The organism is Streptomyces antarcticus, from assembly GCF_026627255.1.
Lineage (GTDB): Bacteria > Actinomycetota > Actinomycetes > Streptomycetales > Streptomycetaceae > Streptomyces > Streptomyces antarcticus.
In genome coordinates this window covers 113,680-168,302 of the sequence record NZ_JAPNLM010000018.1, presented here as the reverse complement: position 1 = coordinate 168,302, position 54,623 = coordinate 113,680, and the positions used below count along the sequence as shown (strand labels likewise).

The window sequence follows — 54,623 nt, the reverse complement described above, 5'->3', positions numbered from 1 at the left end:
GGTAGTCGATTCTGCCGCTGAAGACGGGGCTGATGTCATGGGCAGTGAAGATCACGCGTCGGCGGAATCGGGCGCATTCTGACAGGACGGACTTCAGAGTCGGCAGGTCGTCGAACTCGACGTGGTGCAGGTGCAGAACGTCGAACCAGTTGAAGGGTCTGTGTTCGAGCAACCATCGCAGCGACATGTCCCGAGGCACTGCTTCAGCGCCGTGCGGTGCAGTGCCGTTGACGATTTCGACGTGCTCGCTCGTGAGTTTGCGGGCATACGGAGTGCGGGCGGGTGCATGCACCACTTTCGTCCGGCTACCCATCACGTCCTCCGGGCGAGGGAAAGGACCTCGGCAGCGACATCGCTCGCCGACGGGAAACCGGGCATCGGGCCGGACAAGCGGCGGGCGTGCTCCTGGAGGGCAGGGGAAGACAGCACGGTGTCGACGGCCGTAGCGACAGCGTCCGGTTTGGGCGGCCATGCGACGGTGAGTCCACACCCGGCCTCTTGTGCGGCTGCCGCCACATAGTGCTGGTCGCGGGCACGAGGCACGGTGACGAGCGGCTTGCCGAACCACAACGCCTTGCTGGTGATCCCATACCCAGAGGTCGTGACCACCGCGTCCACCGACGGCAGCACGTCGGCGTGCGGGTAGTAGCCCAGCACCGTGGCGTTGCGCGGAGTCCCGACGCCGAGAGGGTGGTCCGCCGAGACGGTCACCAAGATTTCCATGTCCGTGTCCGAGAGCCCTTCCAGGGACGCGCGTACGAGGTCGACATCGTCCTGCCAGGCGCTGCTGTTGGCGACCAGGACACGGGAACGCCCTCCGGAAGCCGTACTCGCGCTGGCGGCCGCAGAAGCCGGCCCGGGCTCGTCCCACGGGGGCAGCGAGGTCCGGGTGACGAAGTGCGGTAGTGGGCGAGTGCCCCGGCGAAGGTGCGGATGGCCGAGGAGGAAGGTGCATTGCGGAGACATCCGGAACCACGGTGCCTCTTGCCGCTCCCTCGGTTCAGGGCCGAGACCGACCGCCCCCCGGACTCCGTCCCACCAAGCGGAGTACGCCTCGATCTCCGGGACACCGGTCTTCTCCCACCAGACGCGGTGCATCGCATCGGTCTCGGCACCTTCGTCGAACAGATAGTGCACGTAGGAGGCCCAGGGGACGCCGAGATGTTCAGCGGCAAGGCCGGCACCGATGACGAAGGAGTCAACCAGCAGGACGTCAGGGCGGAACAGCCGTGTGGCTCGTTCGATCTCGGCGTACTCGGAGGCCACCCGGTGATGGAACCAACTGGTGCCGCCGGCAGGGCCCAGACCGTGCTGGTCGCGTCCCTCGGCGCGGGACCAGTCATAGGTGATGCTGGACTCATAGGCCATGAAGCGCGTGCCAAGCGTGTCAGCGAGAGGCTTCAAGCTCGGCAGGCCCAGAAGCATAGTGTCCGTACCCAGGCCTCCCAGCGCCTGCACTGCCGGAACGATCGGATAGAGGCTGCCTCGCTGCGCGTACGGAATCCACAACACGCGAGGACGATGCGGCAGCCTCATCGTGCAGCGCCTTTCTCCGGCTCCACCCTGCTCTGGATGAGTGCCAACTGGGTGGTCTTGCCTCCCCCGGCGTCGTCGCTACGGGTGAGCGAGAAGTCGGCGATCTCCAACCCTCGTGCCCGAACAAACGCACAGAACTCCCGGCTGGCCCACTCTCGGACATGGGAGGTATTGCGGGGAGGGCCCGGGTCCGCGGGGCCGGCCCGCAGCTCGCGTGCCGGGGTCGACAGCACCGCCGCTCGCGCACCACCGTGGAGGAGCGATCCGATGAGGTCCATCGCAACCTCGGGATGGACAAGATGCTCAAGCACGTCCGAACAGACCAGGACAGTCCGGCGAAGCACTTCGACAGGTAGCGGAAGTGCGCGGCACGTCTCTAAGTCCGCTTCGACCCACTGCCCGAACGGCAGGTTCTGCTGACACCAGGCGATGTTGGGGCCGATGTCGACGCCGATGTACTTCCAATCGGGCTGTGCGGCTTGCAGGGTGACGAGCTTGCCACCACGTCCGCAGCCGAGGTCGATGACCACGTCGCAGTCGTTGGCCAGCGCCGCCTGGGCGGCAAAGGGATAGACGTCCGGCTGCCAGACGACACCGTCCTGTTCGTCATCGACGAAGTACTCCGGCGTACCCCGCTGTTCATAGCCGTACGGAAGGAAGTAGAGGTCGGGATCGAGCCCTGGCTCGACCGCGTTCCCAACGGCTATATCGTTTGTTGGCACAGTGCTTCCTCCCTGAGTGCTTCGACTTTCGCCCACGCTCGCCCGCTGTTGATCGCCGCCTCCGCCTGGCCGTAGCCATCCGCCAAGTCCCGGGCGAGCCCGGCTGTCATCAGCATCACAGCGCTGTTCAAGGCGATCAGATGTACATGCGCCGGGTTCCCTTCTCCGGCGAGGGCGTCCAGCACCCACTGCACCGCCTCCGTCGCTGATCTTGGTGGGTGGACGGAGTTCGGCGAGCTCAACCCCAGGTTTTTCAGGTCATCTGCCTCGAACGTGTGGACTGCGCCGACGGTGCCGCCTGTCAGACGGCAGGTGAGGGAACGATTCCCCAGCCCGAACTCGTCGGCGAAGTAGCCGGCGGGGTTGCCCGAAGCCACGACGAGTGCTTCCGAGACCCCGAGACGGCCAAGCACGCGGGCTGCCAAATCGACCTTCGGGTGCGCGAGGCCGAAGACCAGGACCCCACCGCGAAGTCGCGCCGCAAGGGCAGCCAGGCCGAAGCTGAGTGGGTTGAGGACGTGGAATCGGCCCCCGTACACCTGGTCCAGGACGGGAATCATGTCCTCGATCGGGACGAACGCCAAGCGTGAACGCTCGACCGCCGTAATGATGCTTGAGCGGGTACGGCTGTGCGGTAGGCCGAGGCTCTCCGCGAGGTCCCGTGAACCCATGACGGAGGATGTGGCCCGTGAGCCCATCTTGACCACGGAGGCGCCGGCTGCGGCGGCTACGATCGCGCTCGATGTCGAGACGTTGAAGGACTTGATCCCCTTCTTACCGCTTCCGGCGAGGAGCAATAGGCGTGACCCCGAAGGTGAGGGGAGATCGACAGTCTCCACCTCGTCGAGTGAGAGGGCCGCACGCAGAACCTCGACGACATCGCTTTCAGCTGGACCGCGAGCCATGAGACCTGTCAGCACGGCAGTCAACAGGTTGTCCCGGGCCGCGTGGTCAGGGAGAGCCGCGAGGTCGAGCATCGCGCGTCCAACCGTCCCCGAAGCGATGGGAAGTCCGAGACTGACGCGATACAGCACCTCTCGGACGGATGGTGGCGGTGATTGGCAGTCGGACCCGTTGGCTGGGCGCCTGCGCGGCAGCCGCATATCGCCGTTAACCCCCACCAAACAACACCTTCCTGATGCGATAACAGCCCGATGGCCCTCCCGAGTAGTGCGATGCCGCGTTACCGGCGCGGCATTCGTCTCGACAGGTGCGGCCCCCTGCGCCGGGCAGTCCTCGGTAGAACGAGGCACGCGTGCCGGCTTCCCGTCAATGAGGTTGGAGGCGCGGCTGCCCACCCATGCCTTCCCGCCCGCCCCGACCAAGTGAACGTGATCTACGTCATGCTCCGATCGTGTGAGGCGTGGCCTCTTCGGGAGGGACCGCAGAAGCCCTAGGTGGGCGCCGCGACGGTGGAATTTAGTACCAATCACTTGCTTGTGAAGGAGATCGCCGAAATCAAGCGCAGTGGTCACGGTCGTCGGCTGGAATGCTGCGGAACGTCTGCGGGTGGTGGCCGGAAAGCCCCTCATCGACTGGTGCGGCCACGCTTGGACGGGTAACCGTGCGCCGGACTCCATAGGAACGCCCCCTTGCGACTGGGTGTGCAGAGACCATTCCACTCTGCTATCGCCGTGAGCGGACAAGCTGTCCGTAGGAATCTTCTGCAGCAGCCCCTGACGAACAGGATCTGTGTGCTACGGCCCGCATTCCACCGTCCGAAGCAGGCGCGCGAGATGATCCGTGATCGCCTGCACACGCAGTCGCTGTTCGATGACGCCGTCGTGGCCGTCGTGTGCCCTGCACGTCGCTCCCGCCGACTTCCCCTGGGACCTGCCGTCGGCCCCCTCATGTTCTTCCCCGGCGCCCGGCCATCAGGAACGCCGTTGTCCAGGAGCATCGCGCGGATCGCCAGCGGCATCGTGACGCCCGTGCCGCGGGCCGGCAGATGCTCGACCGGGTACCCGACGATCTCCGCAAAGGCCTCCCGGTAGACCTGCCGATCGATCTCGCCGACGTACAGCGGCGTGCGGTCGATGTCCCACAACACGAAGGACCGTTCGGCTTCAGCCGTTCCCGACTCCTTGCCTTCGGCCAGGACGGCACCGCCCTGTGGCTGCGAGCGTGCGTGGGTCCGCACCGGTGCATCAGGTTGGCGCATGCGCCTGGCTACGGTCTGCGACCGGGCGGCGAACGCGGGTTTCCGGCACGTGGAGGAATCGCGCGGACAATCTGTCCGTAGGTAGTTCGCTGCGCACCTCTTGACTGGGGAGCGACAGTCCTACTCACCCTCTGCCCGCATCGTCCCGACATGCCCCACTTCGACCACTCGGTCGGAGGTCCGGTAGGGAGATGCAAGCTACCTCTGGTCGGTTCTGCAGTTCCACGTCGGGGGCGCGATGCCATCGGCTCTGTTAACAGTTGGCGACCACGGGCGCAGGCTTGGACATTATCCGTACTCTGATCGAAGTGCTTCATCGCGAAGGGACACGTCCACCGATGACTGAAAACCTGACGCTGGGAGACCGTCTCCGTATCGCTCGCAGGACACGGAAGCTGTCTGCCGCTCAACTGGCACAGAAGGTCGCAGTCTCCCCGAGCTACGTGCAGAAGCTGGAGTCGGGCGCGCGGAAGGCTTCACCCTCACTGGTGCTGGCGCTCGCCAAGGCGCTGCGCTTCGGCCCTGAGGTTCTGACCGGCCAGCCGTACTATGGCGAGCCGGAGGCCGAGGACGGCGTCCATGCCGTCATCCCTGAGCTTCGCCGCCTCCTGCTCTGCTACGACAGCCCCGACGACCTGGAGATCGCTCCCAGGGCGCTGCCCGTGCTCGCCTCGGAAGTCGACCAGGTGGCGGCCCTGCGCCGCGACGCCCGGTACGCCCCGATGGGCCCCCTGCTGCCGCCGATCATCACCGAGTTGACGCACGTGGCCCTCGGCGGTGGCAACGGCGATCAGGGCAAGGCGTTCTGGCACCTGGCGCGCGCCTACCGCGCCGTGAACTCGCTGGCCCACAAGATGGGCCACCACGATCTGTCGAACACGGCGCTGGAGCGGGTCCGTTGGGCGGCTGACCACTCCGGCGACCCGCTGATGCAGTTCACGGCCGGCTACCTGGTCGCAGGGGCGATGCTCCGCCAGGGCGCCTACTCGCCTGCTCGCCGCAAGCTCCTCGCGCTGCGGACCGAGTTGGAGAGGTTCCAGCCGGAGCGATCCTTTACGGATGACGCGCTCGCTGTCGACGGTGCGCTGCTGTTGAAGCTGGCCGTGCTGGAAGCCCGCGAGAACAACTCGGATCGTGCGGATGCGTACCTGCGCGAAGCCGAGCAGGTGGCAGGTATGGCGGGCAACCGTGATTCCCTGGCGTACGAGATGTCGTTCGGTCCGACGAACATCCGCATCCACGAGGTGCACGCGATGATCGACATGGGCGACACCGAGCAGGCTCTCGCCCGCCTCACCGAGTGGTCTCCGGTTTCTGGCGGCGAGTGGACGCCGCCGGCCACGACCGTCGGGGAGCGGTCGAGTCACCACTTCATCGACGTGGCTTCCGCGAAGCTCGCCGTGGGCGACCGGGCTGGTGCCTTCAGCGATCTCAAGCGTGCTCGGAAGGTTGCTCCGAACCACACGCGTTTCCACCCGTCCGTGCGTGAGACCACTGCGGCACTGCTCAGGGTGGACGCCCACCCCTCCAACGAGCTCTCAGCATTCGGCAGTTGGGCGGGTATGAGCTCAACTTGATCTCCTGTCAAGGGGTTTGGCGAGTGAAACCCACGGACAAGCTGTCCGCGCACAGAACTTGCTGAGTGGAATGGTCTCCTTACACATAGTGGTGAGGAGGCCGTTTCCATGTCTGACGCCAATCCAGCAGCTCGTGCGCTACCGCCGCGCTGGATGCCCATCGGTGAAGAGCCCGAGCTGTGCTCCGCGGGCGAATGGTGGGATGCCGTACGCGCTGTGGAGGACCTGGGCCGGCGCGCGATCGAGATCCTCAACGAGGGCGACGAGCCGGTCGGCCCGGTGATCCTGGACGCCGGTGGGCCGGAGCCTCGGCTGTACTTCCTGGTTCCCGTGGGTACCGCGGCCCGCTGGGATGAGCCGGGGACTGTCGCGCTGGGCCAGAAATGCCACGTCGTCGTGCCGTCCGCCGAGAGCACGACACCTCCGGGGATGCACTGGCATGTCCTCCCGAGCGGCCCGCGATCGCTGACCCGGCCCGATGCGCTCCGCCGTGCGCTGAGCCAGGCACGCAGGGAGCGGCGAGGGTCAGCGGAGGAAGCGGCCTCCTGATGGCCCTGAGCATCTCCTTAGTCCTGGTGCTCGGCATCCTCGTGGTCGTTCTGTTCCGTGCGAAATCCGTTAAGCCCGGACCAGCGATCGTCTGCGTGCTCTTCGGGTTCTTCCTGGCGAGTACGTCCATGGCCCCGAACATCAACCGCTTCGTTACCAGCATCGCGGACATGATCGGCCAGATCCGCTTCTAGGACGACTGACTCGGTACCCAGCCTCCCGCCGCTCGGACAGCGGTTCACCCATGCCCTTCGCGGCCTCATCCGCATCCCCCCACCTGCCTAAGGCCCCCGATGACATTCACATCCGTCCAGGAGAGCACGCCACCTCGTATGGTCCGCACGCATCGGAGGAACGGCCCCGATCCCGCTCGCCGGCGTCGCGTCGTCTGTGGCGAGGGACTCTGATGCGTCTCGTGTATCACCCGGCCGGCCACGACGACGACCTGCGCGTCGCCCTAGTCGAGTTAGAGGCTGGCCGTTGGAGAACGGCACGGGAGCTGCTGCTGGATACGGGCACCCGTTGGGGGCTGCGAACGTCACGTACCCAACTGCTGGCGGTGGCAGCGGCCCGCTCGGACGTGGTCGGCGTGTGGCTCGCCGAAGAGCCCGGCAGTTACGACGCGCAACTGATGAACGTGCGCGTGGCCGTCGAGCGGGCGTTGCGTGCACACCGTCAACAGCATCCACAGACCTCGGAGTTCGAGATCAAGGCGCGGCGTGAGGCCTTGCTGACAGCTCGTCGTGCGCAGCACGATCCTGTGCCGTGGGTCTGCCTGGTGGCGTTGGCTCAGATCGACACACGGCAACTGCGGCGTGAACACCGCCTTATATCCGCCGAACCGATGCTGCCCAGTGGTCCGTGGGGACTGCTCTACGAAGTCAACCAGCGGGATCCGTACAACCGCGAGGCCTACCACCGCGTTCTGCAGTTCCTGCTCGCCCTTGAGGGACCGCGCGCGGCTTCCTTGGCCGCGATCTTTGACTTCGGACGGTGGATCGCGTCGCAGCGACCTGTCGGATCGCCACTGCTGCTTCTGCCCGCGTACGCGCAGATCGAGCAGCGTCGGCGATCGCGCGCCGATCCGCTGTGGCGGCGCCAGTGGGCGCACGAGTCGACGCTCGACTGCACGCTGAACGCCTTCCACGACTGGTTCCACAAGACGAACGCCGAGCAGCGTTCGGTGGCTGATCTGAACCTTCTTGCCTATGCGTTGTGGGCGGGCCACCAGTACCTGGAAGCAGCCGAGGTGTTCGAGGCGATGGGCTCGTACGCGGCCCATGAGCCGTGGACTTCGGCCCATGACGGAGCCGCAGGACCAGACCCCGGCGGGGCGCTGCTTCTTCGAGCGCGAGCCGAGTCCCTTTCCTACGCCCGCACCCACAAGCCGCGCGCCGGACCGCACCCGTGATCAACATCGGCTGCCCATCCCGTCCCAGATTGGCATGAACCCGCCCAGTCTCACTTCCCCTGAACCTTGGAGGTCGTCCATGTCCCGTTTGAATTCCACCCACCGTGCCACGCCCCGAAAGCCGGACGATACGTATCTGCGGGAGCTCGGCTACGAGCCCGTACTGACTCGGCGCATGGGACCGTTCGGGAACTTCGCCATCTCCTTCTCCGTCATCAGTGTCCTGTCCGGCTGCATGACGCTGTACGGATTCGGCCTGAACACCGGCGGCCCGTCCGTGATGCTGTGGGGCTGGGTGCTCGTCGGCGCCATGGTGCTGTTCATCGGCGCCGCGCTGGCCGAGGTGACCTCCGCCTATCCGACCTCCGGGGCGCTGTACTACCAGGCGGAGCAGCTCGGCGGTCGTAAGTGGGGCTGGTACACAGGCTGGCTGAATTTGCTCGGGTTGCTCGGCGCGATCGCCGGAATCGACTACGGGGCCGCCTTGTTCACCGGCGCGTTCCTGAACCTGCAGTGGGGTTTCGAGCCGACGCCGGGCAAGATCATGGTGATCTTCCTGTGCATCCTGGCCGTGCATGCCACCTTGAACCTGTTCGGGGTACGGCTGGTCAGCATCCTCAACAGCATCAGCGTGGTGTGGCACCTGGTCGGCGTCATAGTGATCGTCGGTGCACTGGTGATCGTGCCCTCCCACCACCAGTCCGCCGACTTCATGTTCGGCGAGTTCGTCAACAACTCCGGCTGGTCCAGCACCCTGTACGTGGCGGTGCTCGGGCTGCTGCTGGCGCAGTACACCTTCTGCGGCTACGACGCGTCCGCGCACCTGAGCGAGGAGACGACTGACGCCCAGATGTCCGCACCGCGCGGGATCATCCATTCGATCGGCTGGTCGTGGCTGGCCGGTTTCGTTCTGCTGGCCGGGCTCACGTTCGCCATCCAGGACTACGCGGGCACCGTGGGCACGGCGACCGGGGTTCCGCCGGCGCAGATCTTCCTCGACGCGCTGGGCATGGCGAGTGCGAAGGCGTTGCTCCTGGTCGTGATCGCCGCGCAGTTGTTCTGCGGCAACGCCGAGACGGCCGCCGCGAGCAGGATGGTGTTCGCGTTCTCCCGTGATGGGGCACTCCCGGGCTCGCACTTGTGGCGGCAGGTGGACCGTCGTACCGGCACCCCGCGCATGGCCGTGCTCCTGGCCGTCGTGTGCGCCGCCGTACTCGCTCTGCCGAGCATGTACAGCCCGGTCGCGTACGCGGCGATCACCAGCATCAACGTCATCGGCATCACCCCGGCCTACGCGATCCCGATCTACCTGCGCATCAAGAACCGCCGCCGGTTCCAGCCCGGTCCGTGGAACCTCGGCCGCTGGGGCGTGACGGTCGGCACGATCGCGGTGATCTGGGTCGTGTTCGTGACGGTGCTGTTCTGCCTGCCGCAGGTCCGCCCCGCCGGCGGCGCTCTGGTGTCCGTCGAGACCTTCAACTACGCGCCGGTCGTCTTGCTCGTCGTCCTTGCGGCGGCCTGGGGATGGTGGCACAAGCAGGGCAGCTCCTACGAAGTCCCGGCGCAGAACTTCGACCGCTCCGCGAGCACGTACGAAGACGAGGTCGTGTGATGACGGAGGCCGCGACGAGCAATGGCGCTCTGGCCCACCTCAGCACGGCAGCCGCTCCAGCTTCGGGTGGGCGCTCGGAGAAAGGCTTCTCTCTGACTGACCTGCGCAACCTCGTCAAGGCGGGCACGATCGACACCGTGCTGCTGGCCGTCCCCGATCTGCAGGGCAGGCTGAAGGGGAAGCGGTACGACGCGAACCACTTCCTCAAGCGCGTCGCGCATCACGGCGCCGAGGTGTGCGCCTACGTCCTGGCCACCGACGTCGACATGAGCCCGGCGGACGGCTTCGCACTGACCTCGTGGGAGACCGGCTACCAGGATCTGTCCGTGCGACCGGCGCTGTCGACCCTGCGCGTGGTGCCGTGGCTGCCGCGCACCGCCATCGTGCTCGGCGACGCCGTGCTCCATGACGGAACACCCATCGAGGTCTCGCCTCGCCAGATCCTCCACCAGCAGTTGACCCGGTTGTCCCGGCACGGACTGCACCCCAAGGCGGGGATCGAGACCGAGTTTGTCCTCTACAAGGGCACCTACGCGGACGCGGAACAGGCCGGCTATCGGGACCTGCGGCCGTTGACGACGGAGAACCTGGACTACGCCCTCGACCACGATCCGGTCTCCGACCGATTCTGCCGCCGCCTTCAGCGGGCGCTGGCCGGCGCCGGGATGCCCGTGGAAGCGATCAAGACCGAGGCCGGCCTTGGCCAGGTCGAGGTGACCTTTCCCTACGGTGACGCGCTCACCGCCTGCGATCAGCACCTGCTCTTCAAGCACGCGGTGCGCACCCTGGGCTCGCGCGCCGGTCTGGCACCCACGTTCATGGCGGCCCCGGAAACCGGCCGGGCCAACGGCCTGCACCTGCATGTGTCGCTGTGGTCGAAGGCCATCAGCCAACTCAACGAGCCCGGCAGCGACTACGAGCTGTCCCGGATCGGGCAGCATGCCATCGCGGGTCTGCTCACCGGCCTGCCCGAGCTGGCCCTGTTCTACGCGCCCAACGTCAACTCCTACAAGCGGTTCACGCCCGGCTCGTTCGCACCAACCACGTTCACGTGGGGCTACGACAACCGCACCTGCGCGGTCCGGGTCGTCGGCCGGGGCGAAGGTCTGCACTTGGAGATCCGTGTGCCGGGTGCGGACGTCAACCCTTACCACGCCCTGTCCGCCGTCCTGGCGGCGATCGACCACGGTCTTCAGCGGAAGCTCGCCCTTGGTCCCGAAGAGACCGGCAACGCCTACCGCTCGGGTGGGATCCCCGTGCCACCCACCCTCAGCCACGCTCTGACCGCCTTCCAGAACAGCGCCTTCGCGGAGGAAGCCTTCGGCGCCGAGGTGGTCGAGCACTACGCCCGGCTCGCCCACCTGGAACTCGACCACGACCAACGCATAGTCACCGATGCCGAGCGGCAGCGGTGGCTGGCCCGCGCCTGACACCCCCTCCTCCCAGAAAGGATCTACACCCGTGAGTGCCCGACCGGCGCGTCCGTCCCCTCCGCTGCTTGATCTCACACCAGCACAGGCTCGGATCGCCAACAAGATCGCGCAGGGACAGAGCACCGAAACGATCGCCTCCGACCTCACGATCACCGCCGGAACCATCAACGTGCAGATGAAGCACTGCGGCCAGAAACTCGGCGTGCGCGGTCGCGCGGCCGTCGTCCACGCCTGCTACGTCACCGAGCAGCTCCAGCGCCCCGAGAAGGCCGCCTTCCCGGAGGCCTTCTCGGAGACGGAGATCAAGACGTGGCGCATGGTCGCCACCGGTGCGACCTCGAAGGACTACGCGCAGAAAGCCGGCATCAGCCGCGACGAAGCTCTGAGGCGGGTCAGGGCGATGCGAGAGCGCGTCAAGGCGGACAACGACCCGCACCTTGTGACGCTCGGCTGGAGATACGAGGTGCTCGACGAGTCTCTCGTCGAGATGGTCTCAGGCACCGTCCTTCCCGTCCTGGCGCGCAGATGACCAGGTCCCCACCAGCGCTGCCTGGAAGCCAAACGTCTCGACGGTGCCGTCGTGGCGACCGACGACGAACGCATCGAAGCCGCATGTCGCCAACTGGGCATCGAGTACATCCGGACCGGAGAGCACCTCACCGGCACCGATCGCGTCGCGGAGGTCGCCGAGCGCCTGCAAGCCGAGGCGTACATCAACGTGCAGGGCGACGAGCCGTTCATCTCGCCGACCGCCATCGACGTCATCTCCGAGGCCCTGGAGCACCTGCCGTCGAGCACGCTCGCCGTGAACGCCTACACCGAGCTGGACGACCCCGGCGCCGTCTTGGACCACAACGTCGTCAAGGTCGTCATCGCGGCCCACGGCAAGGCCCTTATGTTCTCGCGCCAGCCCATCCCCTACCCGAAGGGTGACCGACCGAAGTATCTCCGCCAGTTGGGCCTCTACGGCTTCACCGGCCCAGCTCTCCAGCGCTTCCGACAGCTCCAGCAGGGGCCCCTGGAGCGCGCCGAGGGAGTGGAGATGCTCCGCTTCGTCGAACACGGACACGCCGTACAGATGGTCCCTGTCCTGGACGACGGGGTAGCAGTGGACACCCCGGAGGATCTTGCGCGAGCCGCGAGCCTCCTTGCCGAGCAGGCCGGGAGGCTCATCACGAGTGGTAGGTGAGGGTGAGCCGTCGACTCCTAACACAACGTCACGGCGAGACGCCGCGCAAGGGGAGCCTCGTTCAGGCTGCGAAGCGGCGAGAGACAGTGTCCGTTGTCGTAGGGCGTAACAACCCCCGGCCTTAACGCCTACCGCGCCAATACACCGCTGAGCGTTTCTCGCCCCAGCGCTACGAACCGCTCTTCCATCTCCTCGTACAGTTCGATGGCCTCGCTAGCCCGTTGCTCGTCTCCTTCACCGTCGTACAGAAGCTCCACCTCGTGGCACCAGCCCTTCATGGCCGAGGCCAGGTTGTTCGCAGCGCGGGCGACCCTGTCCGGACCATGCAGCCGCACGAGGCTTACAGCTTCGAGGGTGGCCTCGACGGCTGGCCTGAACCCCACGAGGCTGTCACCCACGTTGGGAGACCGCTGAACGCCTCGGGCTGCCTGAAGCGCCACGTGAGCGGTGTAGCCGACTCGATAAGTGCGGCTGCACTCAGTAACGAGGTTCGAATAGGCGACCGCTCTGCCTTCCCTCTCTGACTGACCGCGTTGGGTGCGCCGCTGTTCCGCGCCACCGAGGCGGGTCGTAGCCAGCGTCCCCAGAACGCCGCTGACCGCGCCTACGACAGTCCCGATTAACCCGACCACTGCTCCGTCCATGTCTGCATTGAAGCCGAAGGAAGCCGAGCACGCCCGGCCCTGTGCAAAGCCGACAGGCTGACCTGGCCCGACGGCCCGCGTGGAAGCCACGTGCAGGGACTCAGTCGCTGACGCTCCAGACGAACGCCTGCGCCTTCGAGCGACTCCTGGTCGCTCGAAGGCGGCCGGCACCGTGTGCGCATCGAACTCCACAGGTCGAGGCCCGTGGAGCAGTCGGCTGCGGCGCTCGCCATCGCTGACTACAAACGGGAGTTGGGGTTCGCGTAGAAGAGCCGACGCGTGGCGACGCGATTCTTTGAGAGGCGCCCCCCAGTATCCGAATGGACCTGACAAGTAAACGGAAATGGACCTGACAAAACAGGATGGTCTATGTCCGGGGGCATTCCAAGATCAATTAAGGACGGCCGCCCAAATTCGATCTCGATGGCCCATTTGTGGCCTATCGCACTTAGGTGACCTTCGCTACACACCCCTCCCATGTGGATCACGGTTTCCTGCTTGTAGGGTTAGCCGCAGACGGTGTGCTGGCCGACCACCACGCACCCCAAAGCGCAAGCTCCTGGCTACCAGCGCCTCGCGTACGAGTATCGGGATTGAGCTGGCGGCGAATATCGGCGGAATCTCTAGGGAGCGACTATGCGTTGGCGTCGAGGCCCTTCACAGCGCGCCTTCGTGAAGGAATGCGAGCGACTGCTCGTGGGCCTCCCTATCCCCACCCCTTTCAGCGTTGAGGCTCTGGTGCGAAATATGGAAGTCCTGCTGGGCCGCCAGATTCGGCTCGTGCCACTGGACGACCCCGACGGAGGTCTCGGCGCAGCGTGCGGGCTTCGGGTTAAAGCGCCGGATTTTACGATCATTCTCTATCGTCGCCGGTCGAGTCGAAATCAAACCGAGCACATCATTCTCCATGAGCTCGTACATGAGTGGTTGGACCACGGCACCTGCCTGACGGCTGCCGAGATCGAGCGATACGTCCCTGAACGAATTCGCCAGGAAGTTCTTCGGCGTTTTCCGTCGACTCTGGTCCAGGGGCGAGTCGATTTCGACAGCCCCGAGGAAATGCAAGCCGAGCTGTCGGCCTCGTTGATAAAGCGATTGGCCCGCCGCCAGTCGGCCACAGGAGACGACATGGTAAGCCTTCTAGAAAATTCGCTTGCTCACCCTGTTGCTCCTCCGCGGCGTCGAGTGTAGCCGCGAGCGCTTGGCGAGCACCTAGGCGCAGTTTCCGGCCTAGTGACTTCCGCCGCGCCCCACAGTCCCCTTACCGGCAGTCAAGTCTGCACTCAACCGACCTTGCGGGTCGACAAAATGCAGCCCGCGTAGAGATCCACTGGTTCCGTGTTCGAATACTTTCAATACCTGACTGCGGCAGTCATGACCGTTATCGCCATCTGGCGATTTCCTGCGGTTCGGTATGGCGACTCTCACCGCAGGGCTCTCTGGGGCGGTTATGCGGGTTTTGCCGTCGCCCTGTGTCTCTACACGCCAGCGGCAATGGATGCGGTCGACCGTATTCCTGTGGTGGACCTGAGCGCCCTACTCAGGCACTTTGCCAGTACCGCAGCGATCATGGCAGCCCTGACATACGTCGCCACCAGCTACGGAAAGAGCACAGAGGCGGTCGTGCCTCGGCACGTCGCGGTCTCACGCTGGATTGCCCGCGCATCATATAAGGCGGGGGCAATAGGCGTCATTCTGCTTACGATCCTGTTCTTCACCGTGGTGCATCGCGACAGGCCAAGCCAAAATTTCCTCATCGACCATGCGGGAGAATGGGGAGTCGCGGTCTATATGACCGTATTCTACTTCTTCCCGCTTATCACGACCGCAGTTTGCGGCTACCAGTGGACGAGGGCGGCGCGACAGGCCGAGAGCACAAGCATGCGCGTCGGGCTGGGGTTGATGGGCATTTCGATGTGGATGGGGCTGGTCCATACAGTCGCCCGTATCACCATTCTTTGGGGTGCAGTAGCCTTCCCCCTAAGCCCTTCCACGGTTCAGTTCCTTGTGGATGTCACGTCGATATGGATGGACCTGCTCTTCCTGATCGTTGCCGCGGGGGCGAGTATCCCCACCACCCGTGCTGCAGTAGCCCGGTGGAAGACATGGCAAACCCTCTACAGGACTTATCCGCTCTGGTTTGACCTGGTGCAAGCTTTTCCTGGGACGAGTCTGTACCCCGCCGGAGGGCGCGTTGCGGAACTCATGCACATACGCGTTCCCATCGACGTCCGCCTAGACCGATGGACTCAGGATATTGCTGACGCTTGCGAGAAGCTGCGGCATTACGCTCCACGAAACCTGATGTTCGCCGCAGAGGACATTACCGCCTCGCATTCTGACCCTGAGCCGGCCGCAGAAGCGTATTGGATTAAGGCGGCACTCCTGGCCGCTGACACCACACCAGTCCGTCCGCATGTCGCTGCGCCCTTGAGGGATAAGCCGTTCGTTGACACCGACAGCGAAGCAGCGTGGCTGGTGCGAGTCAGCACCGCTTACTCGCACATCACGACGGATCAAGCACAGGGGCTTCTTCGGCACTCCGCAAGAGCGGAATCCGAAGTGGATCAATAGCAGCAATAAACCGCCTGTCTGGGACTCGGGGGCAGGCGGCATATTGATCTTGGGAGGCGGGCTTGTGAGTGAGATTCGGCACCTTCGACTGCACGAACTGGCCTGGTACCGTGGGTTGAGCGGACTGATAGGCCCTGCTCCGCCCACTAAGTGATGAATGGATTCTGGCCTCGTGACGCACAGTGCTGTCGTCACCATATACAGCCGAGTCCGCGACGCTGTCCGGTCTGGATGGGCGTCCGAAATCAGTAATGGAGTTCCCGCATGTCCAACCGCACCGGTCTCATCCTCGATTTCGGAGGCGTGCTCACCTCCCCCCTGCTGCCTGCCGTGCTCGCCTTCGAGCAGCGCGAGGGTCTCCCGCAGGGCGCCTGCCTCACGGCCCTGTACAAGGACGACGAAGGCGTCCGGATCACCAGCGACCTTGAGCGCGGAGCGGTTTCTCAGACTGAGTGGAACGACTTCGCCGGGAAGATGCTGGGCGTGCCCCCCGACAACCTCATGGGTCGCATCTTCGGTGACCTTCGCCCTGAGCCGCTGCTGATCAACGCGGCTGCGGCGGCGAGGCGAGCCGGGATCAAGGTGGGCATCCTGTCGAACAGCGTGGGGCTGGCCCCGTGGGACCTGTACGACGGCTTCGAGCTTGAGCGGCTGTACGACGTCGTGGTGATTTCTGAGCAGCACCTGTTGCGCAAGCCCGACCCGAGCCTCTTCGAGATCACGCTCAAGCTCATGGATCTGCCGGCCGAGCAGTGCATCTTCGTAGATGACACCGAAGCGTACGTTCAGGCAGCAGAGCAGCTCGGCCTTGCAGGCGTACACAACCAGGACCCGAAGCAGACCGTGGCCACTCTCTCCGAGCTGCTCGGCGTGGACCTCACCGCGTCCTAGCCCGGCGCCGAGCGCGGGACTGTCCGACCAGGCGCGAGCGACATCCGCCTTCGGCCTGAAGCTCCGAGCTCAAGAACAGCGAAGGGACCTCGGCGCTGCCCCATCATGGGGCAGCGCCGAGGTCCCTTCGCTGTTGTCTGCACTAGCCCGGTGGCGGGAGCTTTCGCTCCGGCCCGCTTGCCAACGGATTCACTCCCCGTCCGGCACCTCTGGCAGCTTGTGCTTCAGTTCCCCGACGAGGTCGTTGATGGTGGCCATCATCTCGGCCGAGAGGCCCCCGCTGTTACCGCGGGCAGCCAGACCGAGGATCTGTCCTCGGTGAATCGAGCCGAGGAAGCGGATCGCCTCCAGGAGTTCGCGGGCCGCAGGGTTGACCTCGGCATCGTCCTGGAAGAGGGCCGCGTCAACCTGGAGCGCCTCGGCTAGGCCGGCACGCACTACGTCGGAAGCCTCGGTGGTGACGCCCGTACGAAGGTCGACGATGTCGTCGGTTGTGACGGCTGTCACGCCTGCGTGATCATTGACGACCCGCGCGATTTCCGCGTCAGAGGGTGCCTCCTGGCCCACGTACCCGTGCTGCAGGAGGTAGTTGATCTTCTCGCCGATCGTGCGGGGTGCGGATGCCTGATCGTCACGCGAGGTCCTGGGGCGAAGGCCGAACGAGCAGTCCTGGGCGGCCAGCAATTCCGCTTCGGTCACCCCGTACGCCTCTGCGAGGGGCTGCACGTAAGCATCGCTGAGCCTGCGCCGACCGGATTCGGCGTTGCTCACTGGCACGCGGCTCGTACCGAGGATCGCAGCGGCTTGCGCCACGCTGAGGCCGGCGTCGCACCGCAGGAGCTGCAGGTCCGGCGGGCCGTCATGGGGAAAGAGAGCATCGAGCGGCTGACTCAGCGCCGCTGCAATCGCTGGGAGCTTCTCACCCTTGGGGAAGTCCTGCCCGCTCTCCCATCGCGCGACGGTGGGGCCGCTGACGCCTACCTCGGCGGCCAACTCCTTCTGGCCAAGGTCCTTGCCCCGCCGGACAGCGCGCACGCGACTGCCGTCGAACTGACGTGGGGGCACATGAACTCCTGCAGCGTGGCGGTGGGGCTGGTCGGGGCGGCGTCTGGGACAACTGTAATCCAGGCTTGATACATCCGCAAAACTAACGTACGTTCCTGTATCGCACCTGTTGATCGGGCCCCGATCCTCAAGTGTGCCAGCCCCTGGAGGACCTTCATGCATGTTGCGTTGCCGTGGCGACTAGCGCAACGCCCCATCGCATTCGGTACCCAGTCGTTGTCGGCCGATCGCGGGAGCACCTTCCCCGATACCGGCCGTCGCCAGCCCTGTGCGACGGGTTAGGGCCAGGGATGGACTTGTCCGCGGGTGTCTACGTATGTTCGTCGTCCCCCGCCGGGCAGCGACCCGGGGAGGGGCGGAACGAGCAGGTGGAAGGCAGGGAGGAGGGGGTGGTGCGAATGCGCGCGCACGGTCCGTGAAGTAGCGCAGCAAAGCAAACCGGCGCCCGGGAGCTACCAACTCCCAAGCGCCGGGCCGGCACCCCGAGGGGCGCCAATTCACATCACGCGGGCGGCGGGGCTTCTTGCACGAAAACCGCCGCACCGCACTCCTACGAACAACGGAGTATCGCATGCTCGCCATGCCGAGCGGAACCCCGGCCTGCCCGGACACCGACCGCCAGCGCCGCCTCGCCGCCCAGCTCGCCGACATGATCCCGGGCGCGGCAACTGTCCGGGTCAGTCTCAACGACCCGAAGGAGGCGTGGCCCCACCCGCACGCCATCGTCAAGGACGAGGCCGGGGAGACCCTGGAGCTGGGGCGGACGACCGCCAGGGTCGCAGCCCGCTGGATCCTGCGAGTCTGGCCGGAGGCGGACTGGACTCGGCCGCACACCTTCGACATCGCCGCCGCGACCCTCACCCGCAGCGACCTGGTCGCCGCCGGTCGGGGCCGCTGACATGGCGCGGATACGAACCATCAAGCCGGAGGCATTCGTCTCCGAGTCGCTCGCCGAAGTGAGCGTCGAGGCAGAGCGCACCTTCTTCGGCCTGCTCACTCAGGCCGATGACCACGGTCGCCACCGTGACAACGCCGCGATCATCGCCGGGCTGCTCTGGCCGCTGCGCGCCGAGCACACCTCGGTCCACGTCGAGGACGACCTCCACCAGCTCGCGACCGCCGGTCTGATCTGCCGGTACACCGGCTGCGACGGCCGCCGCTACCTCCACATTGTGACCTGGTCTGCGCACCAGAAGATCGATAAGCCGAGCCAGTCCCGCCTGCCCTCCTGCCCGCAGCACCACGGTGCCGACCGGTGCGGCCCCTGCGGGGGGACCTGCACCAAGCGGGCCGAGGAGTCGCCCACCCCTCCCCGAGGGCTCGCCGAGGCTTCGCCGAACGCTCCCCGAGCCCTCGATCTGCCCGCGCAGCCCGCCGCGACACCTCACGGCCACGCCGACCAGACCCCCACCGTGCAGCAGGGCGCCTTCGACGGCATGGCAGGCGCCCCTAGCCACGCGGACTCGAAAAGCGCAGGTCAGAACGCATTCGCCGAGGGCTCCCCGAACCCTCCCCGAAGCCTCGGAGAGGGCTCGGCGCCTGGATCTAGGATCTTGGATCCTGGATCTCTTATCCCTACGGGGCGCACAGCGCCCGCAGCCACCGTCTCAGCCAACCAGCTGGTCGGCGAGTACATCGCTGCCTGCGACGAGCGTCCGCCCAGCGAGGTGATCGGGCACCTCGGGCGGATCGCCAAGAAGCTCCTGGGCGAGGGCATCGCCCCGGAGCACATCCGGGCCGGACTGCAGAACTTCGCGGCCAACCCCAAGCACCCGAGCGTGCTGACCAGCATGGTCAACGAGGCCATGAACGCGCGATCGGGCGGTTTGGCGCGGCCGGGAATCCGGCCTAACGTGCCCGCTCACCAGGCGTGGACCAACCCGGCCAACGCTGTCGCCGCCTACGCCGAGGAGCTGTGATGCGCACCCGTACCCGCGAACCGCAGACCCTCGGCAGCGAGGGCACCCTGGACCGGATGGCCCGGATCCTGGCCGCCCGCAACATCGACCCGGCAGCCGTCGCCGACCTGACCGACGAGCCCGAGCCCTTCTCCCCGCTGGACGCCCTGTCGGCGGGGATGCCCCCGCGCTACCGGGCCGCCGTCGCCGACCACCCCCAGGTCCTGGCCTGGGCCCGGGACGTCGCCGAGGCAGCCGTCGCCCCCAGCCTGGGAGCCCGGCGACAGGTCACCACCGGCCCCAGCCTGCTGATGGCCGGGGTCGTCGGCGCGGGCAAGACGCACCAGGCGTACGGGGCAGTCCGGCGACTGGTGCAGAGCGGAGTCGGCGTGCGCTGGCGCGCGACCACCGCCGCCGACCTGTACGCCGACCTGCGCCCTCGGCCAGGAGTCGACAGCGAGCGGGAGCTGGCGGCCGTCAGCCGCTGCCCGCTGCTGATCATCGACGACCTTGGCGCGGCCAAGGCCAGCGAGTGGGTCGAGGAAGTGACGTACCGGCTCATCAACCGCCGGTACAACTACGAACTCCCGACGCTGGTCACCACCAACCTGGCGATCAAAGACCTCCGGGCCTACCTCGGCGACCGCATCGCCTCCCGCCTCGCGCAGATGACCACCCGGGTCGAGTTCGAGCCGGTCGACCGCAGACGCCACCGCGCCGCAGCCTGACCCACCGCAGGCCGCCTCGCCGGGCCGCGCCCTCAGCGCGCCGCCCCATGCACCTCCCGACCCAGCGCACCCCTCCGCCGACGCCCCTGCGCGCGGAGAGCGATCGGAGCAACCCGCATGACCACCACGACGATCAGCCCTGCCCGCCACCGGTCGCTCGGCGACCAGACCTGGCAGGACCAGGCCGTCTGCCAGAGCACCGAGTACAACCCGGTGGACCCCGAAATCTTCTTCCCGGAGCCCGACGAGACCGACAAGATCACCGCCGCGAAGTCGCTGTGCGGCCAGTGCCCGGTCCGCCGCACCTGCCTGGATGCTGCCCTGGAAAGCGGTGACACCGACGGCATCCGGGGCGGACTGACCGAGGAGGAGCGCGGGCCGCTGCACGAGAAGCTCGCCAACCGCCTCGACTACAGCCGCGTCAACGCCACCATCGCCGGGCGGGACGTCCACCTCACCAAGGCCGAGCGCCGCGCAGTCGTCCACGCCGCGTACCGCCACGGGGTGACCGAGCAGCGCCTGGCCTGGCTCCTGAAGATCACCGAGGAGCACGCTCAGAAGCTCTACCGCGAGACCCGCCGCGCCCTGCGCAACCGAGACCTGGAGCAGACCACGAAGACCACCCCGCCCCCCGAGACCGACGGCGAGCGCCTGGGCCGCGACGATTTCGGGACGGCGGCGTGAGCACCGCGAGCGCGCCAAGGACGGCGCCCATCACCGGCTGGGACCGCGCGGTGGTCATCGCCCTGGGCGGCGCGGGGTGCGCCCTGTCGTACGACGCCCTCCAGCAGATGGCCGTCGCCATCCACGTCCGCGGTTTCCTGACCTACCTCTTCCCCCTGGTGATCGACGGCTTCATCGCCTACGGCATCCGGGCACTCCTGGTCCTCCGCGACGCGCCTCTGCGCGCCCGGCTCTACGTCTGGGCCCTCTTCGGCACGGCCACCGCCGCCAGCATCTGGGCCAACGCCCTCCACGCGGTCCGGCTCAACGACGAAGCGGTCGCCGGCACCGGCCTCCGACTCGGGGACACGGTGGTCGCCGTGCTGTCCACCATCGCCCCCCTCGCGCTGGCTGGAGCAGTCCACCTCTACATCCTGATCGCCCGGGGCCCGGTCAAGGGCAGTGACCGGGAGGACCTCGGTCAGGCCGGTCACCTCGGTCAGCCTGACCGGCCCGAGGGCATCGCGGTCACCAGGACTGACCGGGTCGGACAGCAGCAGCCGCAGGCCGGTCAGGTCAGCGCCGGGCAGCCGGTCACTGCCCTGACCGACCGGCCCCGACCGTCCCTGAACAAGCAGGCCCCGAGTCCCCGGTCACTGACCGGGGACAGCGCCCCGGCGGGCAGCAGCCCGGTCACCGGTGACCGCGAACAGCCGCACGAGGCCCCTGACCTGCTCGGACAGCCGGACACCGCGCCGCCGGTCACTGACCGCGCGGTCGGCACCGAGCCGGTCACCGGCAACCAGGACAGCCACGCGCCGGACACCAACCGGCCGGTCACTCCGCCGCAGGTCACTGACCGGGACACCCGGACAGCCAGTGACCGGCGGAGCGACCCGGACACCGAGGAACTGCTGAAGATCGCCCGGTCAGCGGTCAGGGCCGAGGACAAGCTGACCCGCAAGGTGGTCGCCCAGGCGATCCGAGGTCAGCAGATACCGCTGTCCAGCGACACCCTGACCGCCCTGATGGCCCAGCTCCGCGCCCAGCACGGACAGCCGGTCACCTCCGGCCGGAACTGACAGGACAGCACGAGGCGGGTGACCGAGCCGGACACCACGGCCGGTCACCCGCCCCCGGACACGCGCCCCACATCCTTCCGAAGCGAAGCGGAGAGCAACCCATGCGCACCCACCCGGCCACACCCACCGAGGTCAACTCCTGGCTGACCGTCTTGCACCAGCGCGGCCACCTGCACCGGGCCCAATCCGGCCCCGACAACATCTGGACCGTGCAACGAACCCGGGAAAGCCGCCCCTGGACCCTCCACCACCCGGTCCTGGCCATGGACTGGATCGAGGAACTCGTCCGCGAACTGCGACAGGAAAACCCGGAGACGAGCCGGTGACCGCCAACGATCCGGTGGTTACCACCGCCGGACAGCAGCGTGACCCCACGACGGCTCCTGGCGGAGCAAGTTGTCGCGTACGACGGTCCTACGGCCCGTCGTACGCACTTGCCCCCGCCCAGGAGGGCGGGGGAAGTCCGGCTGGTCCCCGAGCGAGGGCGCTCGGGGACCAGCCAGACACCCGGCACCAGGGGGTGCCGGGCGCGGGGGGAGAAGCAGACCGCCACAGCGACCGCGAGCAGCCGAGCCCGAGCGCGTCGCCTTTCCCCGACCGCAAGCCGCGCCGTCGCAGCCGCAACCCGACCGAGCGCACCCGTAAGACGACCACCCGCCTCTCCGACACAGAGAAAGCCGAAATCGTCGCCGCCGCAGCGCAGCGCAGCGTCACCGTCGCGCGATTCCTCGCCGCCGCCGGCCTCGCCGCCGCCCGTGGTTCCACCACCTTGCACACCAACGAACAACTCGACACCGCCATCGACGAGCTGGCCGCCCTGCGCACCGCCCTCTCCCGGGTCGGCAACAACATCAACCAGATCGCCTACGTCCACAACGCCGGAGGGCAGCCCCGACCCGGCGAACTCGAACACGCCCTCACAACCCTGACCCGAATCCTGGCCCGCATCGACGACGTGGCCGACACCCTGGTGAAGAAGCGACTCTGATGGTCCCCAAGATCCGGCGCGGCTCACGAACCCACGGCTTGCTCGTCTACCTGTACGGCCCTGGCAAACGCGACGAACACACCGACGCCCACCTCGTCGGGAGCTGGGACGGCTTCGCCCCCGACCCCGGACGAGACACCAGCCCCGACCCCGATCCCAAGGTCACCCTCGCCCGCTTGTCCGCAGCGCTGGACCTGCGGGTCAAGCAGGCCGGCACCACGGCACCGGCCCAGCACGTCTGGCACTGCTCGGTCCGCACCGACCCCGGCGACCGACACCTGACCGACGCCGAATGGAACACCGTCGCCCGCCGCCTGGTCCAGGCCGTCAACCTCGCCCCTGAAGGCGATCCGGACGGCTGCCGCTGGGTCGCCGTACGGCACGCCGACGACCACATCCACATCCTGGCCACCATGGTCCGAGGCGACCTGCGCCGCCCCAGGATGAACTACGACTTCAAGAAGGCCCAGGCCGAATGCCGCCGCATCGAGAAGGAGATGGACTTGCGCCAGCTCAAGCCCGGCGACGGCACCGGAGCCAAAACCCCCACCAGCGCAGAGCGTTTCAAGGCCGAGCGCACCGGTCGGCCCGAGGCCCCTCGCGAGACTCTCCGCGAAGCCGTGCGCCAAGCCCTCGCTGGGGCGGCCACCGAAGAGGAGTTCTTCACCAGGCTCCGCGAGGCGGGCCTCCGTGTGAAGATCCGAAACGCCCCGTCCGGTGACGCCATCGGCTTCAACGTCGCACTTCCCGGCGACCGTAACCGCGAGGGCACACCGATCTGGTATCCCGGATCCAAGCTGGCCCCTGACCTCTCACTCCCCAAGATCCGCCGCCGCCTGGCCGACGGCACCGCTGACCAGACGACGCACCCGGCGGCGACCGGCGGCCGACCGGACTGGTCCCCGCCCGCCCGGGAACGACGCAACGCCACCGGCATCGCCGAGCGCGCCGCCATCCTGCTCGACAGCGACGACGACGAAGCCGCAGCTCAACTGGTAGGGGTCGGCGAACTCCTGGACGCGGTGACACAGACCTCCCCGGCCGCCACCCGCGCCGAGCTGGGTGCCGCCGCCCGCTCCTTCGAGCGTGCCACCCGCAGCCACGTCCGAGCGGAGCGTGCCGACACGCGGGTGATCCGCTCGGCGGCCCGGGGCATCATCCAGGCCGGCAGCGCCCTCGGCCGTGGCGAGGACGGCGGCACCACCGCCATGCTCCTCTCCACCCTGGTCCTGGTCACGCTGGCCGCCGCCCGCTGGCACTCCGCCCGTGGCCATGCCCAGCAGGCCCATGCCTCTCGACAGGCTGCAGAGCATCTGCGAGCCGCCTACCGCCAGGCCGCTGCCACGCCCATGCAGGCACTGCGCGACCAAGGGCGCGCCCTGCCAGAAGCCGAACGCCGCACCCACCAGGCCACCATCCGCGCAGCCCTGCCCGAAGCAGCGATGCGAGCAGACAGCTCGTCCACGACGACCGATGCCCTGACCGCCACGCTCGCCCAGGCCGAGCGAGCAGGCCACGACCCCAAGACTCTTCTCCAGCAGGCCATCGATATGCGCGAACTTGACACGGCCGACGACGTGAATGACGTGCTGGTCTGGCGACTGCGCCGTCTCGCCCAGCTTCCTGCTCACCCGGGTGAAGCGACTCGCCGCCCGCAGGCCGGCACCAGCCAGCCGAAAGCCTCGACCAATCGCACCAACAACCGGACGGCGCCCACGGCAGCAGCTCGCCCCGCCGCCTCCGACCCGCGCAACCGCCCACCGCGCCGCTGACGAGGGTCCGGCGGGCCGGTTGACCGGCCCGCCGGACTCCGACAAACCCCTGGACAATCCGTTCCACCGGCTGTTACGGATGGAAACAGAAGCACCTCGACCGGGAGATGACGCTCGTGCTCAGAACCACCGACCGCCCCGTAGGGCCGAAACCCGTGCTGCCCGTCCTCCCTGCTGGTACCGACCCCCTGCTGCAACTCGAGTACGAGACGCAGCCGCCCAGCGGCCCCGGCGCGACCCGCTGCCTCAGCCACCCGCGTGAACTGGCCCTCCGGGGGATCCCGGTGATGTGCACGGCCTGCCGTGCCCGGCGCGACTGGCTGCTCATCAACCACGGCCGAAACGTCTGGGTCTGCTGCCGCTGCAGCAACCAGTGGCTCGAACCCGAGATCAGCCGCGCCGACTTCGACGCCCTGATCGCCATCCCGGACGGAACGACCTACCCCAGCGTCGAGCAGGGCCTCACCGCGCTCGGCTTCGACGGGGCCTTCGCCGGCACCTACCTGGATTAGTCGAGCGGAGTGCCGAACGCCGAGGAGCGCCACCGATACGTCGGTGGCGCTCCTCGGCGTTGCGCGATGGTCAGCCGCGGTTCCCGTTCTTCGGCAGCCCACCTCGGAAGTCGCAGCCGGGGCACTCGTCCTCACCCTGGATGTGCCCCTCGTACCAGCCGTGGACGGCCGCGTGGAGGATCGCGTCCTCCACCGAGGCTTCGCCGTTGCGGACTGATGCGATGGCGTTGCCGACGACCACCCGAAGCGCAGCGTTGTCAGGCGAAGGGAACGGTGGGGAGGGCATCGGCGAATCGGACGTCATGGCCGCAGCCTACGGGCGGGCAGGAGCGCCGGTCAGCCGAACGGCGTGATCCCGTGCGGGCTGTGCAGGTCGCTACGGAATCCCCGGCCGACCGGCTTCCAGCCCTGGAACGTGGCGGGTCTCCAGCGCGGCCGGTCCGGCACGGTGGTGTCGTCAGGCGCGGGCAGGCTGCCCCGGCTTTTGCGATTGCGGGCAGCCCCAACGCTGATGCCCAGGTGAGCGGCGACCTCGGGGTATCCCCAGAGTTGCTGGTCGTCGGCCATCGCGTCCTCCTCGTTCGTCGGTGATGAGCGTACGCAACACGCGGCTGGACGTACGGCAAGGCCGCCCCTGCCTGATCGGCGCGGGGCGGCCTTCTGCGGTTCGGTCAGACCTGGGCGAGGCGGTTCGAGAGGTCGAGGGCGGCGGTCGCGACCGCGAGGGCGGCGCAAAGGCCAAGCACCTCGTGGAGGGTAGGGCGGACCAGGCGCGGCCAGTCGTTCGGGGCAGCAGGCCACGAGGCCAGATGCACCTCGGTGGTGGCCAGGCCCAGGTGAGCGGTGACGTCCCACCCTGCGAGGGAGGCGGGCTCCCAGCGAAGGCGAATGCGGCCAAGGGGGAGTCTCGGGGTTTCTACGGCGAGCCAGGTGACGTCGAGCGGCCCGTCGGGCAGGGCGGAGACGCGCTGGACCAGCGCGCCGCGCATGGCGCTTGGCATGGGGCGTACGGCCAGGCTGTGAAGGGGAAGGGCCTGCGAAGGGCGGGATCGCGACGGGATAGGAGCCTCCGGGATTTCTCGGTGGGAGAGGTCAGGCCCAAGCGAGAGCATCACTGACCACCGCCGGGAGGTAGTCCTCCTGGCCGTCGTCGGCGATGAACGCCTTGCCGTCCCGGACGATGACCTCCGCCCCGAGATAGTGGGTGAAGGGGAAGTCCGGGTTGATGGCAAGGCGGATCGGCAGGCTGGGGTCAAGGTCCTGGAGCTGGCGGAGCAGGTGGCCGACGGTCAGATAGTGGGGCACGGGATCCTCCGGGAGCGGTACGGAACGGCATGGCTGGGTTGATGAGTGAGCGTCAGGACGTGTCGAGACGCAGCAGGTCGCGAAGGAGCTTCGGCCCCTGGGTGTGGCTGGTGAGGTGCCGCTTGCGACTCTCGTTGACGTAGCCCTTGCCGGACTGCTTCATGTCCCAGCCGCCGCACGAGCAGATGGCTTGCGTGTACGCGCGGCCGGGGCAGTCGGGGTGGAGCGGCTTGCCGGAACTCGTGTGCTTGTGGTCCGCCGGGCAGAGAGTGCCGTCGGCATGATGGTTGGTGAGTGGGGCGCGGTGTACCACGGGGTTCCTCCGATACAGGGTCGGTAGCGCGGTCAGCGGGTGGGAGTGGCGATGAGCGCGGCCAGGAATCCAGCAACGGCCTCGGAGGGGGTGTAGAGGCCGAACTCCTGCACCCACGGGTCGCCTTCGGTGGACTGCACTCGGACCTGCCAGACGATGCCGCGCTTCCAGGCGGCGGAGTCCTCGGGGAGCCAGCCGACGTAGACACGGCCGTCCGGGCTCGTCGCGTGGACGTTGGCCTCCGGGGTGTCGACAATCGCCCAGCCGAGGGCATCGAGGAGGTCGAGCACCGGGCCCGCGCAGTGGTCGGAGGAGAGCCAGCGGCGGTCTTCCACGGCCGGGCGGACGACGGCGGGCAGGAGGGTGGGGGAGGTGTTCACGGTTGGACGATCCCTTCGTTGACCTGCGGTTTTTCCCAACACCCGTACGTTGACATGCGGTGTCCCGAAGTACGTAGTCCTTTCCCGGGAAGCGGCGTCTGCCGTGGGCGAACTGGCGGCCGTCGGTGGGGGACTCTGACGCCGGGAATGGAACGGCGAAGGCGGTTGTCGTAACTGGGTTGCGGCAATGGGCCGCACAGGACCGAAGGGGGAGCAGGGATGGCGGAGCCGAGCAGACACTGGGACGGGGCCGGGCTGGAACGCAAGGTCCGCGCCGCCGGGCGGCCGTGGACGGTCGGTGACATCGCGATGGTCGCCGACGGCCAGTGGGCCGTCGGTGTGCAGTCCGACGGATGCCGAGACGAGGACGCCGTGGTGCAGGATCGGATCGCGGATGGGCGTCGCGTCGAGTTGACGTTGGAGGACCTGGCCCGCGCGGTGGGCTCCCGCATCGGGGATGCCCACCGCGACGGGGACCTCGGCTGACCGATCAGCGGTGCGGCCCCGGTGCGGCCACCGACGGGCCGGAAGCGGCCGAAGGCGCGGGTTGATCGGGCGACTGGCCCAGGGTGCGTGGAGCGTGCCCGGAGCGGGCGACAGCGGCCTGGGCCAGCCGGGCTGCTGGGGGCCGGTCCGCGGTGGCGGCGGCTTCACGTGCTTCGATCACGTGACTGATGGCCTGAAGGGAAGTCCGGCTCTCGGCTTGAGCGACGCGAAGGTCTGCCGCTGAGCCGGTGATCCTGGGTTAGGGCGTGCAGACGGTCTTGGTGCACAGCCACGGCGTTGTCGGTGACGACCAAGGACGAGCGGATGCGCATGGCCGAGCGCAGGAGCGGCTCGTCGCTAGGGCGGCGGACCGCGAGGGATTCCAGAGCTTCGATCGGGCGGCCCCAGGCTTTCTCGATCATGGTCGTGGCCTGATCGAGTGCGGTGGCGTCGGGCATGGTGGAACTCCCGGCATTCGGAGTGGCGCTTCGGGCGGAGGGGCTGTCCCAGAGAGGCTGAAGCCGATGATCAGCGGCTACGGCGTGGGGGTGTCGGGGCGGCCAGCGGCCTGCCCCCGAGAGCGGGCGAAGGATTGCTCGACCGGTTCTGCGCCGAGGCCCCTGTACGGCTGCGGGCGGCCATGACCCGCAGGTCGGCGGCTGTGCGAGGGAAACGTGCGGCGCGGTTGACGGCCTGCGTGACGGCGGTGCGGCGTACGTCAAGGGGGGTGGGAGCCCGAGGAACCTGGGGGGCGATCGGGCCGACTGGGGTGAGCGAGACCAGGTGCTCCACCTCGCGGTGGATCTGGTGCCGCTCACGTGCCGCCGGGGCTGGATCGGCCATGACCGCTGCCGTTGCGGCGATCAGATGGGAGGGAGTACCGGCGGAGAAGTACGCCTCCGCGCGAGTGCCCCACCCTGGTGGACCCGCCCAGAGCGTTACGGCTTCGTCGTCCGGACGGGAGCGACGGTTGTCGATGAGGATCCCTGCTTGTCCGTCCGGGGCGATGATCTCGACGGTGCCCAGCTCGGCTCCGCCGTCGCGGGTCCAGCCGGCATCGGTCAGGGGCCGGACGGCATCGGCCCAGCGGTACGACGGGCTCGCCAGGAAGCGCCCGTTGCCCTCGTAGGCGTCGGCTTCGGCGTAGTCGTGAGCGAGAGCGGTGGTGAGACCGGCGACGATCTCGGCCGGGGTGACGTGGTTGAAGGTCGCTGTCCAGCGGGGTGCGGAGACGGCCTCTTCGGCTGCGGTGATCTTCCACAGCTCGAAGTCGTCACCGAACCAGCCGATACGGATCCTCTGATCCGGCGAGGTGACAAGCAGTTGGCAGGGGCCCTCGTCGAGGTAGTGATGGGGCCAGTGAGCGACGGGGGCGAAGCCAGCGTCTCCGGTCCCGTTGGAACCGGCCAGGTACATGGGGCTGACCAGTACCTCTTGGTAGGGATCCTGGCTGTAGGGCTGCTGGGTGCTCATAGTCGAGGCTCCGGGGACGATGGAGGGGAACGCGCCCGCGTGCACAGCGGAACGGGCTGCTCGACTGCACGCGGGCGCCATGGCAACGGGGAAGTGCGGCTGGTTCTCAGCACCACCCGGATCACCGGCCCCGAGAGGGGGTCGACTGGGCGGTGACGGCCGACGGCACCCGCGGTTGCGGCTGCGGTGCGTGGCTGAACAGAGCGCTCGGCGCGGCGGCGCTCCGACGCAGGGCCGCTGCAGTTCGGACGTTGTCCGACCCCAGCGGGACGCCGGTGTGGGTCCGGGTGGCCGCCACGACACGGGTCGGCGGTGCCGAGCGATTCCGTGTGGTGACGGGGTCACTCCAGTGCTCGACGGCTGCGTAGACGGGGCCCAGCGCCCGCCCGGCGTCGGTCAGGACGTAGGGGTCGCCGTGGCGGGGCCCGGTACGGGCGACCAAGCCGTCGACCTGAAGCCGGTTGAGGCGCTGCCGGGTGAAGCCGTTGTCCAGGCCGGCCTCCTCGGCGATATGGACGAACCGCATCGGGCCGCCCTCGTCGAGAACCTGGATCACGGCGGTCGAATGCCGTAGGTGCAGCCGCCGCACGGCGTCCTCGACGCGTTCGGCACCAGCTACCTGGCCACCGAGCGACAAGTTGGCCTGGGACCAGCCAGAAAGGGCGTGGTGCACACGAGAGAGCGATTCGCCGAAGGCGCTGAGCTGATACGGAGCGCCATGACGGTCGGCGGCTCGGGTTACCAGTCCGTCAGCGTGCATCTGGGCCAGCCGCTTGCCGACGAGCTGCTCGCTGACGAAGGGGAGCCTGGTCGCGACGTCACGCACACGCATGGGGCTGCCCTGCTGCGCCAGGGTCTGCGCCGACCAAGTGGTCCACTTCGGTGCTATCAGGGAAAGCGCGTCCTCGACACGCTGGGCATCGACCGACCCGATCGAGGCGGCGGAAGACTGAGAGGAGGAGGACATGGGGTGAACTCCGTAAGAGCAAAGGGGGTTTGTGGATTTGCGGTGCGCCTGAGCGGTCAGCGGGAGGTGCTCTCGGCTCGAAGCCTCTGGAGCACCGCGCCGAGGCGGCGGTTGCTGACGTGGACGCCGCGGTCGCGCAGGCCCCGGCGCAGTGCCTCGCGGTTGAGGCGATGCAGGCCGGCGGCGACCTCGCGGGCGGTGGCCAGCAGGTCCTCGTCAGGAGCAGGGATGGTTCGATGAGCCGACGGACGCTGAGTAGAAGCGCGGTCCAGGAGGAGGCGGACATCCAGCAGGTCCCAGACCGCTTCCGCCTCGCTCTGTTCCTGGCGTTCGAGGTCGACGACTTCGGCCGCGTACAGCAGAACGAGATCGTCGAGGGCGTGTTCGCCGGAGCGGTGCCGCTGCCAGGCCGCGTCGAGGTTGCGGCGGGCTGACCGGGCATCGGCACCGGTCTGGGCGAGTCCGTCGAGCCGCCGCAGCAGGATGGGCAGAACAGGGTCGTCGGAACGGCAGGAGGCGTTGCCGCGCTGCAGCTTCTCCAGCGGGCGGCCGTACCGGTGCTCGACCAGGCGGCGGGTGTAGATCGCGGTGGACATGAGGGCGTCCTTTCTAGGGAATCAGCGGGAACGGAACGGCTTGGTGGCCGTGCTTGTCGCAGGTGCGGCGGATGGGTCGACGCCGTGGCCGGAGATCGCTGCAGCGCCGCTGCGGCTGAGGGCGGCGGATACGCGCGGCGTGGCCGTACGAGCGTCTCGAAGGGCCACCTCGCCCTGCGGCGTGAGCGAGAGGAGCTGCCCAGGCCGGTACAGCCCCTCGCTGGTGTCCTGGACGAGTAGCCCGTCGGCGACCAGCCGCTGGACGGTCTCAGGCCAGACCTCCGGGTTAGGGCGCTGGCCCTGTCCGTCGGAGAGATAGATGTAGCCGTAGACCGCGCTCTGGTGGAACCGCAGTCCGCCGGCCTCGACGGCTTCGAGGGCGCGGAGGCGGCGGTCACCCGAGATGGCCCAGTCATCGGCCCGCCCTTTTGCGTCATGAGGGTTCACTCCGCCGCCTCCATCCGAGCGAGCAGGGAGCGGACCAGAGTGGGAAGGCTCTCGGGACCGTCGCCGATCCAGATGTGGTCGGTCGCCTCGCCGAGGACGTACGCGGCGTCTTCGAGCAGACCGCTGGAGATCTCCATGCAGGCGTCGGTGATCCGGGAGGCTGCCAGCAGAGACTCGGAGAGCACCTCGACGTAGTCGACCGGCGCGAGGCCGGCGGCCTCGGCGGCAGTACGGATCGCCGCCAACTCCAGCGCGCTGAAGGAAAAGTCGAACTCGCCGTTCTGCTCCACGGTGGCCCGTGCGGCGAAGGCCGGGTCCGGCGCCTCCGTGGGGATGCCGACGCGCGTGCAGATCCGGTCGACCGAAGCGGTCAGCTCGGCGAGGGACTCGGTGAGCCATCCCAGCGCCGAGGCGTAGGAGGCCAGAGTGAACAGACCCGCCGGAGTCGTGGGGAGAGGATCGTCGGCCACGAAGCCTTCGAGCCGGTCGCTCAGCTCGCAGACGACCCGGGGCCCGGCGGACAGTGCACCGAGCACGGGGTGCAGGTAGGAGCGGCTAGCGGCCGTCGGGTACTCGGCGGTGAGGATGCCGGAGACGCTGTGCGCAACCTCGGTGAGGAGGTCAGCCAGTTCGGTACGGGTCAGGGGGGTGCGGTCGGCGGTCATCGCTGGGGAGCCTTTCGAGAAGCGGCAGCAGTGGGTTGGACTGCTGGGGGAGGAGTTGCCGGGACCGCAGTCGGCTGGTCGACCGCGCGGGGCGAGCGGGATCGGGCGGCCTGCACACGCGCCTCGGAAGCAGAGGCTGTCTCGGGGGCCTGGTGGGGTCCGGTACGCAGGTGTGCCGATCGGTAGACCGCGTAGTCCTTCCTGCTACCGGCGGCGACCAGATAGATCTCGCGCTTGTGGTGCGAAGTCGGCGGAGCCGGGCGGAACTGGATGACCATCCGGTAGGAGACGGACGGATCGACGTAGACCTTGTGGAAGCCCGCGAGGCGACCCTTCAGCGGCAGGCAGTCATCGCTGCCGTGGACCAGGTTCTGCAGCTCCAGCAGAGCCAAGTCACGCATCTCGTCGGGAAGCTCCCGCAGGTCCGCGATGGCGTCCGGATGTGCGGAGAAGGCGAAGCGGGCACGGCTCACATCGACCGCCCCGGGTTCGGTCGCTGTGCCGTTCCTGCCGACGGTGCGCTGGGGGCGTCGAGGCCGGCCTTCGGTATCGCGGAAGCACCGGCCGACCGCGTGAGGGCAGCGCGGGTCCGGAGGACAGCGGCGTCTCCGCGGTATTCCGGCGGCTGCGGCAGCGCGGTGCTGCGGTCGTCCAGCCAGTGCCGGGCGGCGTCCTCGTCGGCGAAGGCACCCTCCCGCATCGTGTACGTGTGAGCGTCGAAGTCCCCCTCTTCGAGGAAGATGCGCATCGGCGCCTGAGCAGCGAGGGAGTCGCGGGTCAACGTCCATGTCTCGCACGGGTCGAAGTCCGAGGTGTAGCTGTCGAGGACCTTGTACCGGTCCCCCGACGTGCGGAGCTTCTGCTCGACCCGCGCGGTGCGATCGTCAGCGGGCTTCATGAAATCGTTGCCGACCTGGGAAATCCGCTCGGGCGGGCAACCGCGCTCGATCAGCCAGTTCTGAGCGAAGGACACGGTGGAGTGATAGGTCGAATCGAACGTGAAGGTGTTTTGGTTGAGGTCCCGCGCGACCTTGATCGCGCGAATCTGCGGCTCGCCAGGTACTCCCCAGGTGACCGAGCCGTCGTGGGCGAGGACGAAGTCGTGGGAGCCGTTGGGGGTGGTGTGGTGCTCGGCCAGGACGGTGAGATCACCGGCCCAGAAACGCTGCTCCGCGTACTCCGAATCCGCGTCAGCGGGCTCGAAGTCATCCAGGCGGAAGTCGAGTTCACTGCTCATGCCGCCAGCTCCAACTGCGGCGCGGGGGTGGCCAGCACACGATGGTTGGGCCGGGTCGCGCTCGTCGTGCACGCGGCGAAGGGACCGTCGGGAGCACGGAGCTGGGCCAGCGCCTGGTCCAGGTGGTCGCGGTGCCACGTCGAAGGGCCGGACAGGCCGGCCTCGGCATCGGTGAGCTGCTGCCACGCGAGCCAGAGGGCGTGCAACCGGGCAACGGCTTCGGGGTGTTCGTGCCACCGCGAACACCAGGGGCGGGTCGTGCTGATCTCTCGGCCGTACACCGGGAGGAAGAGGTAGTTCACCCAGTCGCTGAGGGCGGCGATCTCGATGGCGTACGCCTCGCCGCCCAAGGCGAGGATGAACACCGAAGCGGGGCCATCCTCCTGCGCGGAGCTGGTCGCCTCTGCGGCCGGAACGTCGTCCGCCGACGGGATCGCGGCGGAGGCGGGAGCGGGCTCGGAGCCCAGGCGGTCGAGGATGACGCCGTGCTGCCTGACCTCGGCCATGGTCTTGGCGAGGGTGCTGGCGAGGTCGTCGAGGTCCCCGTCGGGGACGCGGAACGGCTCCGGGTCGGGGGCGGTCGTGCTGGTGTCGGACATGGGGGCGTGCTCCATCTGTGAGACGGCGACATGAGGAAGAGGATCCGGAGGAACGGCGATTTGGTCCGGCCGGAAAAACCCGGTAGTGGGGCGCTACGCCGTCGCGCAGCGAGGGCCGCGCGGGAAGGGCGGCGCCAGCAACTGCACTGCCCGGCTGGCCTGTTGAGGTACAACGCCGTTGCCCAGTGCGGTGAGTTGAGCCGGTCGTCCGAGCCCCGGAGTGGCGGTGACCCAGCCGGGCTCCAGGCCCTGCATCCACTCCACGAAGTCGGCACGAAGGCGTCCGGCCGCGTCAGTGGGCGGCGGCGCGGGGCGGGTGAGCATCTCCCATCGGGTGATGGCGGCTGCGTATGCCCCCCATCGCTGGTCGCCCCCTCGGTTTCCGGAGCCGATTCCGTCCAGAGCGGCAGAACCACTGCCGACAGGGGAGGGCGCCACCCCTTGCCCGGTCGGCGTCCCGGGGTGCCCGTGTCGCTGGCCCGCGGTGTGGGCAGCAGTGACGCCGCCGCACTCGGCAGGGTCATGTCCCCATTGCCGTGCCGCTGGTTGGGCGAGCCCTTGATTCCGTCCGATGCCTTCGGCGTAGGCAGGAGCCACTCCACCTCGTCGGCCAGGTTCGGGCCGTGTCCTCCGCTCTTCCTCTTGGAGGGGTGTTGCGAGCCGCCGTTCTTCGCGATGTTGCTGGTCGGCGTCTTGAACAGCGTGTTCGGCAGGCCAGGCGGCGAGGAAAGTGCGCTCGCGGCGGTGCGGGGCTCCGATATCGGAGGCGCGAAGCACGCGCCACTTCGCGTCGTACCGGAGGTCGGCCAGGGATCCGAGTACGGCACCGAGTGCCCGCAGAGGAGGCTGACCTGGGGCGTCTCCCAGACACCACGGGCAGAATTCCACGTCGCCAGGGGAACCGGCGGGTGAGGTGAGGAGGCCGCGCACATTCTCGATCACAACCAGGCAGGGTCGGAGGGCCTCGACCGCACGGGCCACGTGCAGCCACAGCCCAGAGCGGGTCTGGGAGTTGAGTCCGGCCCGGCGGCCGGCGACCGAGACGTCTTTGACAGGGGAAACCCGCCGTCAGGACGCAGACCCGAGGAACGGCGGACCAGTTGACGGTCGTGATATCGCCCAGGTTCGGGACGCCGGGCCAGTGGCGGGCCAGGATGCGCGAAGCGTTCGGATCGACTTCCGCGTGCCAGGCCAGCGTGCCGCCGAGCGCGGACTGGACGCCGAGGTCCAGCCCGCCGTACCCCGAGCAGAGCGAGCCGATCAGCGGAGGGCACTCGATGGCGGTCTGCATGTCACCGACCCCGAGCGATCCGGTCCGCAGGAGCTGCTGCTCCCGGGACAGTAGGCGGAGGTGAAGCGAATGCAGGAGCCGCGGTCGTGGACCGGCTACGGGCTGCCTGCAGCCGTGCGGACGGAGGCGAAACCGTCGCCGACGCGGCGTGAAGGGAATCGGCGGCTTCGCGTAGGGCCGTGTCCGCCGTGCCGAGCGCGTCAACCGTCACCCGCGCCGCAGCCTCCCGAGCGTCCCGGGCATCGGGTTGGTCGCGCAGGTGCTCGGTCTGGTTCAGGAACGAGAGCTGGTGGACCACGGCCCCGAGAGCGGATGCCGCCTCGCCGGCAGGTCCTACGGCGGCGGCGAAGCTGGTGATAACCCGCGCACTGTGGGCCTCCTGGTCGTGGTCGACGACACGGAAGAGGACTTCGTCACCCAAACCGCTTATCAGCGCGCCGAGTTCGGAGATCTGCCTGGCGACGGCGACGCTGTCGGGTGAGCGGTGGACGTCTCCGGGGACCGGGAGCTTGCCGCGCTGGGCATCGAAAGTCGAGGCCGTGGCACGCAGGGCCAAGGCGTCGGAGATGGGGGTGTTGTTCACGGTGATTCCCAAGGGATGAGGACGAGCGACGGAAAGGGGGGAGGGGTCAGCCGTGTCCGCGAGAGGGCGGTCGCACGGCGGCCGGGCTGGGGGCAGAGCCAGGCCGGGCCGAGGATGGCGAGACTGGGCGCGGCGTGCTGCGGGCGAGCGCCGCGTGCACCTGCGCAGGGGGCGGCCCGGTTGGCGAAGGAGCTGGGGCCGGCGGCGTCGGTGCGGGGCGGCCGTTCGCCGCCTGCCAGCGGGCCCGCACCTCATCGAGTGGACCGAGCGCGTGCAAGGCGTGATTGATCAGCCGCCCGGGGGCCAGTGCCTCGTTCTCCGCCAAGGCTCGGATCTCACGCGCAGAGGTCGCCGCCGTGCGGGTGACCGACGAGCGCATCACCAGCTCGCCGAGCCATTCGGCGCTGCCTGGACCCACGCCGTCGCAGATGGCGGCGAGCTGATCGCTGGACAGCGTTCCGTCGGCCAGCAGGCCGCGCCGCTGGGCCTCCCAGAGCAGCGTGATCCGATCGATGGGTTCACCCCGGTGGTGCAGGGCGCCGAGGCAGCGGTAGAGCTGCCCGTGGGTGGCGTCGGCGAAGTCGCCAGGCCGCAGCCAGCCGACTACCTCGTCCATGGCCTTCGGCTGCTCAGCGAGGACGGCTAGAAGGAACCGCTCGTCCTCGGCGACCTGGTCGGCCCGAACCGGCGGTGGCGCGACCGGGACGGTGGCCACCGGAGCGGCGGGCGCGACCGGGCGCGGTTCGGTACCCCACCGCTGTGCGAGATCGCTGAGCACGCCGGTAAGGACGTCCGCGTGATGCAGGGCTCCCGCGACTTCGCCCTGCAGGGCGTCGGCGCGAGCCGCCTGGTGAAGGCGGATCGCGTGTTCCGTGATGCTGCGATGGATCGCGCCCTCCAGCACCATGCGGCCGTATACCGGAGCGTGCGAGGGACGCGGGCACGCCGAGATCAGGGTGTGGGCGTACACCGCGGTCAGCCCCCGTACGTGGAGGCCAGCCTCGTCGACCGCATCGGTCACCCACGACAGCGGTACGGACTCTTCGGCCAACGCAGGGTGGCCATCGTCCCGGAGCTTGCGCAACGCGGCGAACAGCGCCTGGTGGACCGGCCGGTAGAAGTGACCCGGCGCGAGCCAGTCAAGGTGCGCGAGCTGACCCGGGTCGAGCAGCACGGAACCGAGCACCGCCTGCTCCGCGCCCAGCAGCGGGTTCATCGCTGGCCGCCTGCATCAGAAGCGGGAGGTTCGCTCTCCCGGGCGCGGAGGTCGGCGACCGCCTGGTCGGCAGCGGCCATCGCCTGGGCGAGGCAGTCCAGCGTGCTGGTGAACGTGGGATCGGAAGCGAGTAGCGAGCCGGCCCCGCTGACCAACCACCACTGCCCGTCGCGCAGAACGACCGGCGAGCGTACGAACCGCCCGGGACGCGGCGTGGGCGCGCTCATGCCGACAGCCCGAAGTCGTCACGGCCGTGGGTCTTCGCGATGGCCCGTTCGGTGATCGCCTTCGTCGCACGGGCCGAAGCCGGGCCGACCACCTTGGCGGACGGCTCCTTGTACCAAGGCCGGAGATCGAGCATGGCGACCCGGATGCCCGTGGCGAGGAGCAATGCCTTGCCCTTGGGCAGGGCACGGATCGCATCGGGCGGCAGGATCCGCTCGGTCCGCATGCTCACCGAGGTGGACTTGCCGCCGTCGCTGGTCGACACCGAAGTGGTCTGCACGTCGTGGTCGCCGACCTGCCTGCTGAGCCGGTCGGCGAAGTCCGCGTCGTCGATGCCCGAACCGATGATCTTGACGGTGGCCGCAGACCAGAGCGCGTCCATGCCGGCCTCGCCCCAGCACCGCTGGCCCTGCCGGTAGGACTGCAGGATCGTCATCGGGATGACGCCTCGGCTGCCCAAGTGGCTGTACAGGTCCGGGAGATCGCTGATCTTGCACACATTCGCGGCCTCGTCGAGCACGCACAGCGCGGGGGGATCCAGCCGTCCGCCGGAGCGCTCGGCGACGACCACGGCCGCGCGCATCACGGCGTCGGCCGCTGCGGCGATGATCGCGCTCGCGCTGCCGCCGCCGTCCTTGCTCAGTAGATACAGGGTGTCGCGGGACGTGGCGAAGGCGAAGGGCTTGAACTCGGGGAGATCCTTGGCGGGCGTGACCCAGGCTGCAACGTCCGGGTCGAGCAGGCAGCTCGCGTACTGCCGCGCAGTCTCATAGATGCCGTCGCGGGTCTCGGTCGCGCCGGAGACAGTGCCCTGGAGCTGGGCGGCGACCGCGTCGTGGCCGGCATCGGTGAGGAGGTCGACCGGGGTCCGGTCGGCGGGGGAGGCGAGCCAGGCCAGGACATCGGTGATCGGGCGGCGGTGACTGGCGGCAGCGAGGAACAGCGCGCCGAGCGTGTTGCTCGCGGCGGTCGACCAGAAGTCGGAGCCGTTCGACTCGTCCACGCTGGCGGCGACGAAGTGTCCGGCGAGGCGTTTCGCCCCGGCCAGGTCGCGGGCGTCGGCCAGGATGTCCCACCACATCTCGCGCGGGTGGTGGGCGATCTGCTGGGGGTCGAGGGTCCAGATCGTGCCGACCTCGGCGCGAGCGTCCACCGTCGCGGTGAAGGCGTCGTTCGCGGCCTTGTTACTGGTGAGCAGGACGGGGCCGGGCGCGGCGAGAATCGCGGGGATCGCGAGGCCGGAGGTCTTACCGCTTCGCGGAGCCATGATCGCGACGATCACGTCCTCCCAGGACGCGCGGACATTGGCCCGTCCCGGGGAGAGGGTGCCGAGAAGGATGCCGCGGTCGGCAGGGGCGACCTCTTTTACACTCCCGGTCGCTGAGGGACGGCCGCAGGCTCCTGGCCTTGGCGGTGATCTCCTTGTCCAGCAGCGGGGCGAGGTCGGCCTTCCGGGCGAGGCCGTTCTTCGGGCCACCGCGCAGGCGCATCCACAGAACCAGGCCGAGGATGGTGAGGCAGACGGACAGCAGGCCGGGGATGATCCGCGCGCCGACCAGCAGGGCGGTGGGGCTCAGGTTCGGCCACAGCGCATCGGGGTGAAGCAGCGCATCCGTGGCCCTGAAAGGACCCCAAGACCCGCTCTCAAAGAGCGAGTTGGTGAGATTGCCGCTCAGCCAGGCCAGTGAACCGAAGGCGAGCGCGATGCCGAGTATGCCGAAGAGGAGGTAGAGGAGCGCGTCCGACCCGGTGGTGGTCGAGGGCGCGCTGGTACGCGGTACGGGCATGGTGGGTCCTGGAAGTGAGCGCAGGCGATTGATGGAGGCGGGGCACGCGGCGCTCTTCTGCTGGTCATCGAGGAAGCTCCTGTTTAGGAAGGGGGTCGGCGGTCAGGGCTATCGGGTACGAGGGGCTCGGGGCGGCGGAGTGCTCGGCACCGCGTCGGAGCTGGCCGGGGAGGCCGGGCGCTGGGCGGCAGCCTTCGGCGAGGAGGTACGGGCAGCGCGCTGCCGGTTCGCTTCCGCGTTGCCATCGGCGGCCGGCGGGGCCGGAGCGACCGGACCAGCACCGAGGACGTCGCTGAGCAGCTCCCTGGTCCGCAGGACGTTAACCATCTCGTGGTGCCTGGGATCGGTGAGTTCGGCAGGACACGCGGCGATCCCGTCCTCGGCGATCTCCAACTGCTCCTGGACGTCCAGGAGCATCCCGTGGGCAGCGGCCAGCCGTGTCCAGGTCTCGAAGGTGGGGTTGTGATTCGGGTCGTCAAACGTCAGACGGACACGGGTCCAGTCGGCGGCAGCGGCGACGAGTTCGGTCAGCTGCGGGAGAGCCCCGACCAATGCGCCGTTGACCTCCTCGATGATTCCGGCGACCTCATTGGGCGTCGCGGTCTCGGTGAGCCGGGCGATCATCCCGGGGACGGAGTACGGGTCGGAGGAAGGGTGGGGCAGGTGGCGGACCTGCAGAGGCTTGTCGAGGCCCGGCGTTTCGTTGCCATGGGCGAGCCGGATGTTGTGCTTCATCGCGGCGCCGACGGCCTCGCCGATACTCGGGTAGAACTCGGGCACGGTTGCTCCTCGGTCGTGCGCTGGACTTCCGGGATGGGTGGGGGCACGAGGCTGACGTGCTCCCCACCCGGATGGACGGACGCAGGTCCGCATGCCGGTCTTGTGGCGGAGGAAGGCAGCGGAAGGTTCACGGGGTGATCGACATAGTCACAGCGTCGGCGAGGCACGAGAGAGAGTCCTGGGCCTCTTCGGCGCTGTCGGCGGTGACGATGACGAAGCCGACCCGGCTGGTGTCGAGGTTGCCCGACGGCGGCAGTACGACCCGCTCCCCGACGTCTCGGAGCCAGGTCACCTGGTGAAGCCACGGGTGCTCCGGACCAGGGTGGATCGCCAGGTCGCGCGCGGCGATGGTGCCTGTGGCCAGGGGATAAATGATCTTTATCGCGGCGGTGGTGTGCGCCGTGGGCGTCAGGTCGGGAATCTGTCCGCAGGCGATGTCGGCCGCGATCCGAGGTAGGTCGAGGCCGGTGGCAAGGCGGACGAGCTGCCCGATCAGGTCGCCGCCGATCCGGGAATTGACCTCGATGATCCGCGGACCGGACGCGGTGAGGCGCATCTCAACGTGCTGGACGCCAGCCGTGACACCCAGCGACCGCACGGCCTGGGCGGCAATGGAGGCGACTTCGGGCAAGAGCGGGTCGCCTGCAGTCACGGTGTGGCCGACCTCCTCGAAGTACGGAGGGAAGGCGACCTCCTTGCGGGTGACGGCCAGTGCGGTGGTGACGCCGCGCTGAGTGACGCACTCCACCGATATCTCCGGGCCGGACAGGTACTCCTCGACCAGGACACCGCTGCCTTCCGGGCCTTGCTCACCGGCTCCGGCGGCAGCGAACTCCCAGGCGGCAGGCAGTTCCTCGGGCGTATCGACGCGGATGACGCCGATGCTGGCAGCATGGGAGGACGGCTTGAGGACGACCGGGAAACCGGTGCGGAGCGCGGCGACTTTCGCGTCGGTCAGGTTGTCGACGCGGGTGGACGTGGCTGAAGGCACGTTGTGCTCGGCGAACAGGCGTCGGCTGGTCGCCTTGTCCCGGCAGGCAGTCATCGCCGCCGGACTGTTTCCGGGCACGTTGAGGCGTGCGGCGAGTTCAGCGGTCGGCACGAGCGTGTACTCGTCCCAGGTGACGACTCCGGCGATGGGATGCCGAGCGGCCAGGGCCAGGCCGGCAGCGACCACGGCCTCCGGGTCGAGAGTGTCGGCGACCTCGTGGTCGACCACCAGGTGCTCCTGCCTGGACGGCGGCTTGGTGTCGATCAGCGCGATCGGGTACGCGGCGGCGGCCTGTTCGACGCAGTAGCCGCGATAGACGGAATCGGTGCCGCCGACGACGATCAGCAGCGGGCGAGTAGATCGGGACATGGGGAGCCTCCGTGATGCGGTGGTGGGTATGAGGAGGAAGGGCAAGGTGCACTGGGCCGCTCAGCGACCGTTCACACGGCATCCGCTGCTGGGGCGGGCTCCTTGCGGAGCGGAGAGACCTGTGGGTGGGGCAGGTCGCAGGCGGCGCGGTGCCGTCGCAGACCGGCGAAGCATGCGCTCAGCGCCAGGCCCTGAAGAGCAGCGCACGCCAGCAGCAGGTGCGGAATGCCAGCAGGGGGTACGAGCGCGATCAGGACTCCGGCCAGCGGCAACGGCAGCAACACCAGGATGATCGTCACCGCCAGGGTGGAGCCGAACGCCTGCGCCGGGATGAGACGGGACCGCAGCGTGCGCAGGACGACGGTCATCGCGCCTTCGCCAGCCATGACCGCCGCCACCGCCACGGTGTACGTGGCGAAGCTCGGCGCTAGGGCGGTCGCCAGGCACGCCGTGGTTGAGACAGCAGCCGTCACCGCGCCGACCGGCCAGATGCCGAAGCGATCGATCGCACGACGACTGATCCACACGGCAATCAGGGAGGCAACGGCTGCCGCGCTCCAGACCGAGCCCACGGCGACGGTGGAGTAGTGGAAGTGGTCGATGACCGTGATCGGGGCGGCGGCCTGCAGGACGCCGGTGGCCAAGTTGGAGGCGGCCAGGCCGCCGACCAACCAGGCGAGTGCTGGGGTACGGCGAAGGGTTGCCCACCCGGTCAGAAGACTGCTGGGCTCCGGGCTGTGACCCGTGGCGCCGACATCGCCAGATGTGGTCACGGCAGCGGTCAGGGCCAACAACGCGACCGCGGTCAGGAGCAGGGCGGGGCTGGCCAGAAGCAGCAGGCCGCCCAGAAGCGGACCGACGAGCATCGCGCCCTGGTCGATCCCTGTCTGTGCGGCCTGCACCCGGTGGGCCGCATTGCCCAACCGGCGGCTGGTCTCAGCACCAAGAGTCTCCATCGCGACGAAGGAAACCTCCGCGAGCAGCCCGGAGACAGCACCGAAGGCCAGGACCACACAAGTTGTCATCGTCCCGGCGCCGGGCAGGACGAGCAGCACCGCACCGGCCAGGGTGACCACAGCGGTACGGACCAGGTTGGACTGCCGGAAGACACGGCCGGCACCCCACCGGTCGACCATCGATCCGGCGAAGGAGAAGGCCGCCAGGCGAGGTGCCCATTCGAGAAGGAACGCAAGACCGGTCAGGGCAGTGGAGCCGGTGGTGACCAGGACCAGGAGCGGGATGGCGTAGGTGGCCGTCGCACTGGCCAGGGCGTCGGTGGCCCGCATGAGATAGGTGCGCGGCAGGCCGGCGATGGGAGCGCGTGAAGAGATCATCTGGGTCACCGCGCCCGAGGACCAGGGGCCTGCGACGGACGTACGGCCGCGCTGGCGTCCGATGCCCCAGCACCGGAGGTTGAGGAGACCTTGGCCTTAGCCGCTGCGGGCGATGTGGCGAGAGCTGCGCTTCGGGGGTCGGGGAGCCTCGGAGGGTGCGTCTGCGTCTGGTCCTGGGGCTGCGGCGCAGGGCCGACACGAAACAACTCGGCTTCTGAGCCGCTGAGTTCCGACCGTGCTGCGCTGACGAACTCGGCCGCGACGTCGAACCGGTCGGCGAGCCGGTACGACTCGTCGTCGAGGTCTGTGATCTGCTCGCCCGCCGCCTCCAGCGCTTCGCGGACACGCTCCAGTGCGCCGTGTTCGGGATGAAGAAGGTGGTCGACCGCTCGTCGGAGGTCCTCACCGTTCTCGGCAGACCTGATCTGGTCGGTGAGTCGGAGGAGTTCCGCTCCGGCGGTGTAGGGCCCGAGCGGGTTTGCCGGGGTGGCCGTCCGGGCGGTGTCAAGGGAGGGGTCGAGGTCGACGCCGTAGCGGGCGGCGCGGAGCATCTCGGCCGCGTGGGTGGCGATGGCTGCGCGATCAGAGGCCGGGGTGGTGGTGGGAAGGCGATGGCGTCGGCCGTACCAGTCCTCGATCTGCTGGAAGCCGGCGTGCTTGAGGAGCGTGGCGGAAAGGTCGTCGCTGGCGCCCTTCGCCGAGACGCTGCCGCTGGGCTCGGCGGTGATGGTGATGGAGGGGGCAGGCACGTGGGTCTCCTGGGCGCGGGTTGTCGGGTGCGGAGCGATGGGCAGATGGCCCAGCTCGGTGGCGAGGCGGTGGCACTCGGTCTGGAGGCGGAAGGCGTCGCGGTAGGCGTTGTGGAGGCTGCCGTCCTCACGAGCGAGGGTGGCCACGACGTGCACCTGCCGGGGCTGGTTGCGCAGGGCGATCCACCGGCAGGCGTCCGGATCGCCTTCTGGGGCGATGCCGGTGACGGCCACGAGGCGGCGGGCGACCGTGGCCCACTGCGAGTCGGTGAGGTCCGGTCGGCGAGGGTTGGAGCGGACCGAGCAGATCCAAACCGGCCGTTCGGGTGCGCGGGCCCCGAGGCGTTCGACGGGGGCGTCGAGGGCACGGGCCAAGTACGGCAGCGAGCCAGACTCGGCGAGCAGGTCGATCGGGGCTCCGTGGCCGTCGCCCGCGATCAGCCGGGGGCTGGTGTGGTTACCGCGTTCGCCCGGCCCGTACAGGTACGAGAGCAGGCCGGCGGTGTTGCTGGCGCGCTGCAGGTGGGCGATCACGGCGTCTACCTCGAAGGGGAGTGGCGAACAGGAGCCCGGTCTTCGGGCTGTCAGGGAGAGAGGATCCGCAGAATCCGCGATTTGGCCCGGCCGGAGATCACTGGTAGACGCCGCTCACCCCGGGACGTCGAGGCCGTGGTCGTAGGTAAAGTTCGCGCAGGCGGCGCGAGCGAAGTAGGCGTCGTTGTGCAACCGGGCCCAGCGGCCGTCCTGGCGGATGACGGTCGCGACGATGTCGAGCCCGCTGGCCTGGTTGCGCATGGCCACCCATCGGCAGGCCGCCGGATCGGCGTCCGGCTCAATACCTGTGGCGTCGAGAACCTCGCGCGTCAGCTCGAACCAGTCGTCGTCGTCGAGTTCCACGTCGGTGGTGTTGCGAATGGCGCAGTGCCAGGTGAGCCGCCGGGACGCGGTGTGACCGCTCCGCGGTTTCCGCAGCGCGACCGGTTCATCGAGCAGCGATGCCAGGTGCGGCAGGACGACGGTCTCCTGGGCGGTCAGCTCCGGGGACCAGGCGGTAAGCAGGTATGGGGCGAAGCCTGGCTCGCTGCGGTGGAGGTGGCCGAGGAGGTCCGTGGTGCTCTCGGTGCGCCGCACATCGCAGCGCAGGGGGTACTCGGGCATGGGGTATCCAGGTCCTTGATAGGGGAGCCGGTGCCCCGCCGAAGCGAGGCACCGGGCGGTCAGAAGTGGGGGTTCTCGGTCGGCCGGTCGGCTTCGGTGGCTGCCTGGAGCAGTTCCGAGAGGTCGTCGGGCTCGGAGGAGCGCTGGTCGATCCACCACCCGGCACGGGTGACGGTGCGAGCGGCCTCCTCGATCTCCTCCCACTCCGTCTCGCTGGTCTCGCCTTCGAGGACCAGGGCGGTGTAGGCAGCGGCGAGGACCTGGTGGCGACAGCGCACACCCCAGGCGACCGCTCGCTCGGTCCCCTCCAGAGGAGGCATCCGGTACTGCTGAGACCAGGCGTCGGATTCGGCCTGCTCTTCGGCCCGCTTGACCTCCAGCCAGGCGGCCTTGTCCTGCTCGTCGCCGTCCTTGGCGGCCCGCCAGCAGTCGGTGCACTCCTGCTTTGCGAGCCATTCGGCGAAGCCCGCGCGACGGTCGGCTGCCCGGTCGGACAGGTCGCGCTCGGCCTGATGCCCGCAGGAGTGGGTGATCTGCCAGATGGTCTTCACGGCCATGGGAACTGCTCCTTACGGAAGTTGGGTCAGCGATTGCGGGAGAACGCGATGCGCGGGTCGACCGGCCGGGCCGCCGGAGCGGACGCGGCGGGAGCGGGAACCGGCGCCTTGCCCGGGAGGCCGGCGCGGGCTGGGCTGGCGGCGAGCGCGGCGGCGCTAACGGGGAACTTGCGGGTGGTGAAGCCCTGACTGCGCTCGTGGCGCGCGGCTGGCGCGGGTGCAGGAGGGCGGCGCGCACTCACCTCCTGGGCGAGACGGGGCTGCACCGCGACCTGGAGATCGGATCGGTGCATCGACACCGTGGCGCTGGCGACCTTCTCCAGGGCCTCGCTTCGGTCGGCGGTGATGGGCAGCGTGTAGATATCCAGGTTCGGGTTCAGCCGCCAGCCGTGTTCCTCCAGGATCAGTCGGCCGCCGAGCGCGGAGGAGTGGTCGCTGGTGGCCGCGACGATGCCGAGCCGCGGATGCTCGGCGAACGCGACGTCGGGATCTATGCGCGGGGGCCGGTCACGGACGGGAGTCCCACCGGAGGCCAGCGAGGGGTCAAACGCGGCATCCACGTCGACCTGGTAGCCGGCCTTGCGTAGCAGTGCGACGGCCCGGGTGGCGCGACCCTGTCCGTCACGCTGCTGGTCGGCCAGCGCGTATAGCGTCGGCTGGTCAGGGACCGGGTGAAAGTCGAAGCCCTTCAACATCCATGTGCTGGCAGCGAGTTGTTTCGGGTTCGCAGCGACGATGCCGTAGTCGGGGTGGCGGCCGATTGCGATGTCGGGAAGCGAGTCGTAGTGGGTGGGCATTGCTGATCCATCCGGTGCAAGCTCGGGGGCAGAGGCGGTCGAGGGCCGGGATGGTTCTGCTGGTGCGGGACAAGGCGCACTCCAAGGCGGGAAGCGGTCAGCGACCGGGTACGGACGGGGGACGGGCGGCCGGCAGCGCGGGGCGCACGGCCGAAGCGGCTGGCAGTGGTGCTGGGCTCGTGCGCTGAGCGGTCGGCGAGAGCGCGAGGGCAGCAGTCACGCGCGGCGAGGCAGAGCCCGGCCGTGGAGGGACGTCGAGCTGATCAAGACGCGCGTCGACGGCGGCGAGCATCTTCGGGACACTGCCGCCGTGCCGTGCGTGGGGACCGGCTGGCTCCGAGTCGTAGATCACTTCGTGGAGTGTGGAGTCGTTGGGATGCCCGCGGGTCACCAGCCAGCTCTCGGGATGTCCGGGTGGATGGTCGGTCGACGGCTCCTGGGGTGGCGAGACGATCAACGAACTGCCGTCAGGGAGCGCGACGTGGACGATGTAGTCGCTGAGGCCGTACTCGACGGTGCACTCCAGGCCACGCTGCCGAAGGGGAGCGGTGAGGTGCCCGTACCCGTGCTCCCGTTCCGGGGCGCTGGCAGTGGAGTGCAGAGGAGGAGTGCTGGTGCGAGCGGTTACGGCGGCGACCTCCCGTCGGAGGGAGGACTGGTCGGGGTGCATGAGGCTTCTCCATGGCGGGGTGCCCCAGCAGCCGACGACGCGAGCCGCAGGCGCTGGGGCGATGGGGGTAGCGGCGTTCCATGAGGATCCGGCGAATGACCGGTTTGGTACCGCCAAGAATCAGTGCTAGAGGCGTCAGCGGGAACGACGCGGGGCCGCCGGGTTCGACGCGGGCGGTGCAGGAGGCGAAGCAGGGGGAGTCCCGCAGTTGCCTGGTGTGGACCGCGCGAGCGCTACCTGGGCACGTTCAGCCTGCGGAGGCTGATCTGTGTCCACCCGGTTGGCCAAGTAGTCGCCAGCCCGCGCGAGCGCCGGCCCTTGGTATGACAACTCGTCGGCGTAGTGCCAGCCTTCGGAATTGCGGATTTCCTCCGCCCGGCTCGCGTACATCTCTCGCGAACCGGGTTGTGAGGCGTCCATGAGCGCCAAGACCTGGTCCCACTCGTGCCGGATCTGGCCTGCTCGTTCCAGGCTGGTGTCGATGCCGCGTAGCCGCCGGAGGTCCTCGCTGATCGGCCCCTCGACGTAATCGGCACCGCTGGCGGCGGCGCGGACACCGGCCAGTACCTCGGGGCCGTGGGCGAGGAAGACCTCAACGTGCCTCCACGCCTCGGCGTCACGCTTCACCTTCCCGTCCGCATAGCCCTTCTCGTCGATGGGCCAGTTGTCGGTTCCGCAGAAGGAGTCCGAGACTGCATCCCAGGCGTCGGACGCCTGACCGATGCCGGTGGCGGCAGCAGCTAGGGCCGGGACATGCTGCCGCCACGCCAGGTGATCGGCGGTCGATGCTGGCTGGTCTTCATGGAGTGCGGGAATTTCGGGCACGATGGGTCCTTGTTCTTGTGCCTTTGCTCACCGCGAGCGCGGCAGTGAGCGGACGGCGGAGGGTGGGATGGGTGCAGGAGCCTGGGTCTGCTGGCCGACGGAAGGCCCGCTGACCGCCACGGCCGGGGAGATGCGAGCCGCCGCTGCCGCGCGGTGCGAGCGGGAGTGGATCTCGTGGCCCAGGCCCTCCCCCACGAGGTGCAGCTCGTCGCCGAGATCGGTTAGGCGGTCGGTCAGGGCGTCCAATTCGGAGGCGCTGCCACGGGCTCCGTGGGCGCGGCACCATTCCGAGGCGGTTTCGAGCATCTGGTGCAGCCGGGCCACCGCCCCGAAGTCGTCCGTGAGCGCCTCGTGGAACAGCTCGGCGAACTCCTCGGGACGGGCGGCAGCAAGGCGGTCGACCCAGCCACCAGTCGGTGCGATGGTGCGTGGACTCGCGCCCGAGGCGGCACCTCCCCCGTGGACTCGGTGGTCTGGTCGCGGTACGGTTAACGACACGGCTCAACTCCCTTGTTCAGTGCGGTAGTTGAGCTAGGCCGACATTCGGGCGTCGGTGTCGAACAGCTCTCGCTCGGCGGGGTGCAGGATGTGCTGGGTGATGAAGCTCCGGCCCGCGACCTTCCACAGGCCCCGGCCCTTGGTCAGGGCAGACACGGCCTGGGTCTCTACGCCGGTCAGGCCGAGCAGGGAAGCCGCAGCAGCGAGCTGGTCTGGTTCCTGGCGGTAGATGATGCGGGTGGAGCAGTCGGCCAACAGGCCCTCGGCCAGCACTCGGCCGCGCGAGCCAGCATCGCCTGCGCTGAGCAGGTCGCTGAGGCGGTGGATAACCATCAAGTTCGCGATGCCGAGTCCGCGAGAGAGCTTCCACTGCGACTGCATGCGTTCCAGCAGACCGACGTGCCGCATCACCCGCCACGCCTCGTCGTAGATCACCCAGCGCCTGCCCCCGTCCGGGTCGGCGAGCGCGGATTCCATCCATGCCGAAGCGCAGGTCATCGCCAGCACCAAGGCGGTGTCGTCACCGGACCCGCCGAGACGGGAGAGGTCGATGGACAGCATCGGGGTGGTCGGGTCGAAGGCCACCGTCGAGGGAGCGTCGAACATTCCGCTCAGGTCGCCGTGCACCAGCCGGCGAAGCGCATGCGCGAGGTCCTGTGCAGCGGGCCCCATGTGTCCGACCTGGTCGCCGAGGGCACGGTCGAGGCGCTCGGGCGAACCGAGGGCATGTGCGATCTCGCCGAGCAGCGGCACCGTGCCACAGGCGTCGGCCTCGGCGACGACCAGGTCGAGAGCAAGGTCCAGGGCGGTGTGCTCCATCGGCAGGAGATCGCGCTTCAGCACGGTGCGCGCCAGGCCCGCCAGGAGAAGGAGGCGGCGCTTTCGAACCTCGGTCGACCAGTCGCCCTCGCTCACCGAAGCGGGCCGGGCCGGAGCATCAAGCGGGTTCAGTCGACCCGGAAGCCCTGGTCCCAGCGCGATGCTGTAGCCGCCGAGGGCCTGCGCGACGGCCGTCCACTCTCCCTTGGGATCGCAGGGAACATAGACCCGGTAGCCATGGGCAATCGCTCGGGTAGCTATCGACTTGGCCAGCGCGGACTTGCCCATGCCGATGATCCCGGCCAAGACGGCGTTCGGATTCGTGAAGCCCTCGATCCGCCCGCTGCTGTACAGCGAGAACGGGTCGTAGCAGAACGCCGCCTCCGCGTGTACGTCCCGTCCGATGAAGATCCCTTCGGCGCCCAGGCCGCCCTCTGCGAGAAACGGATAGGCGCCGCTGACGGTGGCGGTGGTCATGCGGTGGGAGGGGAGGTTGAGCTTGCCGCCCCGGGCCGAGGAGGAGCCGGGGCGTCCGGACGGCGGGTAGGTCGGCCGCAGTTCCGGGTCGAGGTGTTCCTCGGCGCGGTGCTTCGGTGAGGCTCCGGCGAGGCGGGCCTGGCGGCGGGCCTCGGCGAAACCTGCGCGGGCGGCACGCTGCTCGGCGCGTGACGCTTTGCGGGGGACGAACAGGTGGGAGGCGCTGGCGCGGGTGCGGGGCATGAACGTTTCTCCAGACGGAAGGCGGGTCAGCGGCGGACGAGACCCGTGAACGGCGCGTGCAGGTCGGCCGGGGTGGTGCGGCGGCGCACCAGGTGCGCGGTGCGCTGGTGGCGCTGGCAGATGGTCAGCTCCGGCGCGCCCTCGGGCAGGCCCGCCTGGCACGCCTCGCGTTCGGGCACCTCGCCGGAGTCCGGGCGGGGTGCCGCGTGGTACGCGGCGTGGACGTGGTCGGCGGCCTGCCAGATCCGGGTGCGGGTGGCGCGGAGCTGGTCTCCTTCGACCGGCACGAGCTGGCCGGTGCGGGCGGCATGCGCATCGAGCAGGCCGTGCAGCGAGACAAGATGGGCGTGCAGGGCGTCCAGCTCCGCGCGCGTGGTGACTAGGGGACCACCCGGAATGTTGAGCGCTCGGTGGAAGTCGAGCGCGGCGGTGGCGAAGGGCACGAAGTCCTGCGCGGTCGGGCTAGCGGTGCGGGACATGGGGGTGCTCTTTCGGGGGGAAGGAGGGCCGGCATCAGGCGGCGAGGCCGAGCGGCATGGCGGCGACGGTGAACGCTTCGGCCTGCTGCCAGGTGAGTGGCCGGAGGTCGAGCTGGGCACCGACGGCGGCGGTCTCTACGACGGCGCAGGCGGAGCGGAGTTCCTCCTCCGAGTCCGCCGAAACGGTCAGTAGGCCGGTCAGGGCGACATCCGCGTGGCCCGCGATGAGCTGACGCTCTCGGGACTTGATGTCCTGGTACTCGATCGAGTCCGCCTCGGAATCGACCTGGCCCCGCCGGGCTCGCTCGGCGGCGTCGGCGATCACGCTGGACTTCTTGCGCTGCACGTCGCGCAGGGCGGCGTCCAGTCCCTTCGGCTCGTACGACAGCGACAGCGTGCGCCGGACCCCGGCGGTGAACAGGAGCTGGTGCAGGAAGCCCGCGCTGGTTTCGGTGCGGGGCCAGTTCTCCACCCAGTACGTGGCGTGGACGGCCGAGTCAGTCATGATGTGATCCGACTTCTCGACGACCACGACCGGACCGGCAGCAGCGGGCTCAGCCTCGGGGCGTCCTGCGGTAGACCAACGGTCGAGCGGTGCAAGGGCCTTGGGGTCATACGCGGTTCGCACGACGGCCGCGATCTCGCGGGCGGTGAGCCAGCCAGTGGGGTTGAGCCCGGCGGTTCGCGCGGCCTGATCGAAGGTCGAGGTCAGTTGCGCCAGGACGCTGAAGGACCCGGTGAGGCCGCCACCGGCCTGATTGATCAGCCGCCGTGCGGCCTTGGCGTCCAGGGACACCGCGACGTAAGCCTCGTGCGGTGCCGCCGCCGGGCCGGCGCTCTGGATCAGCTCGCTGTAGATCGCACCTGCTACGGGAGCATGGGGCTGGCCGTGCTCCTCCCAGTACCGGCGCAGCGCGTCACCAGAGTCCGGGACGGTGCGCTCGATCACCTGGATCCGGGCGACCTGACCGGTACGGGCCAGCGCGGCTATGGCACGCCCCCAGCCGTTGACGTTGGCGTTCTGGGTGCCCGGGTCGAGCAGCGCGTAGGCGCGGGAGGACACCTTGACGACGGCGGTCAGCGTGCCGGTGTGGGGGTTGTGGACCGCGCCGTACCGGCGGTCGGGTGCGGTGACCACGCGCAGGCTGGCGGCGGTACCGGGCAGGTGGAGGAGTCCTTCGCGGACCGGGCGCCGGGAAGGCCGGGTGAGCCAGATCAACTGGCCCCGCATTCGGCGCAGGACGTACCGGGTGACGATCGGAGCCCAGTCGGCCAGGGCGCGGCCTCGGTAGCGGACGAAGACGAGGAGGGCGATGGCGGCCCAGACCGGAATGAGTTCGAGGGCGCCGACCACGCCGCGGGTGAGGATCACGGCGAGCAGAAGAAGGCCGGTGAGGCTGACGACGATCAGTTGCGAGGCGGTCAGGCCGAGCAGGATGCCGCGCCGCGAGCGGTGCGGAAATTTGACGCTGGCCGTGGTGGCTTCGGCCTGGGGCTTGTCGGACATGGTGATTCCAGACGGTGGGAGCGGGCGGGGGCGGGGCGCGCGGCGCTCTTCTGGAGGTCATGGCAGGGCTCCGTTTCTGGTGATCGGTGGTGCGGGGCGTGGGGGCGGGCTGCGGGCGCAGCCCGCCCCCGGATGTGAGGGGTCAGGAACCCGACGGCGGCTGGCTGGGATAGATCCAGTTCGTCGGCGTCGGAGAGCCGGTTGCCGACGGCCCTGTGGAGGACGGCGGCGGTGCTGCAGAACCTGCCGGCGGCGCGGTACCAGCGCGGGTCACGCTGCTGCCCGCAGCCGAAGCGGCAGCGAACTGGCCACCCGCGGAGTCTCCTTCGGAACCTCCCGATTCGCCCTCGCCGGATCGGGTGATGAGCGGCGGGATACCGGGGCGCTGGATCAGGGCTCGACCCTTGTCACCGGAAGCGTTCGAGTCTTCGCCGTACCGGAAGCTGGTTTGCGGCTTGGACGGTCCGCCGTCGATGCCCTCCTTGCTGAGGTTGCCGCCGGAGGGGCTGATGCCGGAGGCGACACCGTCGCTGCCCGCGCCGGGGACCTGGCTCGGTCCCTGCGGTGCAGGCGTGCCGGTGCTGGCCTGCATCGCCAGACTGCCCGCGGTCTTCGCAGCCCCTGCGGCGACCGCCATGCCAGCGACGCCGGTGCGGTGCAGGTCGTCGTGGCCTCCGCCGTCGCTGGCCCAGTGGACGAACTTGTATGTGGCGTAAGGGCACAGCAGGACCAGCACCATCACGACGATGCCTGCCATCGCGTCGGACAGCGCGGCCATGCCGTCGTGGGCATCCGACTTGCCCATCGCCGAGACGCCGATGAGGAAGACCACGGTCATCAGGAGTTTCGAGACGACCAGCGTGGCGGTGGCCTCGATCCAGCCGCGCCGCCACCGCTTGGCGACCTCCCAGCCTCCACCGGCTCCGGCGAAGACAGCGAGGGCGACCAGGACCAGGACGCCGACCTTACGAGCGACCATGACGCCCCAGTACATGAACGCGCCGATCGCGCATCCTAGGGCGACCAGAGCTGGGACTCCCCAGCCGAGGCCGTACATCGCCCCCAGTTCGTTGACCTTCACCACACGGCGGATCGCATCGTCGACTGAGCTGTTGGCTGCTTTGAACAGGCCGTCGGACAGGGCGTCGACCACGGTGATGGCCACGGTCGTGAAGGCGATGGCGCAGAAGCTGAAGAGGATGCCCGTCATGGTGCCGATGGCTGCCTGAGCCAGGGCGCGTTCGTCCCGCCGCCAGGCCGCGAACATCAACTGGATGCAGAACGTACCGACGGTCAGCGCGAGCCCGATGGGAAGCAGTAGTTCGTAGTTGTCCCGGAACCAACCGGCGTTGAGATCGATGGCGGTGGTCTGGTTGACGGCCTTCGCAGCGAGGTCTGCAGCGCTGGCTGCCAGTTCGCCCGCCGACTTCGCGATCCATGCTCCGATGCCGTCGGTGACGGCCCCGGCGGGGTTGGTGGCGAAGTCAACAGCACCGCACACCTTGTCCATCAGCGGAAAGTCGCAGACTCCCATGGCGATACCTCCTTTCTGGATTGGTGGTCACGGCGCGACGGACGGCATGACGCCGGCCAGTGCACACGGGTGGGAAGGGCGGCACTGGACCGCGAGGGTGGTGACGCGGTTCTCCGCACCACCGGCAGACGAGCCCTTCCAGGCGATCGACTGCTTGCCGGAGACGGTCACGGCGTAGACGTACGCCTGTGTGATCGTTCCGGGATTCGCCTGAAGGGCCTGGGTGAACGAGTTCGGGAAGTGACCCTCGTTGACCTTGGCGGTGGCGAACTGGTCGTTGGCGGCCATTTCCTTCCACAGCACGGGCGAGGGAACGACCGCGTCGACCGAGGCGGGGTCGGCGTACTTGGTCTCGGTGGTCAGCCACCGGTGCAGGGCGGTCAGCAGCTCTGCCTGGGAGTACGCGCGGGTGTCGTAGGACCACAACGCCTCTGCAGCCGCCTTGCCGAACGCGATCGGATCGTGGGTGTCCGGTGGAGTCGGGAGGGAGCGATGGTGTGACCTCGGCGAGGGTGACCCGGACGGCGAAGCAGCCGACGAGGAAGGAGAAGACGAACTCGCGGGTGGGGCTTCAGCTTTGGAGGAGCCCCTGCCATCGCGGGTGAGGTAGGCAGCCAAGCCGGCGAGGGCGACGAGCACCACCAGAACGGCAGTGCCGAGCAGCGCCCGGCGGCGCACGCGAGATGCGCCGCCGGGGTTCGAGGAGTGGGAAGGCATTAGTGGACCTGCGTCCCCAGCGTGCTGAAGAACGCGACCACGCCGTTTGCGGCACCCAGCAGAAGGGCCGCGCCAGCGCTGACCAGCACGCCCTTCTTGCCGTTGGCCTCGGCCTGATGGCCGCCGGAGTGGTGGCCCCAGGCCCACACGCCCGCGCTGACGGCGAGCGCGCCGACCACTGCGATGATGCCGAAGAGGTTGACGGAGCCCATCACCTGCTTGAGGACGGCGAGGCCCGGCAGCCCGCCCTCGTTCGGCTTGATCCCCGGGTCGTAGGCGAGCTGGATGACCTTGTCGGCGAGATACATAACGAACTCCAGTTCGATTCATGGCACGCTGAAGCCCGAGCGGGCGGAGCGGCGATGCGAGAAGAAGGGGATGAGGGAAGAAGCGCCGGTCAGACGACTCGGCGGGCCGCGAGAATCTGCGATTTCCAGGACGCGAGAGTCGCGATGCGGACCACGTCACCGGTATGTGGGGCGTTGATGATCAGCCCCTGTCCGATGAACATGCCGACGTGTTCAGGGACGTCCGCCGTTCCTTCGGTGAAGACGAGGTCGCCGGGCTGGAGAGCGTCGGCCGAAGCCGCCTTACCCTCCTTGACCTGTGTGTATGTCGTCCGCGTCAAGGTGACCCCGGCGGCCTTGTACGCCTGCTGCATCAGGGAGGAGCAGTCGCACCGGCCCATGGGGTCGGGCCCGTGAGAGTCGGTGCAACTCCCGCCCCACTGGTACGCCGTGTTGAGCTGGCCGAGCGCCCAGCGGATCGCTGTCTGGACCTTCGCCGGAGCATCGGCCGGGATCTTGTATCCGGCCGGCACCGCGCCTGCCGGGATGGTCCCGAAGTCGGTTCCGTCCCCGCCGGTCGTACAACCGCCCGCGGTAGTGGATGCAGGGGTGCCGGCAGAGCCAGACGGAGAAGGGCTCGGCGACGCGCCGCCGGTCTTCGACAGCAGGGGTTCGATGGCCTTCTGCAGGGCGGTGGCCAGGGGCTCCCACTTGGCGTATGCCTCCGGGAAGCCTGACCGCTGTACCGCCTGAGCGGCCTGGGTGACGGACAGGGATTGCCAGCCGGAGACCTTCTGCAGCCCCTCGTAGAACTTGGTCGAGGAGTGGACCGGATCGAGGATCTCGTTCGCCGTGCCCCATCCCTGCGACGGCCGCTGCTGGAACAGTCCCAGCGAGTCGCGGTCGCCGTAGGTCAAGTTCCGAAGGCCGCTCTCCTGGAGGGCGGTTGCCAGGGCCACGACCTGGCCCCGGGCCGGAATGTGCATCGCGACGCCTGTGGCCTGGATGGTCTTGGCGTTGGGTACCTGGTCGGCTGGATCATCCAGACCCGGCACGGAGACTGCGCCCTTGTCGCCACCGTCCAGGATGGCCTTCACCTGTGAGGCAACGGCTGCGGTATCCACAGACTGTGCATCGCCGGTCGAGCAGGAGGCCGAAGCCGTACCGGCACCGATGGCGAGGATGGGAACGGCCAGCAGTAGCGGGCCGGAGGCGAAGAGACCGACGACGGCTCCGGTGGTCTTCTTCATCGCCG

61 protein-coding genes and 3 pseudogenes (1 of these 64 running past the window's edge) are annotated in these 54,623 nt (G+C 68.8%); 21 read left to right on the top strand and 43 right to left on the bottom strand.

The window, feature by feature from the left end; genetic code table 11:
* From OTB16_RS25730 to OTB16_RS25710, 5 genes and pseudogenes are all read right to left on the bottom strand, one after another.
* Positions 1–295, bottom strand: partial view of a glycosyltransferase family protein gene (locus tag OTB16_RS25730; RefSeq protein WP_267723122.1) — the 5' end (the start) only. It extends 770 nt beyond the left edge of the window; 295 of the gene's 1,065 nt are visible here — the first part of the coding sequence; its start codon is at positions 293–295; its stop codon lies off the left edge, out of view.
* 17 nt (positions 296–312) lie between these two features.
* On the bottom strand, positions 313–1,512 hold the full coding sequence (locus OTB16_RS25725; RefSeq protein ID WP_267723121.1) for a glycosyltransferase: 1,200 nt from the start codon (positions 1,510–1,512) through the stop codon (positions 313–315).
* Positions 1,513–1,532: 20 nt separating this feature from the next.
* Entirely contained in the window at positions 1,533–2,258 is a 726-nt protein-coding gene (locus tag OTB16_RS25720) for a class I SAM-dependent methyltransferase (protein WP_258050009.1), read from the bottom strand.
* Complete coding sequence (locus OTB16_RS25715; RefSeq protein WP_185300015.1) at positions 2,240–3,235, bottom strand: hypothetical protein; 996 nt, start codon at positions 3,233–3,235, stop codon at positions 2,240–2,242. Before OTB16_RS25715 ends, OTB16_RS25720 begins: the two co-directional genes overlap by 19 nt.
* Positions 3,236–4,119: 884 nt before the next feature.
* A pseudogene (locus OTB16_RS25710) lies at positions 4,120–4,356 on the bottom strand (hypothetical protein); the annotation flags it as partial.
* A 401-nt stretch (positions 4,357–4,757) separates the two neighbouring features.
* Here OTB16_RS25710 and OTB16_RS25705 point away from each other — a divergent pair.
* The 8 genes from OTB16_RS25705 to OTB16_RS25670 all read left to right on the top strand — a co-directional run bounded on the left by OTB16_RS25705 (position 4,758) and on the right by OTB16_RS25670 (position 12,190).
* The gene (locus OTB16_RS25705; protein ID WP_185300016.1) at positions 4,758–5,996 is read left to right on the top strand and encodes a helix-turn-helix domain-containing protein; all 1,239 of its coding nucleotides are present in this window, start codon (positions 4,758–4,760) and stop codon (positions 5,994–5,996) included.
* Between the two features lie 108 nt (positions 5,997–6,104).
* The gene (locus tag OTB16_RS25700; protein ID WP_185300017.1) at positions 6,105–6,545 is read left to right on the top strand and encodes a hypothetical protein; all 441 of its coding nucleotides are present in this window, start codon (positions 6,105–6,107) and stop codon (positions 6,543–6,545) included.
* Positions 6,545–6,739, top strand: coding sequence for a hypothetical protein (locus OTB16_RS25695; protein WP_185300018.1), 195 nt, complete (start codon positions 6,545–6,547; stop codon positions 6,737–6,739). Before OTB16_RS25700 ends, OTB16_RS25695 begins: the two co-directional genes overlap by 1 nt.
* A 212-nt stretch (positions 6,740–6,951) precedes the next feature.
* The gene (locus OTB16_RS25690; protein ID WP_185300019.1) at positions 6,952–7,956 is read left to right on the top strand and encodes a hypothetical protein; all 1,005 of its coding nucleotides are present in this window, start codon (positions 6,952–6,954) and stop codon (positions 7,954–7,956) included.
* Between the two features lie 79 nt (positions 7,957–8,035).
* Complete coding sequence (locus OTB16_RS25685) at positions 8,036–9,568, top strand: amino acid permease (protein WP_185300020.1); 1,533 nt, start codon at positions 8,036–8,038, stop codon at positions 9,566–9,568.
* The gene (locus OTB16_RS25680) at positions 9,568–10,998 is read left to right on the top strand and encodes a glutamine synthetase family protein (RefSeq protein WP_258050010.1); all 1,431 of its coding nucleotides are present in this window, start codon (positions 9,568–9,570) and stop codon (positions 10,996–10,998) included. The genes OTB16_RS25685 and OTB16_RS25680 overlap by 1 nt, the downstream gene beginning before the upstream one ends.
* A gap of 31 nt (positions 10,999–11,029) precedes the next feature.
* Complete coding sequence (locus tag OTB16_RS25675; protein ID WP_185300021.1) at positions 11,030–11,530, top strand: LuxR C-terminal-related transcriptional regulator; 501 nt, start codon at positions 11,030–11,032, stop codon at positions 11,528–11,530.
* 21 nt (positions 11,531–11,551) lie between these two features.
* Complete coding sequence (locus tag OTB16_RS25670) at positions 11,552–12,190, top strand: 3-deoxy-manno-octulosonate cytidylyltransferase (protein WP_267723130.1); 639 nt, start codon at positions 11,552–11,554, stop codon at positions 12,188–12,190.
* Between the two features lie 128 nt (positions 12,191–12,318).
* Here the strand turns inward: OTB16_RS25670 and OTB16_RS25665 are convergent, their stop codons facing one another.
* A complete protein-coding gene (locus OTB16_RS25665) occupies positions 12,319–12,834 on the bottom strand; it encodes a hypothetical protein (protein ID WP_185300022.1) in 516 nt (171 codons plus the stop codon).
* A gap of 657 nt (positions 12,835–13,491) precedes the next feature.
* Positions 13,492–13,899, bottom strand: coding sequence for a hypothetical protein (locus OTB16_RS25660; protein ID WP_185300023.1), 408 nt, complete (start codon positions 13,897–13,899; stop codon positions 13,492–13,494).
* A gap of 273 nt (positions 13,900–14,172) precedes the next feature.
* On the opposite strand from OTB16_RS25660, the gene OTB16_RS25655 reads away from it, so the two are divergent.
* Together OTB16_RS25655 and OTB16_RS25650 are read left to right on the top strand one after the other, a co-directional pair.
* Complete coding sequence (locus OTB16_RS25655; protein ID WP_185300024.1) at positions 14,173–15,408, top strand: MAB_1171c family putative transporter; 1,236 nt, start codon at positions 14,173–14,175, stop codon at positions 15,406–15,408.
* Positions 15,409–15,672: 264 nt separating this feature from the next.
* Positions 15,673–16,299: an HAD-IA family hydrolase gene (locus tag OTB16_RS25650; RefSeq protein ID WP_185300025.1), complete on the top strand. Its 627-nt coding sequence runs from the start codon at positions 15,673–15,675 to the stop codon at positions 16,297–16,299.
* A gap of 189 nt (positions 16,300–16,488) precedes the next feature.
* Here OTB16_RS25650 and OTB16_RS25645 read toward each other — a convergent pair whose 3' ends face one another.
* Positions 16,489–17,364: a helix-turn-helix domain-containing protein gene (locus OTB16_RS25645; protein ID WP_185300026.1), complete on the bottom strand. Its 876-nt coding sequence runs from the start codon at positions 17,362–17,364 to the stop codon at positions 16,489–16,491.
* Positions 17,365–17,935: 571 nt separating this feature from the next.
* Here OTB16_RS25645 and OTB16_RS25640 point away from each other — a divergent pair.
* The 9 genes from OTB16_RS25640 (at position 17,936) to OTB16_RS25600 (ending at position 25,007) form a co-directional block, all read left to right on the top strand.
* Positions 17,936–18,262 (top strand): transcriptional regulator, encoded by a 327-nt coding sequence (locus OTB16_RS25640; protein ID WP_185300027.1) that lies wholly within the window; start codon positions 17,936–17,938, stop codon positions 18,260–18,262.
* Between the two features lies 1 nt (position 18,263).
* Positions 18,264–19,283: a hypothetical protein gene (locus tag OTB16_RS25635; protein ID WP_185300028.1), complete on the top strand. Its 1,020-nt coding sequence runs from the start codon at positions 18,264–18,266 to the stop codon at positions 19,281–19,283.
* Positions 19,283–19,990 carry an ATP-binding protein gene (locus OTB16_RS25630; RefSeq protein WP_185300029.1) on the top strand — a complete coding sequence of 236 codons (708 nt, stop codon included), beginning with the start codon at positions 19,283–19,285 and terminating at the stop codon, positions 19,988–19,990. Before OTB16_RS25635 ends, OTB16_RS25630 begins: the two co-directional genes overlap by 1 nt.
* Before the next feature lie 117 nt (positions 19,991–20,107).
* Complete coding sequence (locus OTB16_RS25625; RefSeq protein WP_185300030.1) at positions 20,108–20,674, top strand: WhiB family transcriptional regulator; 567 nt, start codon at positions 20,108–20,110, stop codon at positions 20,672–20,674.
* On the top strand, positions 20,671–21,735 hold the full coding sequence (locus OTB16_RS25620) for a DUF2637 domain-containing protein (protein WP_185300031.1): 1,065 nt from the start codon (positions 20,671–20,673) through the stop codon (positions 21,733–21,735). Before OTB16_RS25625 ends, OTB16_RS25620 begins: the two co-directional genes overlap by 4 nt.
* Before the next feature lie 101 nt (positions 21,736–21,836).
* Complete coding sequence (locus OTB16_RS25615; protein WP_185300032.1) at positions 21,837–22,061, top strand: hypothetical protein; 225 nt, start codon at positions 21,837–21,839, stop codon at positions 22,059–22,061.
* Between the two features lie 194 nt (positions 22,062–22,255).
* A complete protein-coding gene (locus OTB16_RS25610; protein WP_258050011.1) occupies positions 22,256–22,723 on the top strand; it encodes a MobC family plasmid mobilization relaxosome protein in 468 nt (155 codons plus the stop codon).
* Positions 22,723–24,495: a relaxase/mobilization nuclease domain-containing protein gene (locus OTB16_RS25605; protein WP_185300034.1), complete on the top strand. Its 1,773-nt coding sequence runs from the start codon at positions 22,723–22,725 to the stop codon at positions 24,493–24,495. Before OTB16_RS25610 ends, OTB16_RS25605 begins: the two co-directional genes overlap by 1 nt.
* A gap of 107 nt (positions 24,496–24,602) precedes the next feature.
* Entirely contained in the window at positions 24,603–25,007 is a 405-nt protein-coding gene (locus tag OTB16_RS25600) for a hypothetical protein (protein ID WP_185300035.1), read from the top strand.
* Positions 25,008–25,077: 70 nt separating this feature from the next.
* On the opposite strand, the gene OTB16_RS25595 is transcribed toward OTB16_RS25600, so the two are convergent.
* The 6 genes from OTB16_RS25595 to OTB16_RS25570 all read right to left on the bottom strand — a co-directional run bounded on the left by OTB16_RS25595 (position 25,078) and on the right by OTB16_RS25570 (position 27,005).
* Positions 25,078–25,311: a hypothetical protein gene (locus OTB16_RS25595; protein ID WP_184579757.1), complete on the bottom strand. Its 234-nt coding sequence runs from the start codon at positions 25,309–25,311 to the stop codon at positions 25,078–25,080.
* 32 nt (positions 25,312–25,343) lie between these two features.
* Positions 25,344–25,574, bottom strand: coding sequence for a MarR family transcriptional regulator (locus tag OTB16_RS25590; protein WP_185300036.1), 231 nt, complete (start codon positions 25,572–25,574; stop codon positions 25,344–25,346).
* Positions 25,575–25,678: 104 nt separating this feature from the next.
* Positions 25,679–26,008: an esterase gene (locus tag OTB16_RS25585; protein WP_185300037.1), complete on the bottom strand. Its 330-nt coding sequence runs from the start codon at positions 26,006–26,008 to the stop codon at positions 25,679–25,681.
* A 91-nt stretch (positions 26,009–26,099) separates the two neighbouring features.
* Positions 26,100–26,312 (bottom strand): hypothetical protein, encoded by a 213-nt coding sequence (locus tag OTB16_RS25580; protein WP_185300038.1) that lies wholly within the window; start codon positions 26,310–26,312, stop codon positions 26,100–26,102.
* 52 nt (positions 26,313–26,364) lie between these two features.
* Positions 26,365–26,625, bottom strand: a complete 261-nt coding sequence (locus tag OTB16_RS25575; protein ID WP_185300039.1) for a hypothetical protein — start codon at positions 26,623–26,625, stop codon at positions 26,365–26,367.
* Between the two features lie 32 nt (positions 26,626–26,657).
* Complete coding sequence (locus OTB16_RS25570) at positions 26,658–27,005, bottom strand: SPDY domain-containing protein (RefSeq protein WP_185300040.1); 348 nt, start codon at positions 27,003–27,005, stop codon at positions 26,658–26,660.
* A 219-nt stretch (positions 27,006–27,224) separates the two neighbouring features.
* On the opposite strand from OTB16_RS25570, the gene OTB16_RS25565 reads away from it, so the two are divergent.
* Positions 27,225–27,491, top strand: coding sequence for a hypothetical protein (locus OTB16_RS25565; RefSeq protein WP_185300041.1), 267 nt, complete (start codon positions 27,225–27,227; stop codon positions 27,489–27,491).
* Between the two features lie 164 nt (positions 27,492–27,655).
* Here the strand turns inward: OTB16_RS25565 and OTB16_RS25560 are convergent, their stop codons facing one another.
* The 11 genes and pseudogenes from OTB16_RS25560 to OTB16_RS25510 all read right to left on the bottom strand — a co-directional run.
* Entirely contained in the window at positions 27,656–27,949 is a 294-nt protein-coding gene (locus OTB16_RS25560; RefSeq protein WP_258050012.1) for a hypothetical protein, read from the bottom strand.
* 70 nt (positions 27,950–28,019) lie between these two features.
* A complete protein-coding gene (locus OTB16_RS25555) occupies positions 28,020–28,964 on the bottom strand; it encodes an SPDY domain-containing protein (RefSeq protein ID WP_185300042.1) in 945 nt (314 codons plus the stop codon).
* A gap of 121 nt (positions 28,965–29,085) precedes the next feature.
* The gene (locus tag OTB16_RS25550; RefSeq protein WP_185300043.1) at positions 29,086–29,931 is read right to left on the bottom strand and encodes a winged helix-turn-helix transcriptional regulator; all 846 of its coding nucleotides are present in this window, start codon (positions 29,929–29,931) and stop codon (positions 29,086–29,088) included.
* Positions 29,932–29,987: 56 nt separating this feature from the next.
* Positions 29,988–30,527, bottom strand: coding sequence for a hypothetical protein (locus OTB16_RS25545; protein WP_185300044.1), 540 nt, complete (start codon positions 30,525–30,527; stop codon positions 29,988–29,990).
* 21 nt (positions 30,528–30,548) lie between these two features.
* A complete protein-coding gene (locus OTB16_RS25540) occupies positions 30,549–30,974 on the bottom strand; it encodes a hypothetical protein (protein WP_258050013.1) in 426 nt (141 codons plus the stop codon).
* Positions 30,971–31,639 carry a hypothetical protein gene (locus OTB16_RS25535; RefSeq protein ID WP_185300045.1) on the bottom strand — a complete coding sequence of 223 codons (669 nt, stop codon included), beginning with the start codon at positions 31,637–31,639 and terminating at the stop codon, positions 30,971–30,973. The genes OTB16_RS25540 and OTB16_RS25535 overlap by 4 nt, the downstream gene beginning before the upstream one ends.
* A complete protein-coding gene (locus OTB16_RS25530; RefSeq protein WP_185300046.1) occupies positions 31,636–32,112 on the bottom strand; it encodes a hypothetical protein in 477 nt (158 codons plus the stop codon). Before OTB16_RS25530 ends, OTB16_RS25535 begins: the two co-directional genes overlap by 4 nt.
* A complete protein-coding gene (locus OTB16_RS25525) occupies positions 32,109–32,948 on the bottom strand; it encodes a glycosyl hydrolase (RefSeq protein ID WP_267723120.1) in 840 nt (279 codons plus the stop codon). The genes OTB16_RS25530 and OTB16_RS25525 overlap by 4 nt, the downstream gene beginning before the upstream one ends.
* Positions 32,873–33,475 (bottom strand): DUF4913 domain-containing protein, encoded by a 603-nt coding sequence (locus tag OTB16_RS25520; protein ID WP_185300048.1) that lies wholly within the window; start codon positions 33,473–33,475, stop codon positions 32,873–32,875. Before OTB16_RS25520 ends, OTB16_RS25525 begins: the two co-directional genes overlap by 76 nt.
* A gap of 93 nt (positions 33,476–33,568) precedes the next feature.
* On the bottom strand, positions 33,569–34,468 hold the full coding sequence (locus OTB16_RS25515; RefSeq protein WP_267723129.1) for a DNA cytosine methyltransferase: 900 nt from the start codon (positions 34,466–34,468) through the stop codon (positions 33,569–33,571).
* Between the two features lie 118 nt (positions 34,469–34,586).
* Positions 34,587–34,766, bottom strand: a pseudogene (locus OTB16_RS25510) (hypothetical protein); the annotation flags it as partial.
* 247 nt (positions 34,767–35,013) lie between these two features.
* On the opposite strand from OTB16_RS25510, the gene OTB16_RS25505 reads away from it, so the two are divergent.
* Positions 35,014–35,247 (top strand): hypothetical protein, encoded by a 234-nt coding sequence (locus tag OTB16_RS25505; RefSeq protein ID WP_267723119.1) that lies wholly within the window; start codon positions 35,014–35,016, stop codon positions 35,245–35,247.
* Positions 35,248–35,395: 148 nt separating this feature from the next.
* Here OTB16_RS25505 and OTB16_RS25500 read toward each other — a convergent pair whose 3' ends face one another.
* The 18 genes and pseudogenes from OTB16_RS25500 to OTB16_RS25410 all read right to left on the bottom strand — a co-directional run bounded on the left by OTB16_RS25500 (position 35,396) and on the right by OTB16_RS25410 (position 54,618).
* Complete coding sequence (locus OTB16_RS25500) at positions 35,396–36,565, bottom strand: DnaB-like helicase N-terminal domain-containing protein (protein WP_185300050.1); 1,170 nt, start codon at positions 36,563–36,565, stop codon at positions 35,396–35,398.
* Positions 36,566–36,788: 223 nt separating this feature from the next.
* Positions 36,789–38,577, bottom strand: a pseudogene (locus tag OTB16_RS25490) (type IV secretory system conjugative DNA transfer family protein).
* A gap of 108 nt (positions 38,578–38,685) precedes the next feature.
* Positions 38,686–39,357 (bottom strand): hypothetical protein, encoded by a 672-nt coding sequence (locus OTB16_RS25485; protein WP_185300053.1) that lies wholly within the window; start codon positions 39,355–39,357, stop codon positions 38,686–38,688.
* A 127-nt stretch (positions 39,358–39,484) separates the two neighbouring features.
* A complete protein-coding gene (locus tag OTB16_RS25480; protein ID WP_185300054.1) occupies positions 39,485–40,717 on the bottom strand; it encodes an ATP-grasp domain-containing protein in 1,233 nt (410 codons plus the stop codon).
* Positions 40,718–40,788: 71 nt separating this feature from the next.
* Positions 40,789–42,051 (bottom strand): MFS transporter, encoded by a 1,263-nt coding sequence (locus OTB16_RS25475; RefSeq protein WP_185300055.1) that lies wholly within the window; start codon positions 42,049–42,051, stop codon positions 40,789–40,791.
* A 5-nt stretch (positions 42,052–42,056) separates the two neighbouring features.
* Positions 42,057–43,334, bottom strand: a complete 1,278-nt coding sequence (locus tag OTB16_RS25470) for a hypothetical protein (protein ID WP_258050015.1) — start codon at positions 43,332–43,334, stop codon at positions 42,057–42,059.
* A gap of 114 nt (positions 43,335–43,448) precedes the next feature.
* Complete coding sequence (locus OTB16_RS25465; RefSeq protein WP_185300056.1) at positions 43,449–43,958, bottom strand: hypothetical protein; 510 nt, start codon at positions 43,956–43,958, stop codon at positions 43,449–43,451.
* A gap of 59 nt (positions 43,959–44,017) precedes the next feature.
* Positions 44,018–44,515, bottom strand: a complete 498-nt coding sequence (locus tag OTB16_RS25460) for a hypothetical protein (RefSeq protein ID WP_185300057.1) — start codon at positions 44,513–44,515, stop codon at positions 44,018–44,020.
* Between the two features lie 26 nt (positions 44,516–44,541).
* Positions 44,542–45,312, bottom strand: a complete 771-nt coding sequence (locus OTB16_RS25455) for a hypothetical protein (protein ID WP_185300058.1) — start codon at positions 45,310–45,312, stop codon at positions 44,542–44,544.
* 805 nt (positions 45,313–46,117) lie between these two features.
* Complete coding sequence (locus OTB16_RS25450; RefSeq protein ID WP_185302778.1) at positions 46,118–46,753, bottom strand: hypothetical protein; 636 nt, start codon at positions 46,751–46,753, stop codon at positions 46,118–46,120.
* A gap of 81 nt (positions 46,754–46,834) precedes the next feature.
* Positions 46,835–47,305 (bottom strand): hypothetical protein, encoded by a 471-nt coding sequence (locus OTB16_RS25445; RefSeq protein ID WP_258050016.1) that lies wholly within the window; start codon positions 47,303–47,305, stop codon positions 46,835–46,837.
* Between the two features lie 33 nt (positions 47,306–47,338).
* Positions 47,339–48,844 (bottom strand): ATP-binding protein, encoded by a 1,506-nt coding sequence (locus tag OTB16_RS25440; RefSeq protein ID WP_185300060.1) that lies wholly within the window; start codon positions 48,842–48,844, stop codon positions 47,339–47,341.
* Positions 48,845–48,870: 26 nt separating this feature from the next.
* On the bottom strand, positions 48,871–49,323 hold the full coding sequence (locus tag OTB16_RS25435) for a DUF6238 family protein (RefSeq protein WP_185300061.1): 453 nt from the start codon (positions 49,321–49,323) through the stop codon (positions 48,871–48,873).
* Between the two features lie 34 nt (positions 49,324–49,357).
* Positions 49,358–50,830 (bottom strand): SCO6880 family protein, encoded by a 1,473-nt coding sequence (locus tag OTB16_RS25430; RefSeq protein ID WP_185300062.1) that lies wholly within the window; start codon positions 50,828–50,830, stop codon positions 49,358–49,360.
* Positions 50,831–50,972: 142 nt separating this feature from the next.
* Complete coding sequence (locus OTB16_RS25425) at positions 50,973–52,364, bottom strand: SCO6881 family protein (protein ID WP_185300063.1); 1,392 nt, start codon at positions 52,362–52,364, stop codon at positions 50,973–50,975.
* A gap of 27 nt (positions 52,365–52,391) precedes the next feature.
* On the bottom strand, positions 52,392–53,081 hold the full coding sequence (locus OTB16_RS25420) for a hypothetical protein (RefSeq protein ID WP_185300064.1): 690 nt from the start codon (positions 53,079–53,081) through the stop codon (positions 52,392–52,394).
* Complete coding sequence (locus OTB16_RS25415) at positions 53,081–53,389, bottom strand: DUF6112 family protein (protein ID WP_185300065.1); 309 nt, start codon at positions 53,387–53,389, stop codon at positions 53,081–53,083. Before OTB16_RS25415 ends, OTB16_RS25420 begins: the two co-directional genes overlap by 1 nt.
* A gap of 89 nt (positions 53,390–53,478) precedes the next feature.
* The gene (locus tag OTB16_RS25410) at positions 53,479–54,618 is read right to left on the bottom strand and encodes a C40 family peptidase (protein WP_267723118.1); all 1,140 of its coding nucleotides are present in this window, start codon (positions 54,616–54,618) and stop codon (positions 53,479–53,481) included.
* Positions 54,619–54,623: the final 5 nt, after the last annotated feature.

What these genes read in the sequence shown, in the direction of transcription:
- OTB16_RS25715 (WP_185300015.1), bottom strand. Translation starts at nt 3,235, where the DNA reads ATGCTCGACCTCGCGGCTCTCCCTGACCACGCGGCCCGGGACAACCTG.
- OTB16_RS25705 (WP_185300016.1), top strand. Translation starts at nt 4,758, where the DNA reads ATGACTGAAAACCTGACGCTGGGAGACCGTCTCCGTATCGCTCGCAGG.
- OTB16_RS25700 (WP_185300017.1), top strand. Translation starts at nt 6,105, where the DNA reads ATGTCTGACGCCAATCCAGCAGCTCGTGCGCTACCGCCGCGCTGGATG.
- OTB16_RS25695 (WP_185300018.1), top strand. Translation starts at nt 6,545, where the DNA reads ATGGCCCTGAGCATCTCCTTAGTCCTGGTGCTCGGCATCCTCGTGGTC.
- OTB16_RS25690 (WP_185300019.1), top strand. Translation starts at nt 6,952, where the DNA reads ATGCGTCTCGTGTATCACCCGGCCGGCCACGACGACGACCTGCGCGTC.
- OTB16_RS25685 (WP_185300020.1), top strand. Translation starts at nt 8,036, where the DNA reads ATGTCCCGTTTGAATTCCACCCACCGTGCCACGCCCCGAAAGCCGGAC.
- OTB16_RS25680 (WP_258050010.1), top strand. Translation starts at nt 9,568, where the DNA reads ATGACGGAGGCCGCGACGAGCAATGGCGCTCTGGCCCACCTCAGCACG.
- OTB16_RS25665 (WP_185300022.1), bottom strand. Translation starts at nt 12,834, where the DNA reads ATGGACGGAGCAGTGGTCGGGTTAATCGGGACTGTCGTAGGCGCGGTC.
- OTB16_RS25650 (WP_185300025.1), top strand. Translation starts at nt 15,673, where the DNA reads ATGTCCAACCGCACCGGTCTCATCCTCGATTTCGGAGGCGTGCTCACC.
- OTB16_RS25640 (WP_185300027.1), top strand. Translation starts at nt 17,936, where the DNA reads ATGCTCGCCATGCCGAGCGGAACCCCGGCCTGCCCGGACACCGACCGC.
- OTB16_RS25635 (WP_185300028.1), top strand. Translation starts at nt 18,264, where the DNA reads ATGGCGCGGATACGAACCATCAAGCCGGAGGCATTCGTCTCCGAGTCG.
- OTB16_RS25630 (WP_185300029.1), top strand. Translation starts at nt 19,283, where the DNA reads ATGCGCACCCGTACCCGCGAACCGCAGACCCTCGGCAGCGAGGGCACC.
- OTB16_RS25625 (WP_185300030.1), top strand. Translation starts at nt 20,108, where the DNA reads ATGACCACCACGACGATCAGCCCTGCCCGCCACCGGTCGCTCGGCGAC.
- OTB16_RS25615 (WP_185300032.1), top strand. Translation starts at nt 21,837, where the DNA reads ATGCGCACCCACCCGGCCACACCCACCGAGGTCAACTCCTGGCTGACC.
- OTB16_RS25605 (WP_185300034.1), top strand. Translation starts at nt 22,723, where the DNA reads ATGGTCCCCAAGATCCGGCGCGGCTCACGAACCCACGGCTTGCTCGTC.
- OTB16_RS25600 (WP_185300035.1), top strand. Translation starts at nt 24,603, where the DNA reads ATGACGCTCGTGCTCAGAACCACCGACCGCCCCGTAGGGCCGAAACCC.
- OTB16_RS25595 (WP_184579757.1), bottom strand. Translation starts at nt 25,311, where the DNA reads ATGACGTCCGATTCGCCGATGCCCTCCCCACCGTTCCCTTCGCCTGAC.
- OTB16_RS25590 (WP_185300036.1), bottom strand. Translation starts at nt 25,574, where the DNA reads ATGGCCGACGACCAGCAACTCTGGGGATACCCCGAGGTCGCCGCTCAC.
- OTB16_RS25585 (WP_185300037.1), bottom strand. Translation starts at nt 26,008, where the DNA reads ATGCCAAGCGCCATGCGCGGCGCGCTGGTCCAGCGCGTCTCCGCCCTG.
- OTB16_RS25565 (WP_185300041.1), top strand. Translation starts at nt 27,225, where the DNA reads ATGGCGGAGCCGAGCAGACACTGGGACGGGGCCGGGCTGGAACGCAAG.
- OTB16_RS25560 (WP_258050012.1), bottom strand. Translation starts at nt 27,949, where the DNA reads ATGCCCGACGCCACCGCACTCGATCAGGCCACGACCATGATCGAGAAA.
- OTB16_RS25555 (WP_185300042.1), bottom strand. Translation starts at nt 28,964, where the DNA reads ATGAGCACCCAGCAGCCCTACAGCCAGGATCCCTACCAAGAGGTACTG.
- OTB16_RS25550 (WP_185300043.1), bottom strand. Translation starts at nt 29,931, where the DNA reads ATGTCCTCCTCCTCTCAGTCTTCCGCCGCCTCGATCGGGTCGGTCGAT.
- OTB16_RS25545 (WP_185300044.1), bottom strand. Translation starts at nt 30,527, where the DNA reads ATGTCCACCGCGATCTACACCCGCCGCCTGGTCGAGCACCGGTACGGC.
- OTB16_RS25535 (WP_185300045.1), bottom strand. Translation starts at nt 31,639, where the DNA reads ATGACCGCCGACCGCACCCCCCTGACCCGTACCGAACTGGCTGACCTC.
- OTB16_RS25520 (WP_185300048.1), bottom strand. Translation starts at nt 33,475, where the DNA reads ATGTCCGACACCAGCACGACCGCCCCCGACCCGGAGCCGTTCCGCGTC.
- OTB16_RS25500 (WP_185300050.1), bottom strand. Translation starts at nt 36,565, where the DNA reads ATGAACCCGCTGCTGGGCGCGGAGCAGGCGGTGCTCGGTTCCGTGCTG.
- OTB16_RS25480 (WP_185300054.1), bottom strand. Translation starts at nt 40,717, where the DNA reads ATGTCCCGATCTACTCGCCCGCTGCTGATCGTCGTCGGCGGCACCGAT.
- OTB16_RS25475 (WP_185300055.1), bottom strand. Translation starts at nt 42,051, where the DNA reads ATGATCTCTTCACGCGCTCCCATCGCCGGCCTGCCGCGCACCTATCTC.
- OTB16_RS25465 (WP_185300056.1), bottom strand. Translation starts at nt 43,958, where the DNA reads ATGCCCGAGTACCCCCTGCGCTGCGATGTGCGGCGCACCGAGAGCACC.
- OTB16_RS25460 (WP_185300057.1), bottom strand. Translation starts at nt 44,515, where the DNA reads ATGGCCGTGAAGACCATCTGGCAGATCACCCACTCCTGCGGGCATCAG.
- OTB16_RS25455 (WP_185300058.1), bottom strand. Translation starts at nt 45,312, where the DNA reads ATGCCCACCCACTACGACTCGCTTCCCGACATCGCAATCGGCCGCCAC.
- OTB16_RS25440 (WP_185300060.1), bottom strand. Translation starts at nt 48,844, where the DNA reads ATGCCCCGCACCCGCGCCAGCGCCTCCCACCTGTTCGTCCCCCGCAAA.
- OTB16_RS25435 (WP_185300061.1), bottom strand. Translation starts at nt 49,323, where the DNA reads ATGTCCCGCACCGCTAGCCCGACCGCGCAGGACTTCGTGCCCTTCGCC.
- OTB16_RS25430 (WP_185300062.1), bottom strand. Translation starts at nt 50,830, where the DNA reads ATGTCCGACAAGCCCCAGGCCGAAGCCACCACGGCCAGCGTCAAATTT.
- OTB16_RS25425 (WP_185300063.1), bottom strand. Translation starts at nt 52,364, where the DNA reads ATGGGAGTCTGCGACTTTCCGCTGATGGACAAGGTGTGCGGTGCTGTT.
- OTB16_RS25420 (WP_185300064.1), bottom strand. Translation starts at nt 53,081, where the DNA reads ATGCCTTCCCACTCCTCGAACCCCGGCGGCGCATCTCGCGTGCGCCGC.
- OTB16_RS25415 (WP_185300065.1), bottom strand. Translation starts at nt 53,389, where the DNA reads ATGTATCTCGCCGACAAGGTCATCCAGCTCGCCTACGACCCGGGGATC.
- OTB16_RS25410 (WP_267723118.1), bottom strand. Translation starts at nt 54,618, where the DNA reads ATGAAGAAGACCACCGGAGCCGTCGTCGGTCTCTTCGCCTCCGGCCCG.